Consider the following 57671-nt stretch of genomic DNA (forward strand, 5'->3'; position numbering starts at 1 on the left):
TGGCGTTCTGGGAGCCTGCCCTCACTGAACTGCGCGGCGAGAACGGCGCCAAGGAACGCAGGACCGCAGTGGCCGAAACCGCCGACCTGCTGGCAAACCTGGTGTCCTCCCGCATCCGGACCATCGCGTTCATCAAATCCCGGCGCGGGGCCGAGACCATCTCCGCCATCACCAAGCGGCTTCTGGATGAAGTGGATCCCAGCCTCCCCCAGCGTGTTGCCGCCTACCGTTCCGGCTACCTTCCCGAGGAGCGCCGGGCCCTGGAGCGGGCACTGAGGTCAGGGGAACTCCTGGGCGTCTCCAGCACCTCCGCCCTTGAACTCGGCATCGACATCTCCGGGCTCGACGCCGTCCTGGTTGCCGGGTGGCCCGGGACCAGGGCTTCACTCTTCCAGCAGATCGGCCGGGCGGGGCGCGCTGGCCAGGACGCCATCGCTGCTTTTGTGGCCAGCGACGATCCCTTGGACACCTACCTGGTGAACCACCCGGAAGCCATTTTTGATGTTTCCGTCGAGGCCACGGTGTTCGATCCCTCCAATCCGTACGTGCTGGGGCCGCACCTCTGTGCCGCCGCAGCGGAACTGCCGCTGGGTTACGCGGAGCTTGACCTGTTCGGCCCCACGTCCGGGAAACTCCTGGACCAGCTCGTCTCCCAGGGTTACCTCCGCAAGCGTCCGGCCGGCTGGTTCTGGACCCACCCGCAAAGCGCGGCGGCCATGGTGAACCTGAGGGCCGACGGCGGCGGCCCGGTGAGCATCGTCGACGCCGAGACGGGTTCCCTGCTGGGCACCATGGACTCGCCGCAAACTCACTATCAGGCCCACACAGGTGCCGTCTACGTCCATCAGGGCGACAGCTACGTGGTGGAGGACCTGAACGAGGCTGATCACTGCGTGATGGTTCGCCGCGCCAACCCCGATTACTACACCACTGCCCGTGACGTGACCCAAATCGAAGTCCTGGAGACGCAGCGGACCGCGCAATGGGGAGATGTCGCCGTGCACTTCGGGGATGTGAAGGTGACAACACAGGTGGTCTCCTTCCAACGTAAGGCGCTGATTTCAAATGAGATCCTTGGCGAGGAGCCACTGGAGCTCGGCGCCAGGGACCTGTTCACGAAGGCTGTCTGGTTCGTGGTGGACAACCGATCCCTGACCGGGGCAGGGCTGATCGAAGCCCAGTTCCCCGGTGCCCTGCATGCAGCCGAACACGCTGCCATCGGGCTGCTGCCGCTCGTGGCGTCCAGCGACCGCTGGGACATCGGCGGGGTATCCACTGCCATTCACGCCGACACCGGGGTGCCCACGATCTTTGTGTACGACGGGCACCCCGGCGGCGCAGGCTTTGCCGAGCGCGGCTTCGACAAGGCCAAAGTATGGCTCTCCGCCACCCGCGACGCCATCGCGGCCTGCGAGTGCGACGCCGGCTGCCCGTCCTGTGTTCAGTCACCCAAGTGCGGCAACAAGAACAACCCGCTGGACAAGGCGGCAGCGATCACCTTGATCGAGGTCCTGCTGAAGGACGCCACCGAACAACTCGCCGTGCAGCCGGCCGATGCCCCGACGCCTGGTGCACGGGCGGAAGAGCACGCAGCGCGCTTCTGAACCCGCTTCCCACTGAGCCCGGCTTCGGGGGCCAACCCCTTGGGCCCGGCCCCCGTGGGCCCGGCTTCCTGGTCATGGCGGCGGCCCTGCTCTGGCGTGGCCGGTCGCTACGCCGAACATGCTCCGGTTCAGGAGCTCTGTCCGGACCTCGACGGTGTCACTTCCTCCTTCCGTGCAACTGGTTATTTTCGCTCCGTGCCGGCCCGCAACATCGGCCGCCACAGAACACGGCACGCCTTGGCTGATCCCGCGCAGTGCGTCGGCGGCCGCCAGTGCGGCGAGGTCGGCGGCCGCCGCTGCCCTGGACGCCATCACAGCGGACTGGGCCAGCAACAGCATCAGCGCCATGGCGACCATCACCACCATGCCGAGCCCGGCGGCAAGAACCGTTCCGGATCCGCGATCATGGCCACCTTCCTGCTGACCCGCTTGTGCTCCGCCGGGTTCCGGATTCCCCAGTCCGCCGTTTCCCGGTTTCGGATGCCCCGGGTCCGGAGACCCCGCGGCGTTCACGAGGCCGCAGCCTCGGGACGCTGCTCCCGGACGTTCCCGAATTGTGCCGGTACGTGCCATGTCTCCGCCGGACGGATGGGCGCGGACTCGGCGGTTTCACTCCTGGCCAAAGCCCGGGCGGACAATGTCCACGGGATGATGGACCCGACGGGACCGGACACCCGGCCGGAAACCGTGACACTGAGCCATCCGTCCTCGCCCATGATGGATGATGATGCCGAGCCCCCGGCGAGCTGCCGGACGATTCCCTCCACCGCTCCGGCGTCTTCCCCCCGCGCCAATGCCCTTGCCCCGGCCCGTGCCGCTTCTTCGAGCCGAAGCTGGGTAATCCCGGCCGCGGATCCCGCAAGCAGGAGCGCCAGGAGAAGAAGGACCGCCGGCAACGCCACCGCGAATTCCGCAGTGACAGCTCCGCGGTCCGCCACCCGGCAGCGGCGCAATCCCGGCGTCATGGCAACGCCAGCGCCGTCCGGATCAGGTTCAGCAGGAAGCCCCGGACTTCGTCACTGCGCAGAATGAACACCAGGATCCCGGCGAAACCCACTGCGGCGAGGGTAGCGATGGCGTATTCAGCGGTGGCCATTCCCACTTCGGATCCCATAAGACGCCAGCGCGCCCGGCCGGAGACGGGTGCCGCCTCCCTGGCACCCGGGTAGATCTCCAGCACTTCTGCGTCTGCGGGGACGGTCCGGCCGGAGGGTTCAGGCTGGGCGTACGGGCGGTGGTTGGATGTGATTGACATTGCGGTTCCTTTCATTGTTTTCCGGCTGGTCTGCCGGCTGATTCGACTCTCCCGGCTTGGCTGAATGGAGATAAGGGAGAGGTTCGGCTAAGTGGAAAAGCCGGGCAAGCCGTGGCTGTGGAGGAAGACTCGGCCGCCGTCGTGCCCCCACCCGGCCCCACCCGGTCCGGGGTCAGCTTCCGGAGGGAAGCATCGCCAGCAGGACCGGGACCACGCCCAGGCAGACGAAGGCGGGCAGCGAGCAGAGGCCAAGCGGGACCACCAGTCGCACGCCGAGCGCGGCAGCACGCTTTTCCGCCGCCCTGAAGCGTTCCCTGCGCAGCCTGGCTGCCTGCGCGTAGAGGATGGCCGACGACGGCGCCCCGGTCAGGGCGGCAAAGCCCAGGGCCTGCCTCAGGACCAACAGCTCCGGAGTCCTGACTTCGGAACTGCGCCACGCTGTTTCCCAGTCGGCTCCAATGGCCAGTGCGGACACAACGGGCCGGAGCGAATGGCGGTACTCGGGTGAGGCTGAATCAGCGACGAGTTCGAGCGCACGCCCGATCCCCGAACCGGCGTCCAGCATGGCCCCGATCAGCTCCAGCATCATGGCGGTGTCGCGCAGGCCCTCGCCGGCCCGTAGAGCCTGCCGGGTTGTCCCGGCGTCACCGTTCCCTCCGTTGTCCAGGTTCTGCCGGCACCTCCGACGAAGCCTCCTGTGCGTGCTGCCCCGTCCGGTCAAGGCGAGTGCTGCGGCGGCGGCCAGCACAAGAGCCACGACCGCCGACGGCAGCCATTCCGCCGTCATGGCGTTCCAGTGGCAGAGCGGACGAGCCTGGCGGACCAGATCCGGCCGGCCACCGTCAGCCCTACACCGGCTGCGAGCGCAGCCATCCCAAACGGCGTGCCGAGCAGGATGGACAGCGGATCCACGCCAAGGGCCACCCCAAGCCCCAGGCCCAACAGGGGAAGCCAGGTCAGGAGGGTGACCGTTGCCTTCGGACCTGCCAGGGCGGTCTGGCGGGCGGCTTCGGCGTCGTCCTCCGCTTCGAGCTGCGCCGCCAGACGGGTCAGGACGTCGGCCAGCGGGCAGCCGCTCGCTGCCGCAATGTCGAAGCACGCCGCGAGTTCGCCCCAGATGCGCCGTTCGCGGTTTTGGCTTCCGGGGAAGGCAGCAGCAGCTGCCGCGCGAATGGCCTCCGCCACGGGGGAACCCCGCAGGGCGGCTGCCCGGGCCACCGACACCATCGACAACGACCCGGCGGTGAGTCCCGGTTCCTCACGGGGTCCGGATCCGGAAGGCTCCTCCACGGAGTAGACCATCCAGAGCTCATCCCACAGCCGTGACGGCGTACGGCCTCCTTTGAGCAGCGCAGCCAGTTGTTGGACCACCACTGTCATGGGCACCCCGTGGGATTGATGGCGGGGCTTCCCTGCCCGGATGGCGGTCCGGGCCTGTGACCCGCCGGGCGAGGCGCCTCTTCCCTTGACGCCGCACGCACTTCGGGAGCCCCGCCTGCCTTGCGAGTCGGGATGCCCGGTGTTCAGTGCCTTGCGGATCCTTCCTGCACGCCCGCCTGGCGGCCGGGCCACCAGCCATGCAGCGAGTGCCAGCGCTGTGACGAACAAAGCCATCACTGGTTTCACCTGTGCACTGGACTCAGGGGTCCGGCACCGGTGGCTGCCTGGCCGGGGTCCGCGGCGCCGGGGTTTGCGGCGCCGGAAGCATCAATGCCCAGTCTTCGCGCAAGCCTCGGCCAGGAGGGTCCCAGGGTGACGGTACCCGCCTGCACAGCCACGGCCGCCGAGACTTCCAGTCCGAGCGGGCCGTCTTCAACCAACCCGATGCAGGCCACCTGACGGATGCCGCGGGAACGCTCCACGTGGACCACAACGTCCAAAGCGCTGGCAACCTGCAGCCGCATGGCGTCCTGACCCATTCCGGCAAGGGCGCCGAGCGCCGTGAGGCGGGCAGGCACGGCGGCAGCCGTGTTCGCGTGGATCGTTCCGCCGCCCCCGGTGTGTCCGGTATTCATAGCCGTCAGCAGTTCGCGGACCTCGGCTCCGCGGCATTCCCCCACCACCAGGCGGTCAGGTCTCATTCGGAGGGCCTGCCGTACCAGTTCGGCGAGGTCCACCGCACCGCCGCCTTCAAGGTTTCCGTGCCTCGACTCAAGTGACACCACGTGCGGATGGACGGGGTTCAGTTCGGAAGCATCCTCGATCAGGACGAGCCGTTCGCCAGGCTCGCTCAGCCCCAGGAGTGTTGAGAGGAGGGTGGTCTTCCCTGACCCGGTGGCACCGCTGACCAGGAAGCTCAGACGCCGGGAAACCACGCGTTCCAGTACGTCCTGGACCAAAGAACCAAACATGCCGCCGTCCCGGAGCTCGTCCAGCGTGAACACCTCGTGACGGCGGATTCTGACGCTCAACAGCGTCCCGGCTGTCGAGATCGGCGGCAGGACTGCGTGGACCCGGTATCCGGCCTCAAGCCTGACATCGACGCACGGGGATCCGTCGTCCAGACGCCGCCCGCCTGCCGCCACGAGGCGGGCCGCCAGCGAACGTACCTCGCTTTCGGAGGAGAACGACACCGCCGCCTGCTCCAGGCCGTTTCCGCGGTCCAGCCAGACGGAGTCCGGGGCGTTGACGAAGATGTCCGTTACGGACGGATCCCTGGTCAGCACCTGCAGCGGTCCCAGACCGTTGAGCTCTGCGCTGATCCGTTCGACGGCGGCCAGCGACCCCGCCGTGCCCAGGAGCCTTCCCGTGGCCTGAACGGCCGCGGCCACCCGGGAGGGGGTCACCGGACCGGAATCGGCCATCACTGATTCGCGGACGGATTCGAGCAGCCCGGCGTCCAGTGCACTGTTCTGCCGCCGCCTAAGGCCGCCGGCCGGCCCGGGAAACCGGGACGCACCCGGCATCTGTGGAAGCGTGCTCATGGAAACTCCCCACCCAGGAGGTCAAGTACCGAGGCGGCGAACCGGCGCACGCTGCGCCGGCGGCCCATTTCCAACAGGCGGCCAAGCTCCGTGGCGCTGGCCGTGCCTTTCACCTCCGGAACAAGTCCCTGCAGGGGCAACCCCACGGATTCCGCGATCAGCGGCCCGTCGAGGACGGCCCCCGCCTTGCCCCTGATCACCAGCGCAGTCTCCACCGGGGGGAGTTCCTGCAGCAGTCTGGCGGAAGAAACGGCGGCCTTTAGCTGCGCGGGGGCCACCATCAGGATGCGGTCGCAGTCCCAGGCGAACGTCCGCAGCGGCTCCGTTCCGCGGCCGATATCCACCAGGACCAGTTCGTAGCCGCGCCGCGCGGCATCGAGGACGCCGCCCACGGTTGCTGCCTCCACACCCTTTTGGCGTTCGCGGCTGCCCGGCCAGGACAGGAAGGAGAACCCGCCCGCCACGGGCAGCGCGTCGGACAGTTGTTCCGGATCGATGGTTCCGCTTGCCTCTGAAAGGTCGGTCCACCGGAGACCGGGTGATTCTTCGGCAGCCAGGGCCAGTTCCAAACCCCCGCCCCAGGGATCGCCATCAATCAGCAGGACCCGCGCTCCCCACTCCGCGGCAGCCTGGGCGATCCAGATCGAAGCTGTAGTGGCACCGGCTCCCCCGCACCCGCCCGTCACACCCAGGACGAGCCCGCCGGCTTCCGGCGACCGTGAGCGGCTCAGGTATTCAGCCAGCCACGCGGCGGCATCCGGTAGAACCGCCACGCGTTCGGCGCCCAGGGCGGCGGCAAGGTGCCAGAGACTATCGCCCTCACCGCCCAGGCCCACGAGCACCGCAGGTGCCCGGCGGCGGGGCGGCAGCTCGCGGATATCGCTGCCCACCAGTACTACGGCCGCGGTGTCCCAGAAAGGGGCCGCTTCAGTGGCATCGGCTGCGACGCGAAGCTGGCCGCCGGCAGCAGCCACAATCCGTTCAACCTCGCCGCGTAGGAAATCGAAGCCGGTTACCAGGAGCGTTTCCGCAGACTCGGCCGGAAGCCAGGCGCCGGGACCCCGGGCAGCCGACGTTGCATCCCTTGCCGGGGTTCCGCTGGCTGCCGTCCTGGCCTGGTTTGGCCGCCTGCCCGCATCAGCCTGCCGGCCGGCCGCCTGCCGCCCGCGCCTGGACCGTCCTTCCCGTGCGTGCGATCCGGCTGCTTCCGTATCCGTCCCGGTCCGTACCCGGGACTGGTTTCGGCGCGCTACACCGTCACCTCCCGGCGGTGCGGCCCGCGCCGCACGGCGTACCGCCGTGGCTGGCTCCGGAGGCCCGGCTGGCGCTCCCGACGCTGGACCAATACCTCGGCCCGGGGCCGTCGCTGGGCCGGGGCCGCTGAACTCCGGCGCGGGTTCCGGCATGGGTTCCTGAAGATTCTGCCTGCTCATCCTGCCACTGTGCCGACCGGCCGGCCCGTCCGACAGACCCCGCGCACGCCATGTGGACAACCTCCGGCGCCGAACAATCTGTGGAGGGTCAGTGCGCCGGCAGGACTCCCCCAGTACCCCCGCTGGAGCCGCACAAGGGCACAGGCTGCCTACAACGGCGGCCGGAGGCGCAGACATGGCACTCCACAAGGCAGAATTAGGACCATGTTCCTGCTGCTGTCCGCCCACGCCGACGGCGCAGCCCTCCAGGAACTCGCAGCGGACGGCTCTGTTGCCGCGGGCAACCCCAGACCCCGCCTCATCGGCGCCGGCGAGCTGGCCGGCGTCGTACGTGAGCTCGAAAAGCGGCGCCCGCGCTGGATCTGGCACCGGACACAGGACTGGTACCCGGCGTTCCTGGCCGCGGGAGTTGAGCTGGAACGCTGCTACGACCTCGCACTCTGCGGCGCCATCCTGGCGCATTCTGAGTTCACTGCGCACACTGCCTACGCTCGCAACGCGGAAAAGCTCACCCAGGACGACGACTCGCAGCAGCCGCCACGCAGCCTGCAGCCGCCGCCCCAGCCGGCACATCAGGGGGCGCTCTTCGAGGACTCCGGACTCAGCCGGGCGCCAAGGCATTCACTCGAAGAGCTGCGCACCGAGTACGCCGACCAGCAGGAAGCCCTAAGCCAGGCGAGCACGGACGCGAACCGCAGGCAGCGGCTCCAGCTGCTCCTCGCCGCTGAATCCGCGGGGGCCATGATCGCCGCGGAACTGCAACACACCGGTGTGCCCTGGCGGGAAGAACTGCACGAAGAGATCCTGGCCGACTACCTGGGTCCGCGCCCGCCGCTGGGCCACCGGCCCGCCAGGCTCGAGGCGCTGACCACCGAACTCCGCAGGCTGCTGAACTCTCCAGGCCTCAACCCGGATTCGCCCCAGGAACTGATGCGCGCCCTGCACCGGAACGGCATTGAGGTGAAGACCACCCGGCAATGGGAGCTCAAGGAATCCAGCCACCCGGCCATCGAACCGCTCCTCGCCTACAAGAAGCTGGCACGTCTCCATGCGGCCAACGGCTGGGCCTGGCTGGACGCCTGGGTGAATAACGGCCGCTTCCAGCCCGAGTATGTGGTGGGAGGCGTCGTCTCCGGGCGGTGGGCATCGCGCGGCGGCGGAGCACTGCAGATTCCGCGCCAGATCCGCGGCGCTGTGCACGCCGATCCCGGCCATAAACTCATCGTCGCTGACGCGTCGCAGCTCGAGCCGCGGGTGCTGGTGGCCCTGGCCCAGGACTCCAAAATGGCCGAAGCGGCCCGGGACAAGGATCTCTATGCGGGCATCGCAGCCCAGGGATTCGGCGGTGACCGTGCCAAAGCCAAGGTGGCCCTGCTTGGTGCCATCTACGGTGCCACCACCGGTGAATCCGGGCGCCTTATGCCGCAGCTGACCCGTACGTACCCTCGTGCCGTCGGCTTCGTGGAACAGGCCGCCCGGGAGGGAGAGGCCGGCGGAACGGTCACCTCCAGGCTGGGCCGCAGCAGCCCGCCGCCGTCGGACCGCTGGCTGCAAAGCCAGAAATCCACCACCGCCGAGGAACAGCGCCGGGCGGACGCGATTGCCCGCTCCCGCGGCCGGTTCACCCGCAACTTCGTGGTCCAGGGGTCGGCAGCTGACTGGGCGGCCTGCTGGCTGGCGGAATTACGACGGCGGCTCCGCGCCATGCGGTCGGCCGGCGGACCCACGGGCGAGCTGGTGTTCTTCCTCCATGACGAAGTGATGGTCCACTGCCCCGACGGCTCGGTGGACGCTTGTATCCGGGCCATCGAGGAGGCAGCTGCGGCCGCCAAGGAACTGCTGTTCGGCCGGATTCCGGTGGAATTTCCCGTAAGCGTGGCGGTAGTGGACTCCTACGACAAGGCGAAATAGCCCTGTAAGTCGCGCTTTGTAACCTACCTGTCGGTAGCTTTGTGGACTGTCTCGCATCCCGGTTAAGCTCGATTAGCCGGTTCGCAGCAGTGGCAGTGCAGCTCCGATAAAGGACCGGCCGATGCAATGACGCATGGAAATTTGGGGAGGCACCACACAGTGGCTGGCACATTTGAAATTATTAACGCTGAAGACGAGGCTTTCTACTTCCGGCTAAAGGCCGACGATGGCACGATAGTGGCGGTTTCGCCACGGTTCAAGACGCTCAAAGGCGTTGTAGCAGGTATCAACGCGGTCCGCGAAAGCGCCGCCACCGGGCTTGTGGTGAACCGCGCCCCAAGGGAGTTGGTATCCGGATAGTCCCGGAGCCCGCCGGGACGGGCAACCGGGCCGCCCGGGAGTTGCACCGGGCGTTCACACATCGATCTGGTGCAAGCGCGACCGGTCCCAGGGAACGGACCAGCCCAGGTGATCGAACAGTTCGTTCAGGATCATCCCGGTGAAGCCCCAGACCACCACCTTGTTCACCACGAAGGCGGGGCTTAGGAACGACTGGCCGGCCCGGCTGACCGTTGCCATCACCCGGTTGTCGGGATCCAGGAGGTCCCGGACCGGGACCCGGAAAACCTGGGCCGATTCGCCGTAGTCCACCACCCGGACAGGCGACGGCGAGTGCCACCAGGCAAGGACGGGCGTCACAAGGAAATTCCCGCGGGGCAGGGCCAACTGCGGCATGGCACCCAGTACCTCCACCCCGGCCGAGTCCAACCCTGTTTCCTCCTCGGCTTCGCGGAGTGCCGCTTCGATGGGCGTCTCGCCGGGGTCGATCCCGCCGCCTGGAAACGCCACCTGGCCGGGGTGGTCGTCCAGCGTGTGGGCGCGTTCCAGCAGAAGGACATCGAGGTCAGCCGGGGCCAACGGCTTTCCCGACGCAGCCGGAACGTTGTCCAAGGCGCCAAACAGCATCAGCACTGCGGCTTTGCGGGCAACGCTGTCATCCACCGCGAGATCGCGCCAGTAGGGATTGCGCGCCGGGCCGCTCCCGGCGTCGATGGCGGCAATGAGGTCCACGAGGTCCTGGCGGGCGGTCATTTTCCCCGCTTTTGTGATTCCATCCGGATTTCCGCGGCCCGGTGTGTTTCAGCCAGCAGCTGCGCCAGGAGCGCCTCCTGCCCGGGCGCGAGCTCGTATTTGAGCAGCTTGCGCGCTTTCTCCGGGTCCGTCTCCCCTGCCCCGTAGCTGGGGCACCACGTGGCCACCGCGCAGGCACCGCAGGCGGGCTTGCGTGCATGGCAGACGCGCCGTCCGTGAAACACCACCCGGTGCGAGAGCATTGTCCAGTCCCGCGGTTCGAACAGCTCGGCCACATCGGCCTCAACGCGGACGGGATCGTCAGATTCGGTCCAGCCCAACCGTCGGGCAAGGCGGCCAAAATGCGTGTCCACGGTAATCCCGGGAATGCCGAAGGCGTTGCCCAGCACCACGTTGGCGGTCTTGCGGCCCACGCCGGGCAGCGTTACCAGGTCCTGCAACCGCGGCGGCACCTCACCGTCGTACTCGTCCACCAGCCGGTTGCACAGGGCCATGACGTTCCTCGCTTTTGCGCGGAAGAAACCGGTGGGCTTGAGGATCACTTCGAGCTCGGCGGGGTCGGCTTCGGCCATGCTCCGGGCATCCGGATACCGGGCAAACAGCAGCGGTGTCACCTGGTTGACCACCACGTCGGTGGTCTGGGCCGAGAGCACGGTGGCCACCAGGAGCTCGAAGGGGCTGCGGAAGTCCAGCTCGGCGTGCGCATAAGGGTAGAGCTCCGCGAGCGCCCGGTTGATCCTGCGGGCCCGCCGCTTCAGCCCCAGCAGGGACTCCCCGGACGTCCGCGGGATAACGCTGCCCGGCTTCGGGGTGCCGGAAAGAGTGGCCACCGGCGGCCGGCTAGCCGCGCTCGATGTTGCTGAGGTCCCGCAGCACGCCCACCCGGCCGTCAGTGTGCTGCACCAGGAATTCGTGCCCCCGGTCTTCCAGGGCAAGAACCCATCCGCCGGGATCGATCACGAATGCGGGCATGCCTGTCCGCTCATCGATGGCAGTGCGGGGCTGGGCCACGGCGAACCAGAAAGCCTCGTGGACAGGCTGCTCCTCGTGTTCCTCGGGGCGGCTGTAGGGGTCAACGGTGGCACCGATGGGCTCCTGCGAGCTCACCTGCGGGTTCAGCATCGTCTCAGCGGGAACCGATGCGGAAGGCACCGCGCCTGCGGCCTGACCGGAGTGGGACTCCCGGCCGTCGGCGGGAACGTCGGCTGCCTGCGTCCGCTCGGAAACGGAAGGAACGACGTCGGCGGCCTGCGTCCGCTCGGAAACGGAAGGAACGACGTCGGCGGCCTGCATCCGCTCGGAAACGGAAGGAACGACGTCGGCGGCCTGCGTAGCGGGCGACGTACCGGCACCACGGCTGGCCGCTGCAGCACCTACCGCCGCGGCCCCGGCAGCGGCGGCGGCGTTATTGCCGGCCGCGTGGCCCGACGACGCGGCCACGCCTGCGGCAGCTGTCGGAACGGCACCTCCCTGCCTGGCTGCGCCGTGCTGTGCCGGTTCGTGCTGTGCCGGTTCATGCTGTGCCGGCTCATGCGGAGTGGCCTCATGTTGTGCCGAGTCATGCTGGGTTGTCCCATACTGGGTTGCCGCAGGCGGTGCCGCAGTTGCGGCGCCGGCATAGGGGCGGCCGCCGTTCGGGACCGCACTTCCGTCGGCGGCTCCCTTGCTTCCGGCGGCACCCTTTCCGGCGGCGTCGGCGGCACCGGCACCGCCTGCAGCACCGGCTGTCAGTCGCTTGGACCAGCCAGCCAACGTGCTGGAGCCGGGCTCCTTGGCGGGCTTGGGCTCCTTCGGGGCGCTGGGCTTACGGAACGGTGCGGCGGACTCCCGGGCCACAACATGCGCGGGAACCTCGGCGCGGTCCAGGAAGTCACCGGCCAGGAAGGGAATGAAGCGTGCCAGCACAGTGGCCCCGAAAAGTCCCACGGATCCGATCAGTCCCACCAGCAGGACCGGGACGAATTCCTGGGCGGCGGCCAGGAAGAAGAACCCCAGGGAAAACGACGCGACCACGGAGGCGAACTGGTCAATGGACAGGGACCCTATCCGCACCCTGGACTCGGGGCTCAACCGGCGGGCCACAAAAAGGGCCGTCACAATGAGGGGCAGGATGATCCCCAGGCCCAGGAAGAAGAGGTTGCCCAGGTTCCACAGGTTGTACCGGGAACCGAACATCGGGATCAGCGACGCGACAAACAGAAGGAGCGTCGACGCAAAGACGGTGAGGTCGCGGACGGTGAACGGGCCAAGGACCGTTTCATTCTTCTTTCCGGTCAGCCTGCTTCCCGCGGGCTTCGCCCCTTCCGCGCTTGCCGGCTGGCCGGAACTCGCCGGGCCTGTCGCCTGACCGGGATGCTGATGGACGGCTTTGTGCTGTCCATGGCTCTGCTGGTTCATTCTGTTCTCCTTAGCACGGCGGCGCCCTGGACAGCGCCTCCTAACGGCAGGCAGAAACGGGACCGCCAAGCGGTCCTGTTGCCTCCATCGGATGTCACAACTCCATCTCAGCCTAGCCAAGTGATTGGCCGATCACTAGCTGACGGGCCGGAGGCGGGCGTAGCGGAATGTCGGCGGAATTTGCATAGCACACCCGCCTGTTTGCGGGGTGGACATGCCCCTCGAGGAAGGGGGCGGCCAAGCGTCCGGGTAACGGGTCCGGGGTCGCGGGCTGTGCGTTTTCAGAACCACTCGGCGCTTAATAAACGCCGCTCACGGTTCACTATGTGACGGGGCACACGCACGCTGCGGGGCAGGTATTAGTGTGTATTTCGGAACAGCTCTTTGCGGTACAGCCGTGACCAGCCGCCGCCCGATGCCGCGCATGCGGCCCGGCTGCGACCCGGTGACGGTCCGTCCCGCGCAGCAAAGATCGATGAATGATGAGGTTCACCATGTCCCAACAGACCACAGGCTCCACCACGACAACGCCCCGGCAGGGCGACGCCTTCGAGAACCTCTCCCAAGAGGACCGCAAGTTCGCCCCGTCACCGGAGTTCGCCGCCAACGCGGTGGTCACCGCCGCGGACTATGCAGAGGCCGATGCCGACCGTCCCGCGTTCTGGGCAAAGCAGGCCCGCGAGCTGCTGACCTGGAGCAAGGACTTCACCCAGACGCTGGACTGGTCCAACCCTCCCTTCGCGAAATGGTTCGTCGGCGGCGAGATCAATGCCGCCTACAACGCCCTGGACCGGCACGTGGAGAACGGGCTCGGGGACCGGGTGGCCATCTACTTTGAGGGCGAGCCGGGCGACACTCGTACGTACACCTACGCGCAGCTCACCGAAGAGGTCAAGAAGGCAGCCAATGCCTTCGAATCCCTCGGTGTGGCCAAGGGCGACCGCGTGGCCGTCTACCTCCCCATGATCCCCGAGGCGGTCATCACGCTGCTGGCCTGCGCCCGGATTGGTGCCATCCACTCCGTAGTGTTCGGCGGCTTCTCCGCCGAAGCCCTGCGCTCCCGGATCGACGACGCCGAAGCCAAGCTCGTGGTCACGGCCGACGGCACCTACCGCCGCGGCAAGCCCAGCTCGCTCAAGCACGCGGTGGACGACGCGTTGTCCCACGAAGGGGACGGCAGCGGGCACACCGTCGAGAACGTCGTCGTCGTCAAGCGCAACGGCCAGGACGTGGACTGGCACGAGGGCAGGGACCATTGGTGGGCCGACACCGTGGAGGCCGCCTCACCGGACCACACCGCAGTGGGCCACGACTCCGAGCACCCGCTGTTCATCCTTTACACCTCCGGAACCACCGGAAAGCCCAAGGGCATCCTGCACACCACCGGCGGCTACCTTGCCCAGGGCGCATACACCCACAAGGCCGTGTTCGACCTGCACCCGGAGACGGACGTGTACTGGTGCACCGCCGACGTCGGCTGGATCACCGGCCACTCCTACGTCGCCTACGCCCCGCTGATCAACGGCGCCACCCAGGTCATGTACGAAGGCACCCCGGACTCCCCGCACCAGGGCCGCTGGTGGGAAATCATCGAAAAGTACAAGGTGTCCATCCTCTACACCGCACCCACCGCGATCCGGACCTTCATGAAGTGGGGCAAGGAGATCCCTGCCAAGTTCGACCTCTCCTCCATCCGCGTCCTCGGCTCGGTAGGCGAACCCATCAACCCCGAAGCCTGGATGTGGTACCGCGACGTCATCGGCGCCAACGCGGGTAAGAACGGTGAGAAGAAGGAAAACCCGGCCCCGATCGTAGACACCTGGTGGCAGACGGAAACCGGTGCCCAGATGATTGCCCCGCTGCCCGGCGTCACCGCCACCAAGCCCGGCTCGGCCCAGGTGCCGCTGCCAGGCATCGCCGTGGACGTAGTCGATGAGGCCGGCGAATCCGTACCGAACGGCCGCGGCGGCTTCCTGGTCATCCGCGAGCCCTGGCCGGCAATGCTCCGCGGCATCTGGGGTGACCCGGAACGCTTCAAGGAAACCTACTGGTCCCGTTTCGAGACCATGTACTTCGCGGGCGACGGCGCCAAGAGGGACGACGACGGCGACGTCTGGCTGCTGGGCCGCGTGGACGACGTGATGAACATTTCCGGCCACCGGCTCTCCACCGCGGAGATCGAATCGGCCCTGGTCAGCCACCCCGCGGTTGCGGAAGCGGCCGTGGTCGGCGCCGCCGACGAAACCACCGGGCAGGCCGTCGTCGCATTCGTGATCCTCCGCGAAGACGCCGTGGACTCCGGGGATGCAATCGTCCAGGAACTCCGCAACCACGTAAGCAAGGAGATCGGCCCGATCGCCAAGCCCAAGACCATCCTGGTGGTGCCCGAACTGCCCAAGACCCGTTCCGGCAAGATCATGCGCCGCCTCCTCAAAGACGTCGCCGAGGGCCGTGAAGTCGGCGATGCCACCACCCTGGCGGATAACACCGTGATGGCCCAGATCGCCCAGTCGCTCAGAAAGTAGCCGTCGCTCAAAAAGTAACACTCGCCGGGAACTCCGGCTGACGGGCGCCAGTCGGCCCCGCTTTTCCCCGCTCCGGCGCGGAAAAGCGGGGCCGCACTGCTTTGTGACGATTCAAACACAAGATGCACCCAAAATGTTGTTTCCCGTTCTTTCCTGTTCTCTTTTGAGAGGTTATAGTCAGAGCATGTGAGGTGCCTCACATGCAGCTATTTTTCAAGGGAGAGAACATGGCAGCACAGTTTGATGCGTCGGCAACGGCTTACCCGAGCCGGCGGACCATCCTCAAGACCGTCGGCGTCGGCGCGGCAGGCCTGGCCGGCATTCCGTTCCTCGCCGCCTGCACGGGCGGGAGCGGGCCGTCGGCCACGGGTTCCGACTCCCCCGGCCTCACCTTCGGTTCAGGATCCTCGGACGACGTCCCCAAGCGCGCGTACCAGGCCGTGACCGATGCCTTCACCGCCAAGACCGGCAAGAAAGTCACCACGAACGTGGTGCCGCACAACGATTTCCAGAACAAGATCAATTCCTACCTGCAGGGCTCCCCGGACGACACCTTCACGTGGTTCGCCGGCTACCGCATGCAGTACTACGCGGGCAAGGGACTGCTCGCGCCGATCGACGACGTCTGGGAGAGCATCGGCGCGAACTACTCCGACGCGCTGAAGAAGGCATCCACCGGCCCGGACGGCAAGCTGTACTTCGTCCCCAACTACAACTACCCGTGGGGCTTCTTCTACCGGAAGAGCCTCTGGGCGGAGAAGGGCTACGAGGTTCCGGAAACCTTCGACGCCCTCAAGGCCCTGGCCACCAAGATGAAGGCCGACGGCATCATCCCGATCGGCTTTGCCGACAAGGACGGCTGGCCGGCCATGGGCACCTTCGACTACATCAACATGCGGCTCAACGGCTACCAGTTCCATGTGGACCTCTGCGCGCACAAGGAATCCTGGGACCAGCAAAAAGTGAGCGCGGTCTTTGACACGTGGGCGGAACTCCTTCCCTTCCAGGACCCGGCAGCACTCGGCCAGACATGGCAGGACGCGGCAAAGGCGCTGGAGGCCAAGAAGACCGGCATGTACCTGCTCGGGTCCTTCGTGACCCAGCAGTTCACCGATCCCGCAGTCCTGGCTGACATCCAATTCTTCGCCTTCCCCGAGATCGCCATGGAAGGCCGGGACGCCGTCGAAGCACCCATCGACGGACTCCTGCTGTCCAAGAAGGGCGGCGAGAACAAGGCAGCCCGCGACTTCATGGCATTCCTGGGAACGGCCGAAGCCCAGGACGCCTACGCCGCCGTGGATTCCTCGAACATCGCCACGGCCAAGGGCACCGACACGTCCAAGTTCACGCCGCTCAACAAGACGTGCGCTGACACCATCGCAAACGCAAAATACATCAGCCAGTTCTTCGACCGCGACGCCCTTCCGGCCATGGCCAACAACGTGATGATCCCGGCCCTGCAGAGCTTCATCAAGGACGGCAAGATGGACGTCAAGAACCTCGAGGCACAGGCCAAGACGCTGTACGCCGCGCAGTAGTTCCGGCCCCGTCAGCCGCGCATCACAGGCAACCATCCAGGAAGGAACGACGACGGCGGCACAGCCTTCCGCCGTCGTCGTTCCTTCCCGGAATCCGGACCAATCGAGGGATAACTTCCATGAGCAGTACAGCAAGAGAACTGGTTCCGCCGGAATCACGGGAGCCTGAAGGCGCTCCCGCGCAGCGGGCAAGGGGCGGCCGGGTCCGCCGCCTGTCCGGACAGGACAAGGTGGTCCTGTCGCTGATGGTGGGCATCCCCACCCTGATTGAACTGACCCTGGTGTGGCTGCCCATGCTGATGTCCGTGGGCCTCAGCTTCACCCGGTGGAACGGCCTGGACCTGGGCGACATCCGCCCTGCGGGCCTGGACAACTACCAGTACATCTCCCAGGACTACCCGCCGTTCTGGCCGGCGGTGCAGCACAACATGCTGTGGCTCCTGTTCCTGGCCCTCATCGCCACGCCGCTGGGCCTGCTGCTGGCCGTGCTGCTGGACCAGAACATCCGCGGCAGCAAGATCTACCAGAGCATCTTCTTTGCACCCGTGATGCTGTCACTGGCCCTGATCGGCATCATCTGGCAGCTCTTCTACCAGCGCGACAACGGCCTGCTGAACTTCCTGCTTGGCACAGCCGGGACGCCGCAGGCCGTGGACTGGTTCGGGGATTCATCCGTCAACATCTGGGCTGCGATGATCGCGGCCACCTGGCGGCATGCCGGCTACGTCATGCTCCTGTACCTGGCCGGGCTCAAGGGTGTGGACCCCAGCCTGAAGGAAGCCGCCGCCATCGACGGCGCGAGCGCCGTCCAGACGTTTTTCCGGGTGGTCTTCCCGGCCATGCGGCCCATCAACATCGTGATAGTGGTCATCACCATCATCGAATCGCTGCGAGCCTTCGACGTCGTGTACGTCATCAACCGCGGCACCAACGGCCTGGAAATGCTCAGTGCCCTGGTGATCCAGAACCTGGTGGGCGAAGGCCAGGTGATCGGCGTCGGTTCGGCCCTGGCCGTGGTGCTGCTGGTCATTTCCCTCGTCCCCATCGTCTTCTACCTCAGCCGCACCTTTGGCAAGGAGAACAAAGCATGAGCACTACCGCAGTCCGCGCCGGCAGGAAAGATACTGCTGCAGGTCCCCGGTCCGGCAGCCGGCCCAAACGCCACTACGGAACCCATATCTTCCTGACCGTCATGGCCGTCATGTGGCTGGTCCCGCTGGGCTGGTCCGTCTTCACCGCCCTCCGTCCGGTGGCGTCCACCAACGAGCACGGCTACTTCAGCCTGGCGGGCGACTTCAATTTCGATAACTTCATCCAGGCGTGGACACAGGGCGGATTCGCCACGTACTTCTGGAACTCGGTACTCATCACGGTCCCGGCCGTGCTGATGACCCTTTTCCTGGCCTCCCTGATGGCCTTCGCCGTGAGCCGGGTGAACTGGAAGTTCAACATCACCCTGCTCATCATGTTCACCGCCGGCAACCTCCTGCCGCCACAGGTCCTTGCCGCGCCGTTGTTCGAGATGGCCAAGCACTTCGAGGTGCCGTACTCCTTCAGCGATTCCGGCAACATGCTGAACACCTACATCATTGTCATCGCAGTCAACACGGCCTTCCAGATGGGTTTCTGCACGTTCGTGCTCTCCAACTACATGAAGGCGCTCTCCGCCGACCTCACCGAAGCCGCCCTGGTGGACGGTGCCGGAATCTGGCGGCAGTACCGGGAGATCATCCTTCCGCTGTGCCGGCCGGCCTTCGCCGCGCTCGGCACGCTGCAGGTCATCTTCATCTACAACGACTACTTCTGGCCGCTGCTGTTCATCCAGAGCGGCAACCGGCTCCCGATCACCACCGCCATCAACAACCTCCAGGGGCAGTTCCTGAACAACTACAACCTCCTGGCCGCCGGCGCCGTCATCACGGTCATCCCCACCCTGGTGATCTACCTGCTCCTGCAGCGGCAGTTTGTTGCAGGGCTGACTCTTGGTTCTTCCAAGGGGTAGACCATGATGGAAGCTGACGGGGACAGCACTCCCCCAGCCGCAGCCCGAAAGGAACTCCATGCTCCCCGCAGCACGCCACCAGGCAATCGTGGACGCCGTCCAGCGCGAGCGGGTGGTCCGCGTGTCGGACCTCGCCCAGCAGCTGGGTGTGTCGCTCATGACCGTTCGGCGGGACATCGAGCTGCTGGAAGAGGGCGGCCGGGTGGAGCGAATCCATGGCGGTGCCAAGCTTCCCGGCGATGCCAGCACCCATGAACCCGGCTTCGAGCAAAAGTCAACACAGCTCACGGCGGAGAAGCGGGCCATCGCCCTGGAAGCAGCCTCGCTGGTGCATGAGGGCATGGCGGTTGGGCTGGGCGCGGGAACCACCACATGGGCGCTCGCCAAGGAACTCGTCAACGGGCCGCGAATCACCGTGGTGACCAACTCCATCCGCATTGCCGATCTCTTCCATCACGGCTCGTCCTCCGGGGCCGGCCGCTACGGCTCCACGGTGATCCTGATAGGCGGCGAGCGCACGCCGTCGGACGCATTGGTGGGGCCTATTGCGACGGGGGCGCTGAAGCAGCTGCACCTGGACCTGCTGTTCCTGGGCGTGCACGGAATGGATCCGGATGCCGGCTTCACCACGCCCAACCTGCTGGAGGCCGAGACGGACCGTGCGTTTGTGGCGGCCTCCCGCAAGGTGGTGGTGGTGGCCGACCACACCAAGTGGGGCACGCAGGGCATGAGCACCATTGCGGGGTTCGAGGACGCGGACGAGGTCATCAGCGACGCCGGACTCAGCAGCGACGCGCGGCGGATCCTGCAGGAGAGCGTCAGCCGGCTGAGGATCGCCAACGCGGGGTAACCCTGCGTCCGGCGCTGTTCACGGCCCCGGGTCCGGCTACGGGCAGCCGCACGACTGCCTGATGCGCAGTCGGGTGGGGAACAGCCTATGTTCGGGCGGGCTTCCTTTCGTTTCACCCACCAGGGCACTGACGGCGGCCTCCGCCATGGCGCGGACCGGCTGCTCCACCGTGGTCAGTGCGGGCCAGCTGAATTCCGCCTCGGCGGACCCGTCGAAGGACGTCAGCGCCATATCCTGCGGAACGGATACGCCGGCCTCATGCAGGGCCCTGAGGATTCCGATGGCCTGCATGTCGGAGCTCGCAAACACCGCGGTCGGATGGCTGGCAGAAGCCACTAGGCGCTGCCCCGCCGCGTAGCCACCCTCCCGGGTGAATTCACCGCGGACAATGGGTCCTTCCGGCAGGCCGGCCGCAGCCAGCGCCTGGAGCCAGCCCTGTTCACGTCCGTCGACCTCGTTGGAGACGTTGGTGCCCATGGCCAGCGCAATGTTCTTGTGGCCGTGCCCGATCAGGTGCTCCACACCGATCTTGGCACCGGCGGCAAGATCCACGCCCACGCTGTTGAAGCCGGGAGAATCCCCGCTGTGATTGAGCAATACCGAGGGGATCTCGGCCGCCTCAAGTTCCGCCAGGTCCGGTTCAAACAACACGCTGGCCAGCACCACGCCGTCCACCTGGCGGGCGGCCAAGTTGCGGATGTTCCGCCGTTCCTTCGTTACATTGCCGTCCGAGTTCGTTAGAACCAGCGCAAATCCCCGGTCAGCTGCGGCGTCTTCCACCGCGTGCGCCAGCAAGGAGAAGAAAGGGTTGCTGTTGTCCGGAATGATCAGGCCGATGGTTTCGCTGGAGCCGAGTTTCAGCGCCCGCGCCGCGGCATTGGGACGGTAGCCCAGGACGCGGATAGCGTCCTGGACCTTCGCCTCGGTGGCCGGCGCAACCCGCTTGGGTCCGCCGTTGACAACGTAACTGACCACCGCCGTACTCACACCCGCATAGCGGGCAACATCCTTGCGGGTTACCGGGCCTCGGGGCGGGTGCGTTGCGGGAATGGTCATGGAGTACATGCTAGCTATGCACCGTGCGGAGCGTCGCCAAAATCGCGGATCGGGAGCCGTTCGCCGTTTTGCTGGGCCGAGGCGTGGGCCACGATCCCGGGAAGGGTGAAGCGCGCGGCTACCCAGGCGTTGACCGGCGGAAGCGTCCCTTCGTTGACCGCAGTCACGAAGTCGTCCACCAGGAACTGGTGGCTTCCTTCGTGGCCGTTCGGGGCGCCGCGGAATTCCTCCGGCAGGCGTCCCCGGTCGTGCACAGGGGCAAGTCCGGAGATGAAGGCGTCGCGCAGTTCCGGGGCGACATCGGCCAGCGACGGGTCGTCCAGCGGGATGCTGGGACGGGTTTCCACCTGCTCGGAGATGTCGTGGACGTTTTCCTTGTCCTGCCACACCGTCACCTTGGCAAGCTGCTCAAAGCTCGCCTCGGTGCCGAAGAAGCGGAACCGTGATTCACGGATGTGGGACGGGTAACCGACGCGGCGCATTTCGTTGGTGCGCATGGCCCCGCCGTCGTTCAGTTCAAAGAGTGCCGTGGCGTTGGAGAAGTCGTTACCGAACATGCTGACGTCCTTGTCGAAGACGCCGTCGTCGCGGTCATCCCGGACTCCGATGCAGCTGACGCTGACTGCGTGGGAGGGAAGCACCCCCAGGACGCCGCCGATGGCGTGGGTGGGGTACAGCATGGGCGGGTAGCTCGCCGTCGACTTCCACGATTCTCCGCCGCTGTACTGGTAGGCGTCGTAGAAGCCCAGGTCCATGTCGTGGACATAGTCGCCTTCGCTGTAGAAGATCCGGCCGAACTTGCCGGCCGCGTGCTGGTTGCGGGCGTACACAGTGGCGGGGTTGTAGTAGCTGGTCTCGCCCATCGCATAGACAAGCCCGGTTTCCTTCACGGCCGCGATGATGCGCTCGATCTCCTCTTCCGTAACCGCCATGGGGACAGCGGAGTAGACATGCTTTCCGGCGCGCAGCGCCTGCTCCACCAGCGGGCCGTGGGTCCAGCGCTGGGTGAAGATGGCCACGGCGTCGACGTCGGACGCCAGGAGCTCCTCGAAGCTCGCCTTGGTGCCGTCAAGCCCCCAGCGCTCAAGAGCTGCGGCGGCGCGTTCGGGCCGTTCGTCGACGACGTAGACCTCGCTGACTCCCGGGTGGAGCTTGAAGAGGTGGGCGAAATGGCCGCCGAACTGTCCGACGCCGAGAACTCCGATTGAAAACGTCATTGTTTACCTTTCCCTGAGTGGCCCGCGGTGCCGGGCACGGATGGCCCGTGTGGGCCTGGGCACAGTCTTCCACTGCAATCTACTCGAGTCAACGAATATCCGGTGACATTGGAAATCCTCAGCATTTACCGGATGAAATACTTGCCACTTCATATCTACTCGTGTAGATTCGTCCCAGTTGTTACCCACATCACAGTCAGGAAAGGGTCGAAGATGACCACCCTTACCAAGCACGAGAGTTCTGCAAAGCTCCGGTCCGGAGCGCCAACGCCGCGAGGCGGCCTCCACCGGTTCGGCGACCTCAAGATCGCCCTCTTCTTCATTGCCCCGGCAATGATCGGGTTCATCCTCTTCTACGTGGTGCCAACTTTCCGCGGCATCTACCTGAGCTTCACGGAATACAACATCCTCGGTGACCCTGAATGGGTCGGCTTCGACAACTACGCGGCGATTGCCAAGGATGCCCTGTTCTGGAATTCCCTGGCCGTCACAGGGCAGTACGTCCTGATAAATATCGTGCTCCAGACGGCCCTGGCGCTCGGCCTGGCGCTCCTGATGGACAGGGTGGCCAAATCCACCCTTGTGCGAGGGGCCCTGTTGCTTCCATACCTGATGTCCAACGTAATCGCCGCCCTGCTCTGGTTCTGGATGCTGGACTACCAGATCGGCGTGGTGAACCAGTTCATCGAATGGAGCGGCCTTCCCCGCGTCGCGTTCTTCGGCAGTGAGGAGTGGGCAATCCCCACCCAGGCCCTGATCAACACCTGGCGGCACATGGGCTACACCGCACTGCTCATCTTTGCCGGCCTCCAGGCCATCCCGCAGCACCTTTATGAAGTGGCCAACCTGGACGGCGCTTCTCCGTTCCAGACTTTCCGCAAGGTGACCATGCCGTTGCTGCGCCCGGTCCTGGTTCTGGTACTCGTTGTGACGGTGATCGGCTCTTTCCAGGTCTTCGACACCGTGGCCGTGACCACCCAGGGCGGACCGGTCAACGCCACCCGCGTCATCCAGTACTACATCTACCAGCGCGCCTTCACTGAGTCGGACTTCGGCTACGGGTCCGCCATCGCCGTCATTCTCTTCCTCATCCTCGCCCTCGTTGCCTTCATTCAGATGAAGTTCCTCCGGGGCAACGAGTCGGACCTGGACTAAGGAGCCCCGCATGACCACCACCACCAGCCGCGCACCGAAGCCGGCCACCACCCGCCGTCGCCGTCCCTTCAACACCCGCCGCGCAGGCGCCTGGGCCCTGCTGGCCCTGGCCATCGCGGTCTCCGTGGTCCCATTCCTCTGGGTGCTCCGCACAGCACTGTCCACCAACGGATCACTGGCCTCCCAATCGGCCAGCCTCCTTCCCGCGGACTTCACGCTGGGTGCCTTCATGCGCGTGTTCGGGCTGCAGAGCCCGGCCGACGCCGTCGCCGAAGGCGGTTCCGGCGCAGCCATCGACTTCTGGCTGTACCTGCGCAACTCGATCATCTTCTCCTCCATCACCACTGCAGGAGCCGTGTTCTTCAGCGCGATGGCGGCCTACGCCTTTGCCCGGCTGCGCTGGAAGGGCCGGAACGCAGTATTCAGCCTGTTCCTGGGCACCATGCTGGTCCCGCCAATCTTCACCGCGCTGCCCAACTTCCTGCTGATCAAGAACCTGGACCTGCTCAACACGATGCTCGGCATGGTCCTGCCATACGTGTTCATGACCCCCTTCGCGATCTTCTTCCTCCGTCAGTTCTTCCTGAACATGTCACGCGAAGTGGAAGAGGCGGCCATGCTCGACGGCGCCAAGCACCTGCGCATCTTCTTCCAGATCGTTCTCCCCAATGCCGCCGCGCCCTTGGCCACCCTTGCCCTGCTGACCTTCATCGGGCAGTGGAACGAGTACTTCTGGCCTCTGCTTGTCGGTTCCCAGGACGATGTCCGCGTCCTCCAGGTGGGGCTCGGCGTCTTCAAGTCGCAATCCCCGCAGGGAGCGCCGGACTGGTCCGGCCTCATGGCCGCAACCCTGGTGTCCGCCTTGCCCGTACTGATCCTCTTCGCCGCCTTCGGCAAGAAAATCGTCAACTCCATCGGATTCTCCGGAATCAAATAACCACCGGCTTCTCCCCACCGCCCGACTCACCACCCCTCCCGAACGGAAAGAAAAAAATGAAGAAATCCCTCGGCACCGCCGCCGTCGCCGCAGCCATCGCGCTCTCCCTCTCCGCCTGTGGGGGCGGCTCAGGCTCCTCTGCAGAATCGGCCAAGGGCGAGCTCAGCTACTGGCTCTGGGACGCCAACCAGCTTCCCGCCTACCAGCAGTGCGCTGATGACTTCCAGAAGGCCAACCCGGACATCAAGGTCAAGATCACCCAGCGCGGCTGGGACGATTACTGGAGCACGCTCACGAACGGGTTCGTTGGCGGCACGGCTCCCGACGTCTTCACCAACCACCTGGGCCGCTACGGCGAGCTCGCCGCGAACAAGCAGCTGCTGCCCATTGACGACGCCGTCAAGAAGGACAACGTGGACCTGTCCGCCTACAACGAGGGACTCGCGGACCTCTGGGTGGGCCAGGACGGCAAGCGCTACGGCCTGCCCAAGGACTGGGACACCATCGGGTTGTTCTACAACAAGGCCATGCTTTCCAAGGCCGGCGTCTCCGAAGAAGAGATGAAGAACCTCACCTGGAACCCGCAGGACGGCGGAACGTACGAGAAGATCATTGCCCACCTGACCGTTGACAAGAACGGCAAGCGCGGGGACGAAGCGGGCTTCGACAAGAACAATGTGGATGTCTACGGCCTTGGACTCAACGGCGGCGGCGACTCCTCAGGCCAGACTGAGTGGAGCTACCTCACCAACACCACCGGCTGGTCACACACGGACAAGAACCCGTGGGGAACTCACTACAACTATGACGACCCCAAATTCCAGTCCTCTATCGACTGGTTCGCAGGGCTGGTTGACAAGGGCTACATGCCCAAGCTTGAAACCACTGTTGGCGCAGCCATGGCCGACACCTTCGCCGCGGGCAAGTCTGCCATCAACGCCCACGGCTCATGGATGATCGGCCAGTACACCGGGTACAAGGGTGTTGAGGTGGGCATCGCTCCCACCCCCGTGGGTCCTGAAGGCAAGCGGGCGTCGATGTTCAACGGCCTGGCCGACTCGATCTGGGCCGGCACCAAGAAGAAGGACGCCGCCATCAAGTGGGTGGAGTACCTTGCCTCAGCACCTTGCCAGGACGTCGTCGCATCCAAGGCTGTGGTGTTCCCGGCCCTGAAAGCCTCTTCCGAAAAAGCGGCGGAAGCATTCAAGGCCAAGGGTGTGGATGTCACCGCCTTCACCGAGCACGTCAAGAACGGAACCACATTCCTGTACCCCATCACTGACAATACTGCCAAGGTCAAGGGCATCATGGAGCCTGCCATGGACGCTGTAGTATCCGGCAAAAAGCCTGCCAGCTCCTTGACCGAAGCCAACAACCAGGTGAACGATCTCTTCAAGTAGATTGCACCTGTAGTGGCTGCGTAAGTGGTCGCAGCCACTGCCCCGGTGCCGCCGCTTCATCCTCGCGAAGCGGCGGCACCCGGGGCGCTCCACCCCGCACGTACTGAAAAACACACCTTACGGACCCCGCCGGCAGCGTCACCGGACGCCCGCCACAACGAAAGAGAACCCCCATGGATCCCCTGCACCTCCGCTCCGCCGGCACCAGCCTGGTGATCAGCTTCGACAGCGGGGAGGCCGAGGTCATTCACTGGGGCGCCGATCTGGGCGCTTCACTCCCCGATCTGGCCATCCTCGGCGAACCGATCCCGCCCTCCGCCATCGACGCCTCCGTCCCCGCCGGGCTGCTGCCGCAGGCATCCTCCAGCTGGCGTGGACGCCCGGCCCTCCGGGGGCACCGGATCGCCGACGGCGTGCCCGGCTACGACTTTTCCGTCCGCCTGCGCGTCACGGACGTCAAGACCGCAGGAAGTTCAGCTGTGATCGTCCAGTCTGATCCCGATGCCGGAATCTCTGTTGAATCCACGCTGGAACTGCACGCCGGCGGGCTGCTGGAAATGCGCCACACCGTCACCAACACCGGCACTTCGCCTTTTCAGCTCGACGAACTGGCCACGGTGCTGCCGGTGGCTCCCGACGCCGTCGAACTCCTTGACCTGACCGGACGCTGGTGCCGTGAACGCCACCCTCAGCGCCGCGCCATCCAGCAGGGCACCTGGGTGCGGACCGGCCGGCACGGCCGGACCGGCCACGACTCCTCCCTGCTGCTGGCCGCCGGCACGGCAGGCTTCGGCAACCGCCACGGCAAGGTCTGGGCCACCCACCTTGCCTGGAGCGGAAACCATGAGCAGTTCGCGGACAGCATCGGGGACGGACGGACCGTCATCGGTGGTTCCGAGCTGCTGGGTCCGGCCGAAGTGGTCCTCCAGCCGAACGGCAGCTACACCACCCCCGCTCTCTTCGCGGCCTACTCGGACCGCGGCCTGGACGGTATCAGCGAAGCGTTCTACAGCTGGTTCAGGAACCGGCCGCACCATGTGCTGCCTTCGGCGTCAGCCGTCTCAGGAGCAGCTCATGCGGGCACCGGCAAGGCCCGGCCTGTAGTGCTAAACGTCTGGGAAGCTGTCTACTTCAACCACGATCTGGGTGTATTGGTCGAACTTGCCGATTCCGCGGCGGACCTGGGCGTGGAGCGCTTTGTCCTCGACGACGGGTGGTTCCGCGGCCGCCGGCACGACCAGGCAGGCCTGGGCGACTGGTACGTGGACGAGGGCCTCTGGCCGGACGGGCTCACACCCCTGATCGACGCCGTCACATCGCGCGGCATGGAATTCGGCCTCTGGGTGGAGCCCGAAATGATCAACCTGGACTCCGACACCGCGCGCGCCCACCCGGACTGGATCGTCGGGCCGGCCGCACGGTCCCACAAGGACGGCGGCCGGCTGCCGTTGACCTGGCGCCACCAGCACGTCATCGACCTGGTCAATCCCGAGGCCTGGCAGTACGTTTTCGACCGCATTGACGCCCTGTTGCGCGAAAACAACATCAGCTACCTGAAGTGGGACCAGAACCGGGACCTCACCGAGCACGGCCACGCCGGGCGCGCCTCCGTCCACGAACAGACCCTGGCCGCCTACCGCCTCTTCGATGAGCTCAGGAAAGCCCATCCGGGCCTCGAAATCGAGAGCTGCTCTTCCGGCGGGGCACGCGTGGACCTGGGCATCCTGGAACGCACGGACCGGATCTGGGCTTCGGACTGCAACGATGCCCTGGAACGCCAGACCATCCAGCGCTGGACCGGGCTGGTGGTGCCGCCGGAACTGGTCGGAGGACACATCGGCCCCACTACGTCACACACCACGGCCCGCACGCACGACGTTTCGTTCCGCGCCATCACGGCCCTGTTCGGACACTTCGGCCTCGAATGGGACGTCCGCCAGGTTCACGGCGCGGAGCGCGAAGAACTCAAGCGGTTCATCGGGCTCTACAAGGAGCACCGCGGCCTGATCCACTCGGGCCGGATGGTCCGGGCGGATGTTGCCGACGATTCGCTGATGCTGCACGGCGTCGTTTCCCACGGCAGCCCAGCAACCGGGGACACGGCGGCACTGTTCGCGCTGGTCAGCACCAGGACGTCGCCCGCGGAGCGTCCGGGCCGCATCGCCATTCCGGGACTGGACCAGGACCGCAGCTACCGCGTGGAGGCCATCTTCCCGACGCCCGGCGATGCCGACTACGCGCACAACTACACCCAGGCGCAGCCCCCCGCATGGCTGACCGCGGGTGCAGAAGCCAGCGGCCGGTTCCTGTCCGAGGTGGGCCTGCCCATGCCCGTCCTCAACCCGGAGCACGCACTGCTGCTCAGCTTCACTGCCGTGTAGCCTCAACGCCGTGTAGTTTCACCGCGTCCCAAAGAGCCTGCCGGCCGGGTACCAACCCGGCTGGCAGGCTCTTGGCTTTCCGAGACGCTTAGCGGGCGTCGGCGAGGACCACTTCGTAGGTGCTGGCCCCGGGAACGCCGAACTTCGCATTGACCACGGCGAGCGTATCGCCGAACAGCGCTGCCGTCGTCGGGACCTGGAACTCAGGGCTGGTGATCACGTCCCTGACCTCGAAGGAATCCAGCCGGGCGTCCAGCCGGACACGGCTCACCTGGTTGAGCATGTTTTGCACGGCCCAGAGGGTGTTCCCCTTCACCACGATCCCGTCCACGTAGGGCAGGCCGGCACCGGTGATGTAGGCGCTGGAACCGGAGTCCGGGTCCACCGTATAGAGGGCCTCGTTGGCGGTGTGGGCGACGACCAGGGTTCGGCCGCCCCGGATGGCCGCGATGCCGTTCAGGTTGAAGTCGGCCGGGGTGGCCGCGGCCGGTCCGGTCAGTTCGAGAGTGCGGGCCTCGCCCGGCGTGCCGTGGCGGTCAACCGGGACGAAGTACAGCTCACCCTTGCGCGAGTTCGTGAACCAGGCGCCGTCGGGGGTCACTGCGACGTCATTGATAAACGCCGGTTCCGTGGTGAGCTGATAGGTGGCCACTGTCTTGCGGGTGTCAGTGTCATAGACGTAGGCCTGACCGGTGGCGCCGCCGGCCACGAAGAGCAGGCCGTCCTCCACATCCACCTTCATGCCGACCGCCATCCGGCCGTCGGGCACGTCAATGAAGAGCCTGGCGGTTCCCCTGCGGATATCACCGCGGAAAATGTCCCCCTTGAGCAGGTCCCCTGCAAAGAAGGTAGTGCCCGCACCCTCGGCTATGCCCTCGGCGGACGACGCGCCCGGGAGCTCAATGACTTTGTCATGGCCGTTTGACGGCGGGCTGGCGGACGCCACCGGCGCCGGCAGTAGGAGTGCTGCGAGGGCAACAAGTCCCACGGCGGCACGGCGAATTGCGTTTCCTGAATCCACATTTTTGCAGCGCATGATGACGCTCTCTCCAGATCGGGCTTTCCGCGCGAGCTGACCGGTACGGGAGCTCCGCACGATGGTCCTTCAAGTCTAGGCACCCCCGCTATGGGTGGCCAGAGTCGCGGGAAACGGCTGGCCCGGGCCGCCGGTTGCGCCCGCCCCGGCGTGCCAAGATGAACCATGACCGATTCGTGTGAAGTTCTGGTGGTCGGTGCCGGGCTCGCGGGGCTTCAGTGTGCCCGCGAACTGCAGGCCGCCGGGCGTGACGTGCGGGTGTGGGAAGCAGCCGACGATGTCGGAGGCAGGATCCGCACGGAGCACGTGGACGGTTTCCTGGTGGACCGCGGGTTCCAGGTGCTGAATCCCGCCTACCCGGCCGTCCGCCGCTGGGTGGACGTGGGCGCGCTGGAGCTGCAACCTTTCGGCGCCGGCCTCGGCGTCCGGCGCGATGACGGTTTCGCCGTGCTCGCCCACCCGCTGCGCGAACCCCGGCTGATCGCCCGGACGATCGGCAGCGGCATCGCCAAACCACGTGATGCGGCGGTCCTCCTCCGTTGGGCGGCGCCCGCATTTGTCCGGTCCTGGCGGCAGTACGACGACGGCGGACGTCGCACCGGAGAGCGTCGCAACGGAGAGTCCGGGCGGGACCTCACGCTGCGGCAGGCGCTGGATGACGCCCGCCTTTCGGGCGAACTCCGCCGCGTGGTTGAACAGTTTTTCGCCGGGGTGCTCCTGGAAGACGACGGCAGCACCTCCAATGACTTCGCGCGGCTCCTGCTGCGCACGTTCGCGCTGGGTGTGCCAGGGCTGCCGCGGCTGGGCATGCAGGCGCTGCCCAGGCAGCTGGCGGCTTCCCTCGCCGCGCCGGTGCACACCCGGACGCGGGTGGAGTCCGTCCGGCGCGAGGGCGGTTCCATGCTGGTCCGCGCCGCCGGAGCGGAGCTCCGCGCCGAGCAGGTGGTGCTGGCCACCGGTCCGGTCAGTGCCGGAACCTTGGCGCCGGGAAACGACGACGCCGGCGCGCCGGCCGGCGGTGCGGCAGCCGTCAGGCCGGGGCGCGGAGGTTCCCCCGCCATGAAGGGTGTCCTGACGCACTGGTTTTCGGCCAGCGAGCCGCCGTCGCGGCTCAACATGCTCTGCGTCGATGCCCGGGAACCTCGCGGCGGTCCTCTGGTCAATACCGCCGTCGTATCCAACGCCGCGCCCGGGTACGCACCCGCGGGCAGGCACCTGGTGCAAACCTCGGCACTGTTCGGCCCGGGACGGCCGGTGCCCGGTGACGACGAGGTCCGCCGTCACGCCACGGAGATCTATGGGGCGGATGCTACACACTGGGAACTGGTGGCCAGGCACGAAGTTCCACAGGCCCTGCCCGCCCAGCCACCGCCATTGGGGTCACCACACCCGGCGGAGACCTCGCCGGGCCTCTTTCTTTGCGGCGACTACCGCGCAACCGCGTCCATCCAGGGTGCCCTCGAAAGCGGCCACCGCGCGGCGCAGGCGGTCCTGCGCCCGGACTTCGGGTAGCCCGCATGCGGTTTTCCATGTCGCGGCACATTTCGGCACCCGCGGAGGAGGTATGGGTGCTACTCACCGACGTCGGCCGCTGGCCGGAATGGGGCCCTTCAGTGACGGGTGCCGAACTCTACGCGCCCTGCCTCATGGCCGGCAGCACGGGCCGCGTGCGGACGCTGCCCGGCATCACGCTGCCTTTCACGGTGACGGAATTCGACGCGGGCCGGTCCTGGTCCTGGGCTGTGGCCGGTATCCGGGCCACCGGTCACGCTGTGGTTCCGGAGGGTGAAGGGTGCCGCCTCACGTTTACGGTCCCGTGGTGGGCACCCGCCTACCTTCCGGTGTGCGCGGCGGCGCTGCGCCGGATCGCAAAGATCACCGCCCGTCCCGTCAGCCCGCCGTAAAGAACAGCGCACGCCGCCGGCAAAGCGATAGATTGGCTGACATGACTGAAGCCTCCCCTGCCACCGACGCCGGCCGCGGCACCATCCTTGTCCTCAACGGGCCCAACCTGAACCTGCTGGGAACCCGGGAACCGGAGAAATACGGCACGGCCACGCTGGCCGACGTCGAACAGCTCGCCAAGGACGCCGCCGCAACGTACGGCCTCGAGGCTGAGTGCTTCCAGTCAAACCACGAGGGCGCACTGGTTGATGCCATCCACGCCGCGCGGGGCAAGGCCATCGGCATCGTCCTCAACGCCGGCGCCTACACCCATACCTCCGTGGCCATCCGCGACGCCATCTCCGCGGTGCAGCTGCCGGCTGTGGAGGTCCACATCACCAACGTCCATGCCCGCGAGGAATTCCGGCACCACTCGTACCTTTCGGACATCAGCAAGGCCGTGATCGCCGGCGCCGGCGTGATGGGCTACCGGTTCGCCGTCGAATACCTCGCAGAACTGAACGCCGGCAAGGCCTGACCATGGGCACGGCGGACTGGTACCGGAACTTCGGGACTAACGATGCGCCGTCTTCCTCGCCCTGCTACGCCGAATGGTCCGTGGGAATCGCCGACGATCCCGAGCTGATCCGCCGCATCGAACAGTGGCCGCACAACAAGCGCCAGCCGCTGCTGATCCTCGCTGCCGCCCGCTTCCTCGGGGCTGGAATTACCCCCTACCGCGAGTTCCGGGAGTTCTTGGTCCGTAACTGGGACGAGGTTTCCCGGGTTGCGCTCTCCCGCGCCACGCAGACCAACGAGGCCGGCCGCTGCGCCACGCTGCTACCCTCCCTCGCGGGCATCGCCGCGGCCTCGGGCCGTCCGTTGGCCCTGATCGAGGTGGGCGCCTCCGCCGGGCTGGCGCTTTACCCGGACAAGTACGCCTACGAGTACGTCAACGGCGCGTCCGTCACCCGGCTGGACCCTCTGCCGGACGACGCCCCGTCCCCGGCACAGGAACCGCCGGTTCTGCGGTGCACGTTGGAAGGCGTGGTCCCGCTTCCGTCCCGACTCCCCGAGGTGGTGTGGCGGGCCGGAATCGACCTGAACCCCCTGGACATCAACAACCCCGACGACGTCGCCTGGCTTGAGGCCCTCATCTGGCCGGAACAGGACTTCCGCCGGGAGCGGCTGCGCCGGGCCATCGCCATCGCGCGGCAGGACCCGCCGCTGCTCGTGGCGGGCGACCTCAACGAGCAACTGGTGTCACTGGCCGGCCAGGCGCCGCAGGACGCAACCCTGGTGGTGTTCCACAGCGCGGTGATGGCCTATCTGGACGCCGCGCAACGGGAAGCCTTTCGCGCCACCATCGGCACTCTTGCCGCAGAGCAGGGATGCCACTGGCTGTCCAACGAGGGCCACACGGTGCTTGCCCAGGCCGACGGCTCGGTGGTGGTGCCGGAAATGGATGATGCCCGGCTGCGCGGCCGCTTCCTCCTCCTCCAGGACGGCGTTCCCGTGGCCATCGCCGGCCCGCACGGCCAAAGCCTGGAGTGGCTCTAGGGCTCGGCGCCCGGTTTTACTTCTGGATGCACTGCCCGGATGAGACGGGGCTGCTCAGACCTGCGGCCTGGCCGGCCACCGGACCGAGGTCATCCATGGTGATGGCAAAGCCCAGATCCGCATCTGAGGTTGCCTTGGCAAAGATCACACCTGCCACCTGGCCTTCGGTGGTCAGGAGCGGGCCTCCGGAGTTGCCCGGCTGGACATCGCCGGCAAGCCGGTAAACATCCTCGGGTGCCGCGTTGCTGCCGTAGATATCCGGAACAAGGACGGTGGCGATGTCCTGCACCGTTGCCGGTTTGGACTGGAACGGACCGCCGTGCGGATAGCCCGCGAAAGCGGCCGGGCTGCCGGCCGGAAGGTCCGCACTCAGCTGCAGCGGGGACGAAGGCAGGCCGTCCACGGCAAGGACGGCAAGGTCGTGCTGGCTGTCGAAGTAGACCACCCGGCCGGGCATTGCTCCCCCGCCTGGAATCTCCACCACCGGCTGCGACACGCCCGCCACCACATGGGCGTTGGTCACAACGCGCCCCGGCGACACCACAAAGCCGCTTCCGGTCTGGTTCTGGCCGCACTGGTAGGCAGTGCCCGCGATTTTCAGGACGGACTCCGCTGCCCGGTTCAGGGCCGGCGTGTCCGTGCTGGCGTTGGGAATGGCCACCTGCTGGCCTTGTCCGAGTCCCTCAATGAGGGTGGGGATGCCGTCACCGATCACGGTGGAGCGCAGCTGCGCCACGGCCGTCTTCACCGGCACGGGCGTGAGTCCGTCGATGAAGCGGATGACCTTTGACTCAGCCAGTTGCTGGGACACGAATGGAACGCCCAGTGCGCTGATGCTGAAGGACAGCATGGACATGACCAGTGCTGCCACCACCACGTTGACGCCTCCGCCCACCAGCCGGTCCATTGCCCGCAGGGGCTGGATCCGCACGGCGCTGCGGATTTTGCGGCCGATCATGGTTCCCAGCGCGTGCCCCAGGACAATCAGCACGACGGCGGCGGCCACGATGGCGGTAAGCCGCCAGCCGCTGTCCTCCACCAGGTTGCTGACGACGGGCACCGAAACGAAAGCGGCCACGGCCCCGACGATAAACCCGGCGATGCCGCCAAGGGTCACCAGGAAGCCGTTGCGCAGGCCGTAGATCAGGTACGACAGCAGCACCAGGATCAACGCCAGGTCCAGGATGGTCAAGCCGAACACACGGGCTCCTCACAAAACAGGTAAGCCCTAATTCTAGGGGCGGACCCTGACAGTTTGCCGACCGGGGCCGGACGCCGCAGCAAACGGCATCGTGCCCGGCAAACCCTGTTCCCGCCGTCGAAAACCGCCGTGGATGGGCCCCGCAACGGCCCTATGGGCGCCGTTTCAGGCGTTTCGGGTGCCAAGTACGTCACAGAACCTTCAAAATTCTGAAACAATGGCTGAAGCGCCCCAGCCGACACATTTACTCAGGAGATTTCATGGACATCGAGGTATTGCGCCGCGCACCCCTATTCGCCACGCTCGACGACGAGGCATTCCGCCTGCTCACGGACGAGCTCACGGAGGTGGACCTCTCACGCGGAGCCTCGGTTTTCCGCGAAGGCGACCAGGGTGATCAGCTCTACTTCATCGTCTCCGGCAAGGTGAAGCTGGGCCGCACGTCCCCGGACGGCCGCGAGTCGCTGCTGGCAATCCTCGGCCCGGGCGAGCTCTTCGGCGAAATGGCCCTCTTCGATCCGAGCCCCCGCACGGCCACGGCAACTGCCGTCTCGGAGACCCGCCTGGCCGGGCTGAAGAACGAGAGCCTCAACGCCCTGCTGCGCACCCGCCCCGAGGTTTCTGCCCAGCTGCTGCAGGCCTTGGCCCGACGCCTGCGCCGCACCAACGATTCCCTGTCGGACCTGGTATTTTCCGACGTCCCGGGCCGCGTGGCCAAGGCGCTGCTGGACCTGGCCGACCGCTTCGGCCGCCCGGCAACCGACGGCGTCCTGGTGGCCCACGAGCTCACGCAGGAAGAACTGGCCCAACTGGTGGGCGCGTCACGCGAAACCGTGAACAAGGCCCTGGCCGAGTTCGTGCAGCGCGGCTGGCTCCGCCTTGAAGCCCGCGCCGTCGTCATCCTGGACATGCAGCGCCTCCGCCAGCGCTCCCGCTAGTCCTCATAACACCCTTACAGCGTATGGAAGGCCGGCCCGTAGTAAGGAGCCGGCCTTCTGCTTGTTCACCGACCGGGGTGTGGCATCCGGCAGCGTGCGTCCAAGCAGGGCCCACGCTGTCCGGGTTCCCTGGCCGAGTTTGCGAGGTTAGGGAGACGGTGGGGAGGAACGAGCGAGCACGCCGAGGATGTTAGGCCCCGGTCGGCTTAGCGTTCGCGCTGCGGCTCTCCTGCCACGGTCTTTGCGGCTTCGACTTCGAGCATCAGTTTGCCGTCTTCTTCGACAAGCTTCGGCTGGTACACGTGCGGCTTGCGCTTGTAGCTCAGGTAGGCGATGCAGCCGTTGGCGGCCGCCATCTTCTCGAGCATGATTTCGGAGCCGGGAACCAGCAGCTGGCCGAGTTTCAGGCCCACCGTGTTTTCCTGGCCCACTTCGTCGCCCAGGGCGGTGGTGTCACGTTCGGCGATAACCTTGCTGGCGCACACCCACCGTCCCCACACGCCCTTGCTTCCCAGCAGGGTGGGCTGCTGGTTCACGGGCACGGTGGCGGCAAAGTAGCGGGTGTTGAAGCGGCGGTGGGCAAAGTCGGGGCTGAGCCAGTTGACCAGCGGTTTCAGCAGGTCAGTGCGGATCGACAATCCGCGCTTGGCCAGCACGTCCGTAAAGGATTTCTCCTGCTCGGCGACGGCAATCCTGGCACGCATCCACTCAGGCGTGGACGTGGCTTCCACCGTGGTGGAGATGTCCGGGCCGGCGAGGAGGACGCCTGTTTCTTCAAAGAGTTCACGGATGGCACCCACCACGTGGCGGCGCGCCAGCCCGACGTCGGCCGTCCCCATCTGTTCCGCCCAATGCTGCGGCGTCGGGCCCAGCCAGCCGACGGCGTCGTCGTCGGACGCCTCCAGGGAACCGCCGGGGAAGGCGAGAACGCCGAGCGGGGAGGAACCCGGCCGGTAGCCCAGCCAGGTTTCGAGCCCTGTGGGAGAGTCCCGCAGCAGGACGACCGAGGACGCGTAGCGTGCGGCGCGCGGTGTCCGCTCGCCATGTTCGAGCCAGCTTTGTGCTGCCCCCTCAAGATCGGGAGGCAGCACAAACAGGCGACGGGCTAACTGGGGCAAGGGAAGTGACCGGCCTTAGCTAAATTCGGCGATCAGTTCGACTTCGACCGGCGAGTCCAGCGGAAGAACCGACACGCCGACGGCGGACCGTGCATGCTGGCCCGCGTCGCCGAGGACCTTGCCCAGGAGTTCCGAGGCCCCGTTGATGACTCCCGGCTGCCCGGTGAAGGTGGGATCGGAGGAAACGAAGCCCACCACCTTGACGATCCTGGTGATGCGGTCGAGGTCGCCGATCACGCTCTTGACCGCGGCCAGGGCATTGACGGCGCAGACGGCGGCGAAGCGCTTGGCGTCCTCGGGAGAAACCGTGGGTTCGTCAGCGTAGCCCTCGGTGCCCGTCGACACCTTGCCGGTAGCTTCGAGTTTGCCGTTAATAAAGGGCAGCTGGCCGGACGTATAAACATGGTTGCCGGAGATGACGGCCGGAACATAGGCGGCCACCGGGGCCGCAACGTCCGGAAGGACCAATCCCAGCTCCGCCAGACGCTGTTCTACGGCGGAAACCGGTGCTCCGTTTTCCGCTCCGGAGGCCGGATTTTCGGCGTGGGCCGGGGATTCCGGCGCCGTGCCCGCAGGGCTTGTCATAACTACTGCTTCTCCCTCTTGAGGTAGGCAACGAGGCCGTTGCCGTCAGGACCGGTGACTACCTGGACGAGCTCCCAGCCGTCCTCTCCCCACTGGTCCAGAATCTGCTTCGTGGCGTGAATAATGAGCGGAATCGTGGCGTACTCCCATTTGGTCATGAGCTAAAGACTAGTCCTTGCCGGTAAAGTGGAAAACATGGCGACTGGTAAGAACCCTTTATTCGACACGGCCACCACCCTCGGAAAGATCCTTGCTTTCCTTGGCGTGAGCGCGATTTGTGGTGTCCTGGTGGCAGGCCTGCTGGTCCCTGCGGCGGCTGTTTCCGGCAGCACTGCGAGCGGCTCCATCGAGTTCTTCGACACGCTCCCGGCGGAGCTGCAGGTGGATCCGCCGAGCCAGTCCACCAAGATCCTCGCCTCCGACGGCAGCCTGATCGCCAACCTCTACGCTGAAAACCGCACACGCGTTTCACTGGACCAGATGTCGCCATTCATCAAGGACGCAGTGATCGCCATTGAGGACAGCCGCTTCTATGAGCACGGCGGTGTGGACACCACGGGCATCATGCGTGCACTGGTCAGCACTGCCCGCGGCAATAAACAGGGCGCGTCCACCATCACGCAGCAGTACGTGAACAACGTCATCAATGCCTCGCTGGAAGCTGAAGGCAATACCGAGGACATCAAGCTCAACGGCGTTAACAAGGGCGTAGGCGACAAGCTCCGCGAGATGAAGCTGGCCATCGCCCTGGAGAAGAAGTTCACCAAGGAGCAGATCCTCGAGGGCTACCTCAACATCGTGTTCTTCAACCGTGACGCCTACGGCATCGAGGCGGCTTCCAAGTTCTTCTTCAGCACCACCGCGAAGGACCTCACCCTTCCGCAGGCCGCGCTGCTGGCCGGCGTGGTGAACAGCCCGTCGTTCTACGACCCCATCACCAATCCTGAGAACGCGAAGAACCGCCGCGACCTGGTGCTCAAGGCGATGTACACGCAGGGCAAGATCAAGCAGCCCGAGTACGAAGCAGCGGTGGCCGCACCGGTGGAAACCAAGGTCACCCCGGCCCGCCAAGGTTGCGCCTATGCTTCCACGGCCCCCTACTTCTGTGATTACGTCCTGCACCTGCTGCTGAACGATCCGGCCTACGGCGCCGATGCCACGGAGCGCGAGCGGAAAATCTTCCGCGGCGGCCTGACCATCACCACCACCCTTGACCCCAAGGCCCAGAACGCGGCGCAGGCCCAAGTGGACGCGTCGGCCGGAGCCAACCCGGACAAGTGGGGTGCGGCGGTTGTTTCGGTCCAGCCGAACACCGGCAAGATCACCAACATGGCGCAGAACACCGTGTGGTTCGCCGGGGACGGCAAGTTCGACAGCCAGCTCAACTTCAGCGTTGACCAGTACGACGCCAACGGCAACGACCTCAACGGGCTCGGCGGAGCCCAGCCCGGATCAACCATGAAGCCGTTCACGTTTGCCGAGTGGCTTAACGAGGGCAATTCGATGAACACGATCCTGAACGGCGCGGTTCGTCGCTATCCACAGAACTTCCCCTGGAAGAACACTTGCCCGACACCGACGGTCGGCTGGTATGACAGCACCAACGGCGAGTCCACGGACCTGCAGAATGCGGAGCCGAACTACTACAAGTCAATGACGGTCCTCGATGGCCTGGCCAACTCGATCAACACCATGACGTTTGCCACCGCCGCCAGGGTGGACCTCTGCGGAATCCAGAAGGTCGTGGACGCTGTGGGCCTGCACGAAGGCCTTCCGCAGCGGGACGGTGACGGTAAGATCACCAACCCGACGCCGCCCATCACCATGACGACGCTGGGTAATCTCCTGGGTTCCAGGCAGACGTCGCCGCTGGCCATGGCAAGCGCCTTCGCCACCTTCGCGAATGACGGCAAGTACTGTGCCCCGATCGCCATCACGTCGGTCACCGACCAGACCGGCGCCCAGCTGCCGGCCCAGTCCACGAACTGCCGGGACGCCCTCAAACCGGAGGTTGCCCGCGGCGTGAACTATGCCCTCCAGGAAGTCCTCAACCGCGGCTCGGGTTCGCTCATCCAGCCGCGCATTTCCACCAAGACCAACTTCCCCATCGCGGCCAAGACCGGTACGTCCAACAACAACGGCTCCACCTGGGTGGTGGGCCACACCACCGGCCTGGCCACCGCGGCGTGGTTCGGTGACGCACTCGGAACGCAGCAGCGCGCGGGCCAGAACGTGACCGTCAACGGCAAGTTCTACACCGGAATCGACGGTTACATGATTGCCGGGCCGATGTTCTCGAACTTCATGTCCCAGGTCGCGCCCGCGTACGGTACCAACCCGTTCACTGCACCGCCGTCGAACATGGTCAATGGAACGCCCACGCGGCAGAACACCCCGTCGACGCAGCGCAGTGCGCCAGCACCGGCGCCGGCTCCCACCACCGAAGCTCCGGCTCCGGCACCCAGCAACAAGGACAACGGCAAGGGCAACGGGTAGCGCACCAATGGGGGACAACACAACGCTGGCAGGCCGCGCCCGAAGCATCGGACGCGGCCTTGCCGTAACTGCAGCAGCCGGCGCCGCAGCCGGCATGGCAACGGCGGGGTACGGGCTGTGGGAGAAGAACCAGTTCGTCCTGCGCGAGGAAACCGTGCCCGTCCTTCCCGCCGGTTTCGGCCCGTTCCGGGTCCTGCACCTCAGCGATATCCACTTCGTTCCGGGGCAGAACCGGAAAGCGGAGTGGCTGTCTTCCCTGGCTGAGCTGAAACCGGACCTGGTGGTCAACACCGGGGACAACCTCAGCCACGTCAAGGCGATCGACCCGCTGCTGGCGGCGCTGGAACCCCTCCTGCAATTTCCCGGCGTCTTCGTGCCCGGTTCCAACGACTACTTCGCACCCACCGTTAAGAACCCGGCGTCCTACTTGCTGGGGCCGTCCAAAGCCCAGAAGAAGCCCGTGGAACTCGACTGGCCGAGGCTGCGCTCCTCCTTCGGGATGTCCGGCTGGGTGGACCTGACCAACCGAAACCAGTCCGTGGTGCTGAAGGGTCTGCGCTTTGACTTCTCCGGTGTGGACGATCCCCACCTCAAGTTGGAGCGCTATGCCGGCTGGCCCCGCGGGACCAAGGGCCAGGACAACACACCCCACCTGCGCGTGGCGGTCATCCACGCGCCCTACCAGCGCGTGCTGGACCACTTCACCGAGGACGGGGCGGACCTGCTGCTCGCCGGCCACACCCACGGCGGACAGATCTGCCTGCCCGGGTACGGTGCCCTGGTCTCAAATTGCGACCTCCCCACGTGGCGGGCCAAGGGACTCCACAACTGGGAAAGCAACGGAAGCACGACGCCGGTCAACGTCTCCGGCGGGATCGGCACCTCGCGCTTCGCACCGGTACGGATCGCCTGCCGGCCCGAGGCCGTACTCCTCACCCTGACGGAGCGCTGAGGCGCCCGGTTCCGCAGGCCCAACCTCCGGAACCATTACAAAACGCAATGACTGGGCAAGATCTCCGCAGCCCGCAAAATCCTGTGAACGACGTCACGCCATGGCATAGGGTAGTTGCTATAGGAAACTACATTCGCAGTTGAGCTTCAAGAAGCGGGCATGGCCAAGCAGACTCCATTCTTCACGTCAATCAGCCGACTCTATCCCCATGTAAAGCCGATCATCCCCCGGCTTTTTATGGGACTTCTATGCGCCCTCCTGGCCAGCATCGTGGCACTGGCGATCCCCCAGGTGCTGCGGGTGCTCATCAACGACTCGCTTCGGCCGGGCGGCGCCACGGACGCTGTCTGGATCGCCTCCCTGACCATCCTGGGACTTGGTGTCGCCGAAGCCGGGCTGGTTGCCCTCCGCCGCCAGTTCGTGATCAATCCCGCCACCACCGTGGAAACGCGGATGCGGGTATCGCTCTACGGACACCTCCAGGACCTGACCGTGTCCTTCCACGACCGCTGGGGATCCGGGCAGCTGCTCTCCCGGGCAATGACGGACCTGAACTTCCTGCGCCGCTGGATGGCGTTCGGCGCCATCATGCTGGTGGTGACCACCCTGACGGTGGTGATCGGCGTCGTCGTGATGTTTGCGATGAGCTGGCAGCTGGCACTGATCTTCCTGGCCGCCGCCGTGCCCATCATGATCTACGGTTTCCGGTTCAGGACCCGCTTCAGCAAGGTGGCCCGCCGGAGCCAGGACCAGGCCGGCGACCTCGCCACCACGGTGGAGGAATCCGTGCACGGCATCCGCGTGCTCAAGGCCTTCGGCCGCAGCCGCGAAGCCCTGGAGAACTTCAACGAACAGGCCGAGGAACTCCGGCAGACCGAGATCGCCAAGGCCAAGCACCAGGCCACCTTCAGCATGGTGGTCACCCTCCTGCCCGAACTTGCGCTCGGCGCCGGCTGGTGGCGGGCATCACGCTGGCCGCGGACGGCCAGCTAAGCATCGGTTCGCTGGTAGCGTTCTTCGCCACCGCAGCCGTCGTCGCGGCGCCCGTGGAATTCAGCGGCATGCTGCTCGCCATGGCGCTGACGGCAAAAACGGCCATCGACCGGCATTTCGAGGTCATGGACGCCGCCAACACCATCACCAGCCCGGAACAGCCCCGGCAGCCCGCGCAACTCAGGGGCGCCCTGAGCTTCAATGCCGCGACGTTCGCGTTCGAGGACGCCCCGGACAAACCGATCCTCAAGGACATCAGCCTTGACGTCCGCCCCGGGGAGACCATGGCCCTTGTGGGCATCACCGGCAGCGGCAAGAGCGCACTGCTCCAGCTGGTCCCCCGCCTCTACGACGTCACCGCGGGCTCCATCACGATCGACGGCGTGGACCTGCGCGAGTTCTCCGTAGAGCAGCTGCGCACGGTGGTGGGCGTCGCCTTCGAAGACACCACGCTGTTCTCCAATTCCGTCCGCGACAACGTGTTGCTCGGTGCCAGCGAGCGGAGCCAGGAAGCGCTGGAGGAAGCTCTGGACGTTGCCCAGGCCCACTTTGCCCACTCCCTTCCGGACGGCCTGGACACGCTGATCGGCGAGGAGGGCCTCAGCCTGTCCGGCGGCCAGCGGCAGCGCATCGCCCTGGCCCGTGCCATCGCCGCGAAGCCCAAGGTGCTGGTGCTGGACGATCCGCTGTCCGCCCTGGACGTCAACACCGAAGAACTCGTGGAAGCCCGGCTGCGCGAGGTGCTTGCCGACACCACCACGCTGATCGTCGCCCACCGGCCGTCCACCGTGGCGCTGGCGGACCGGGTGGCACTGCTCAAGGACGGCCGGATCGCCGCCGTCGGGACCCACGCCGAACTGCTGGCGCACAACGAGCACTACCGTTACGTGATCGCCAGCCTGGAAACGGAACCCCGTGACCTGGATTCCGAACTGTCGGACCTTTCAGAATTAAGCGACGAGTCCGAGGAGATTTCCCGATGACCACCGCTACCTTCGGCACCGCCAACGAGGACAACGCCCACCTGAGCAAGAGCGAAAGCAAAACCGTGCGACGGCGTTCGCTCGCGTTGCTGGCGTCCCTGATCCGTCCCGTGCGGCTGAGGTTCTGGCTCACCATCACCATGGTGGTCCTCTCGCAGGCCGCCCGGGTGGCCGGGCCTGCGCTGATCGCCTTCGGCATCGACCACGCCCTGCCTGCCCTCCGGTCCGGGGACAACATGCCGCTGGTCCTCACCGGCGTCGCCTACCTTGCCGCGGCGGTCGCGACTGCGGGCCTCACCGCACTGTACGTGACCTCGACGGCGAAACTGAGCCAGGCGATGCTGCTGGACCTGCGGGTCCGCGTCTTCCGGCACACACAGCGGCTGAGCCTTGAATTCCACGAGAAGTACACGTCCGGCCGGATCATCGCCCGGCAGACCTCGGACCTCGAGGCGCTGCGTGAACTCCTGGACTCGGGCGTCAGCTCGCTGGCCTCCGGGATGCTGTTCATGGTGTTCACGGCCATCACGGTGTTCGCCCTGGACTGGCGCAGCGGCCTCATTGTGCTGGCCGCGGGCGTGCCCATGTACTTCCTGGCACGCTGGTACCAGAAGCACTCCCAGATCGCCTTCCGCGAGTCCCGGGTGGTGTCCGCGCGCCTGATTGTGCACTTCGTGGAAACCATGACCGGCATCCGGGCAGTGAAGGCCTTCCGCAAGGAGCGCGAAAACGCCGACCGCTACGGCCAACTGTCCGAGGACTACCGCAGGGTGACTGTCCGGTCCATCAACCTCAACGGCATCTTCCAGCCGGGCCTGGTGCTGATCGGCAACGTCTGCGTGGCGGTGGTTCTGCTGTTCGGCGGTTTCCGTGTGCTGGACGGGGACCTCGCCGTGGGTGTCCTGCTGGCCTTGATCCTGTCCACCAAGCGCTTTTTCCAGCCGGTGGACCAGATGGCCATGTTCTACAACTCCTTTCAGAGCGCCCAGGCAGCCCTTGAGAAGGTCTCCGGCCTGCTGGAGGAGGTTCCCACCGTGCGGCCGCCGAAGAACCCCGTAGCGCTCCCCGATGCCCGCGGCACCATCGACTTCAACGGCGTGGAGTTCCGGTACGGCGACGGGCCCGTCATCATCCCGAAGCTGGACCTGCACATACCGGCCGGGCAGATTGTGGCCCTGGTGGGCGAGACCGGCGCGGGCAAGTCCACCCTGGCAAAACTGATTGCCCGCTTCTATGACGTGTCCGAGGGGTCGGTGACGCTGGACGGCGTGGACCTGAGGAGCCTCACCACCCCGGACCTGCGCCGGAACGTGGTGATGGTTACCCAGGAGGCCTTCCTGTTCAGCGGGTCCGTGGCGGACAATATCGCACTGGGCCGTCCGGAAGCCTCCCGGGCGGAGATCGAGGAGGCCGCCCGCGCCGTTGGCGCCTACGAGTTCATCATGGAACTGCCCGATGGCTTCGACACCGACGTGAACAAGCGCGGTGGGCGTGTCTCGGCCGGGCAGCGCCAGCTCATCAGCTTTGCCCGGGCCTTCCTGGCCCGCCCGGCGGTGCTCATCCTGGACGAGGCCACCTCCTCGCTGGACATCCCCTCGGAGCGCCTGGTCCAGAGCGGACTCGCCAGCCTGCTGGAGGGTGTGGCAGGGCACGACGCCGGCCGCACGGCCCTGATCATCGCCCATCGGCTCTCCACGGTTGAGACCGCCGACCGCGTCCTGGTGGTCCACGACGGACGGGTGGTGGAGGACGGCACGCCGGAGGAACTCATCGGCGGCGGCGGGCGATTCGCCGAACTGCACGGAGCTTGGAAGGACTCGCTCGTATAGCTTTCGCGTTGCCGCGGGGTGCCGATTTCACATCCGGGGCAGGAATCGGATACTCTTGTGAAGTTGCTTTTGAAGCAACGGATCGGGATGTGGCGCAGCTTGGTAGCGCGCGTCGTTCGGGACGACGAGGTCGCAGGTTCAAATCCTGTCATCCCGACCAAACACAAAGAGGGTCTTCCATTCGGAAGGCCCTCTTTGTGTTGCGCCTGCGGCGCGTCCGGCCGTGGCCTTAGAGGCCCTCGAAGGTGGAACGCTGGCTGGCCTGGCCGTCACCCAGCAGGGGAACCCGTGGCCGATTGGAGCCGTCATCCTCCCGGTAGCTTCCCCGCGTTTCATAAGTCTGGACCTGGCTGACATACCGTGCCTAAGCCGGAGTCCATAGGCAAAGAGCACCAGTGCCTCCAACAGCAACGCAATGCCCACCATCCCCCAGACCAGGGTTCCGGCGTCCGCCGTTCCGCCCGCCACGGCGATTATCGACGACCCCGCCACGGCGGCCACGATCAGCGAAGCCCCTGCGATGGTCCACGCGGCATGGGCCCGCTTCAAGTCATTCGATTCCCTGCGGTTCATGACACTCCCCCTACATCCTGTGGCCAAAAAAACAGCCCCGGGACATGGTTCGCGCATGTCCCGGGGCTGGTGGTCCCTTGCGGGAGGTACGTCAGGGTCTACATCGGGTCCGGCCAGTTGCCGATGGACGCCTGGTAAGACATGGGATCCGGCCAGTTACCGATGGACTGCGCAAACTGCATGGGATCCGGCCAGTTACCAATAGCGGTGGTGCTTCCCAGCTGATCCGCCCAGTTGCCGACCGGACCTGCAGACAACACTGCGGGGGCTGCGGCTGAAAATGCCAGTGCGCCAGCCAAGGCGGCGGCGGCTGCGATCTTCTTCAACATTAGGTTTCCTCAATACGAGTCGGATTCGTTACAAAGTCAGCACTGCCCTTGTTGACATACATTGTAAAATGTTTTCCACAGAGACTGTCAAGCATTTGGTATAAAGACTGTCCGGAATAAGGAGGAAACCCGTGGGGAACGGATTCGGGGAGAAGCTCCGCGCCGAACGACTCGAACGTGGGTTGACGCAAGCAGAACTGGGAAAGGACCTTTATTCTCCCAGCTACATCTCCCTCTTGGAAACAGGCCGGCGTGAACCTACCGCCGATGTTATCGAAGAGTTAGCCCGGAGGCTCGAGCTGGCCCCCAAGGCATTGGAAGCGTGGAGCCAGCCCATCTCGGTCAGCGACGCCGAGTATGTCCTGGCCGGTCTCTACGCCCGGCAGGCCTGGGACCTGCGGGATTATCCGCTCGCGGCGGCGCACGCCGCCACAGCGGCCCAGATAGCCCTCGAGGGCAAGAACACCAGCGCCTGGTGGAACATGACCTACATGCAGGCGGAGTGCCTCATGAAGCAGGGCCAGCTGCAGGAATGCCAGAACATCATGCAGCACCTCCTGGAGCACCCCATGGCCACGGAGTCCGCCGGCCTGGGCGTACGCGCCCGCCAGATGCTCGCCGCGGTGTGCCACGGGCAGGGCCAGCTGGCCACCGCCGTCGAGCATGCCCAGAAGGCCGTGGAACTCTGCTCGCAGCTGCCGAAGGGGTCAACGCTGATCATCGGTGCCCTGCGTGCCCTGATCGGCGCGCTGGCTGAAAGCGGACGGCTGGACGAAGCCTGGACCTACTGCCAGGCCATGAACGACCAGATGGACGACCAATCCATTTCGCAGCTCGCCGGCGAGGTGGCCTGGGTGATTGGCAACGTGGCGTTCATGCGGCATGACTACCCCGAGGGCATCAAGTACCACGAACGCGCCGCCAAACTGCTCTCGCCGGCCAATGACATCGAGCTGTGGGCCCGCTTCAACAAGGCATCCGCGGCAGTGCGGCTCTCCTCGGGCATCGTGGAACCGGAAACCCTCTCCGCCATCGAGCGCGCCGAACTGGCCCTGTCCATCGTGGGCGGGAACAAGACAGACCAGCTGGAAGTCGCGTTCATCCGCGCGCGCTGGCTGTACCTGACCGGCGACATCCCGGCCGCCGTGGAGAAGCTCCGCGAAATCCACGCCGAGCGGAAGGCACTGGCCCGTCACACGGCAGGCGAAGTCTCACTCCTGTTGGGGAAGTCACTCAAGGCCGCCGGTGAATCCGACGAGGCACTGGTGCTCCTCGAGGAAGCGCAGCAGGAATTCAGTGCCGCCGGCGCCTCCGACCGCGTCCAGCAGGCCATGGATGCCGTGCTGGAGATCAAGCTCGCCCAGCGGCGCGCAGCAGCTGCCCAGGCAGCTGCTGAGGCCAGCTAGGCGAGCCCGGCCTCAATAACGTCCGCCTAGACGAACGCCCGTCCGGTGAGCTTTTCGTACGCCTCGACATAGCGGCCGCGCGTGCGGCTCACCACGTCCTCCGGCAGTGCCGGCGGCGGTACGTCCGAAGCCCGGTCCCAGCCGGACTCGTCGGATGTCAGCCAGTCGCGGACGTACTGCTTGTCATACGACGGCTGGGACTTGCCCGGCTCATACGTGGCCGCGTCCCAGAAGCGTGAAGAGTCCGGGGTGAGGACCTCGTCGCCCAGGGTGATGACGCCGGTGGACACGTCGAAGCCGAACTCCACCTTGGTGTCGGCCAGGATGATGCCGCGTCCGCGTGCGATTTCCTCGGCCTTGGTGTAGATCTTCAGCGTCAGCTCGCGCAGGCGGGCGGCAACGTCCTCGCCCACCAGGCCCACCACGGCGTCATAGGTGATGTTTTCGTCGTGCTCCCCCACCTCTGCCTTGGCGGACGGCGTGAAGATGGCTTCGTCGAGCCGGGAACCGTCCACCAGGCCTTCCGGCAGCGGGATGCTGCACACGGTGCGGGACTGCTGGTATTCCAGGAGCCCGGATCCGGTGAGGTAGCCGCGGGCAATGCATTCCACCGGGAACATATCCAGCTTCTTGCAGATCATGGCGCGGCCCTCGACCGCCGCGGGGACGCCGTCCTCAACGGTGGATGCCAGCACGTGGTGTGCGACGTCGAGCTGGTCGAACCACCACAGGCTCAGCTGGGTGAGGATGCGGCCCTTGTCCGGGATTTCGCTCGAAAGCACGTGGTCGTAGGCACTGATGCGGTCGCTGGCCACCACCAGGACGCAGTCCTGGCCGAACTGCCGGGCGAGGGAATCGTCCGCGGGCACATAGAGGTCCCGGACCTTGCCGGAGTAGACGTGGCGCCAGCCCGGAAGATCCAAAGTGGCGGTGTCCAGCCCGGCCTTGGGAGCTGCTTCAAGGGGGGAATTTTCGGTCATGCTATGCCTTCGCCTTCGTTACGGGCAGCGTTCCGGTGGACGGGGCCGAGACCTTGATTTCGCCGCGGGCCGCCTTGCGCCCGATGTCGGTGCGGAACTGCCCGCCTTCGAGCTGTACCAGCTCCACGCCGTCGTACGCGCGTTCCCGGGCCTCCACGAGGTCGGTTCCCAGCGCGACCACGGCGAGCACGCGGCCGCCGGCGGAGACCACTTTGCCTTCCTCGTCCAGCTTGGTGCCGGCGTGGATCACGTGGACGCCTTCCAGCTCGTCCACCTTCTTGAGGCCGCGGATGCGGTCACCCGTTCGCGGGGTGTCCGGGTAGTTTTCCGAGGCGACGACGACGGCGACCGCGGTGTCCTTGGACCAGCGCAGCTCTTCCGCTTTGTCCAGTTCGCCCTTGGCAGCTGCCAGCAGCAGCGCACCGAGCGGCGTCTTGAGCCGGGCCAGGACGGCCTGGGTTTCCGGATCGCCGAAGCGGACGTTGAATTCGATGACGCGGGTGCCGCGCGAGGTCAGGGCCAGGCCCACGAACAGCACGCCGACGAACGGGGTTCCGCGGTGCGCCATCTCGTTGACCGTGGGCTGCGCCACGCGGTCGATGACTTCCTGGACCAGGCCTTCGGGCGCCCACTCCAGCGGGGTGTAGGCGCCCATGCCGCCGGTGTTGGGGCCTTCGTCGTTGTCGAAGATGCGCTTGAAGTCCTGCGCCGGGGAGAGTGCCACCGTGTTCCGGCCGTCGCACAGGACGAACACGGAAACCTCGGGACCGTCCAGGAACTCTTCGATCACCACGGAGCCGCCCGCGTCGAAGCAGCTCTGGGCGTGGGCCAGGGCTTCGTCCCGGTTGTTGGTAACCACCACGCCCTTGCCGGCGGCCAGGCCGTCGTCCTTGACCACGTAGGGGGCGCCGAAGGTGTCCAGCGCGTCGGCAGCTTCCTCGGCGGTGCTCGCAACGCGCGCCATGGCGGTGGGAACGCCGGCCTCGGCCATGACCTGCTTGGCGAATGCCTTGGAGGCCTCCAGCTGGGCGGCCGCCTTGCTGGGTCCGAAGACGGGGATCCCGGCTGCACGGACGGCATCGGAAACCCCGGCGGCCAGGGGCGCCTCGGGACCAACCACCACGAGGTCCACACCCAGCTTGGTGGCCAGGGCCGCTACGGCGTCCGGATCATTGCCGTCAATGGCGTAGGTGGGGACCAGCTTGCCGATACCCGCGTTGCCCGGAGCCGCATGGACTTCGGAAACGTTGGGGTCTGCAAGCAGGGAGCGGACAATGGCGTGTTCGCGGCCACCAGGGCCAATGACGAGTACCTTCACAGTCTCCAAGGGTACTTTGTGCACCCGGTCCGGTCCTAAGCCGTGACCTGCCCCCGTCAATCCTTAACGGCCGCAGCTACGAACCCCCGGCATGAAGAAGCTTACGAACTGGCTCAAGGGTCCCACTGCGCTGGCCGCGCTGGCAGGCGTGGCTGCGGCCGCCGTCGTACTTTCCGTTGCGGAACTGATCGGCGCCTTCTTCACGGCGCGGGCAACGCCGCTCATTGCCCTCGGCTCAACCTTTATCGACTTCACGCCGCCGTGGCTGAAGGATTTCGCCATTGCCACGTTCGGCACCAATGACAAGGCGGCACTGTTCGCGGGGATGGGACTGACCATCTTCCTGCTCGCCTGCGTGCTCGGCGTCGTGGCGTACCGGAAGTGGTCGCTGGGCGTGGCCGGCGTCCTCCTGATGGGCGCGGTCATTGTTGCCAGCGTTGTGACCCGGGCCAGCGTGGAACCGCTGGACGCCATCCCTTCGCTGATCGGCACCGCGGCCGGGCTGGTGGTGCTGCGGCTGCTGATCACGCGGCTGTGGCGGATGCGTTCATGGCCCGGCGTCGCCGCGGATGTCGCCGCCAAGGACACCGAACGCCCGGCCACCACCCGCCGCGCCTTCTTCGCCGCCAGCGGGATCACCGCAGTGGCGGCTGCCATCGCGGCAACCGGCGGCCGGCTGCTCAGCGCGGCACGGAGCAATATTGCCCAGGCCCGCGAATCGCTCCAGCTGCCTTCCCCGGCCAAGGCAGCCCCCGCTGTACCGGCGGGTGTCCAGTCCGCCGCCCCGGGGGTCACGCCGTGGATTACCCCCAACAACGAGTTCTACCGGATCGACACGGCCCTGAGCGTGCCGGAGATCAACGCCGAGGAATGGGAGCTTCGCGTCCACGGCCTCGTGGAGCAGGAAGTCACCCTGACGTTCCAGGACCTGCTCGACGCCGAACTGATTGAGTCCCACGTGACACTCACGTGCGTGTCGAATCCCGTGGGCGGCAACCTGGCGGGCAACGCCAAATGGCTGGGACTGCCCCTCCGTGAGGTCCTCAAGATGGCCCGCCCCAAGGACGGCGCAGACATGGTGCTGTCCACCTCCGAGGATGGCTTCAGCGCGTCGACTCCGCTCGAGGTGCTGCAGGATGACCGCGACGCCATGCTGGCGATCGGCATGAACGGCGAGCCCCTGCCGCTGGAACACGGCTACCCCGTCCGCATGGTGGTCCCGGGCCTATACGGTTTTGTCTCCGCCACCAAATGGGTGGTGGACCTTGAAGTGACCCGCTTCGCTGACAGCAAGGCCTACTGGACGGACCGCGGCTGGTCCGAGCGCGGTCCCATCAAGACCATGGCCCGGGTGGAGGTGCCCAAGTCCTTCGCGCAGGTCCCGGTCGGCAAAGTGGCCATCGGCGGCACCGCCTGGGCGCAGACGCGCGGCATTACCAAGGTGGAGGTGCAGATCGACAACGGCCCCTGGACCGAGGCGGTGCTGTCCACCGAAGCATCCGTGGTGACGTGGCGCCAGTGGTCGTTCGAATGGGACGCCACCCCCGGCCCGCATTACATCAAGGCCCGGGCCACGGACGGTACCGGCGAGGTCCAGACGGACAAGCGCGCCGATCCCGTGCCCGACGGCGCTTCCGGCTGGCAGTCGGTTATGGTGACCGTGCAATAGCCCGGGTTTCAGGCAACGGCACCATAGACTTTAGCCATGCCAGAAAATCCGCATGCCACATTCACAGTGGAGTCCGCCGTCGAACTGGCAGTCGTGGAACGAAGCGGTTTCGTCGAATCCCGGCACATCGGCTCAGCCGTGGTCCTTGCCGCCGACGGAACGGTGGTCACGCAGCTCGGCGACATCACCACCCCCATCTACGCCCGCTCGGCGCTGAAGCCCCTGCAGGCCCTGGCGGCCATGCAGTCCGGGGTTCCCCTGCGCGGCGCACAGGTCGCCCTGGCCTGCGCCAGCCACACCGGTTCCCTGGACCATATGGACGTCGTGGAGGGGATGCTGAAGGCCGCGGGGGTCAAGGAGGAGCAGCTGCAGTGCCCTGCTGCCTGGCCGCAGGACGAGAACGCCCGCCACTGGCTGATCCGGTCCGAACAGGGCAGGTCCAAGCTCGCGTTCAACTGCTCGGGTAAGCACGCCGCGTTTCTGTGGGCCTGCACGGAAAACGGCTGGGACACACACAGCTACCTTGAGCCCAACCATCCGCTGCAGCAGCGCGTCCGCTCCGCAATCGAGGAATACTCCGGCGAGCGGATCGCGCACCTGGGGATCGACGGCTGCGGCGCTCCGGTGGCGGCCATCTCCCTGACCGGGCTGGCACGGGCCTACTCGCGGCTGGCCAAGGCCCCCGGGGACAAGAATTCCAATGCGCGCGCCGCCACCATCGCGACCTCCATGCTCGACTACCCGTGGGCAGTCCAGGGCAAGGGTGAGCCCAACACCATCGTGATGGACGAACTGGAGATCATCGCCAAGATCGGTGCGGAAGGCGTGCTTGCCATGGCCACCACCACGGGCGTTTCCGTGGCCATCAAGGTGCTGGACGGAAACCTGCGCGCCACCACGCTGGTGGGCCTGACCCTGCTGGCCGCCTCGGGCGCCGTGGACATCCCGGGCGTCTCCAGCGTGCTGGAAAAAGTAGTGGAACCCGTCCTCGGCGGCGGACGGCCTGTGGGCAAGATCCGGCTGGGCCATGCCGTCTCGGCGCTCCTGGACTGACATGGCTGTTTCACGTCGACGCATTGATATCGAAGAAGGCCGCGCCGCCCTGGCCGCGTGGCTGGAAGCCGCCGGACCGGCGTCGGGCGGACCGGCGTCGGGCGTTCCGCGTGCCGTGACCGCGACGGCGGTGCGCTACACCCTGGAGGAGGTCACGGCGAGGGCGCCGGGCAACTCCGTGGAGGTGCGCGTTCCGCCGTTCGGCGTCACGCAGTGCGTGGAAGGACCGCGGCACACGCGCGGAACTCCCCCTAACGTCATCGAGTGCGACGCCGCAACCTGGCTTGCGATGGCCACCGGCCAGATGGGCTGGGCCGACGCCGTGGCATCCGGGAAAGTGGCGGCATCGGGGTTGCGGGCGGACCTGTCGGAACTTCTCCCGCTGTAGCCCCTGCTCCAGCCGACGTCGGCCGGACGCTGGCGGCGGCAACGCGCAGCCCCGCCCCGGTGATTCCCGGGGCGGGGCTGCGTTTGGTGCGGTGTAGGGGCTCTACAGCTTGGACGGACGGCGCCTATTCGTGGTTGATAGCGGCCGAGCTGCGCTCATGCGGGGCCGGACGGCCTCCGGGCCGGCTCATCTGGAATCCGGGGATATCCTCGGGGTTGGGACCGCCGCGGAACTTGGGCGACGGAGCCTCTCCGCCGCTGATCCGCTCGAGCTCCTGGTCCTCGAAGTCATCCTCGACGCCGAGCATGATGGCAGAGTCGTGATTGGTGATTTCGCCGCGGAACGCACGGACCATGACGCCGCGATCGAACTGGCCCTCCCATTTGGAGACCACGAACGTGGCTACGCAGTTCCCCAGCAGGTTGACCACAACCCGCATGGAATCCATCAGACGGTCTGCGCCAAGGAGCAGTGCCACGCCGGCAACCGGGAAGATTCCCAAGGCGGCTGCGGTGGCGGACAGGGCGAGGAACGAGGACCCGGGCACTCCGGCCATGCCCTTGGAGGTCAGGAGCAGGACGCCGAGGGCGGCCAACTGCTGGCCAAGGTCCAGGTTGTGGCCGAAAGCCTGCGCCAGGAAGAGCAGGGAGATGGAAAGGTAGATGGCGGCGCCATCGAGGTTGAACGAATAGCCGGTGGGAACCACCAGGCCGGTCGTCGCCCGTGAGCAGCCTGCATTGGTCAGCTTGGTCATGATCCGCGGCATAACAGCCTCGGTGGAGGCAGTTCCGAGCGCCAGCAGGAACTCTTCGCGGGTGTACTTCAGGAAATGCCAGAGCGGAACCCGGGCAAAGCCCCAGGCGACAAGGAACAACAGCGCGATGAAGACGACGGCGGCGCCGTAGCAGGCTGCAATCAACTTGGCGTAGGTGCCGAGGGTACCGAGGCCGTACTGGCCGATGATGAATGCCATAGCTCCGAAGGCACCGATGGGCGCCACCTTCATGATCCAGGACATGATCTTGAAGATGAGCTCCAGGACAGTTTCCATGAGGCTGATGACCGGCATGCAGCGCTCGCGTCCGATGACCACGATGGCCGCGCCGAAGAACACGGAGAAGAACAGGACCTGCAGGAGGCTGTTGCTCGCGAAGGCACCGATCACGCTGGTGGGAATGATGTCCAGGATGAAGTGGGCCGCGTCTTTCGGCGGCGTGGTGCCGGTTTTCGCGTTCAACGCTTCCTGGGAGAGCGTGCTGGGATCGATGTTCAGCCCGGCACCGGGCTGGACGATGTTGCCTACGATCAGGCCGAAGACCAGCGCGAAGAGCGTGGCCGCGGTGAAGTAGAGAAGGGCTTTGACTCCAACCCTTCCGACCGCCTTGACGTCGCCTACGGCCGAGATTCCGGTGACAATCACCAGGAAAATCAGCGGCGCGATGATCATCTTGATGAGCTGGATGAATCCATCACCGAGAGGCCTCAGCTGCGAGCCGAGGTCCGGCCAGAAATGTCCGATAAGAACACCTGCCACAACGGCGATCAGAATTTGGAAGAAGAGCGACCTATACAGGGGCTTCTTCTTCGACGGCGCCGAACTCGCCTTCAGCGCCGCAGAGTCTGGGATCTTCATTGATCTGTACCTATCAATCGGGAACAGCCCCGGAGATCGGGGTCTGTTTCCAAAGTAACCCCGCTCATATTATTCCGCAAGAGGAAATTCAATTTCCACAGTGTGGAATCATATGGGATTTTTTGGGCATACAAAATCCGCTGCGGAAACGGACGCCTGTCCGGGGAAACCCCGGCCCAAACGTCCGCCTACGCAGCGGAAAGTATGGCTTTTCTTGTTGTTAGCCGCGGCCGATGAACGGCATTCCTGCTGCCGTGATGACCACCGAGCCGACGCTGGCCGTTGGTGGCATGCCTGCCATCAGCAGCACCGCGCGGGCGGCGTCCTGCACCGGGAACGTGGGCTCCACGCGGCGGCTGCCGTCAGCCTGCAGGGCGCCGGAGTCCACTCCGATGGTGCCCATGATGTCCGTGGCGGTATTGCCGATGTCGATCTGGCCGCACGTGATGCCGAAATCCCTGCCGTCCAGTTCGATGCTCTTGGTCAGGCCTGTCATGGCGTGCTTGGTCACCGTGTACGCCACGGTCCGGGGCCGCGGGGAATGGGCGGAAATGGAGCCGTTGTTGATGATCCGGCCGCCCTGCGGCTCTTGGGCCTTCATCGCCCGCACCGCAGCGGCGGCACACAGCATGGAACCGGTGAGGTTCACCGCCACCACCGCATCCCAGTCCGCCACGCTGATTTCGTCCACCGACGCAGCCGGGCCGAAGACCCCCGCGTTGTTGAACAGGACATCCACCCGCCCCCACTTCCGGAGGGCCGTGGCGAAAAGGCGTTCGACGTCGTCGGGCACCGTGACATCGCAGGTCACCGCCAGTGCCTGGCGGTGACCTGCTGCGGACTCCAGCAGCGGAGCCTCACGGCGGCCGGCCAGCACCACGCGGTAGCCTTCGGCCAGCATAAGCCGCGCCACCGCCCGGCCGATCCCGGACCCTGCACCGGTCACGACGGCGACCGGCCCCGGCCGGTGGGGTGGTACAGGCCGGTGGGTTGCAGTCATTCGTCGCTCCTTGCGTTGATGGCCGGACCGCCAGGGCCGCGGCTACGGCGCAGCGGGCACGTCCGCTGCCGTTACGGGCCAGCCTATGACGGTCTTGGGCCGCGGGCTGGCGTAGGTCCGGACTTTGGACGTGGACAGCCCCAGCCGCACCAGGGACTCCGCGATGGTCACGGCGGCCGCCACTCCATCAACCACCGGGACGCCCGCACGCTTGCGGATCTCCTCGTCCAGGCCGGCCATCCCGCCACACCCCAGGACAATCACCTCGGCCTTGTCGTCACGCACCGCCGCCAGCGACTGCTCGATGATCGCTTCGACAGCCCGCTCCGGCTCCTCTTCCAGCTCCAGGACGGCCATCCCGCTGGCCCGCACCGAGGCACACCGCGCATCGAGGCCGGCCAGCTTCAACCGGTCCTCGATGAGCGGAACCGCCCTGTCAAGGGTGGTGACCACCGAGTACTTGTGGCCAAGGAACATCGCCGTGGAGGCCGCCGCCTCGGTGATGTCGACGACGGGGACGTCCAGGAGCTCCTGCAGCCCCTCCCGTCCGTGCTCTCCGTACCCGGCCTGGATAACGGCGTCGAACGGCTCCGGGTAGTTGACCACGGCGTCCATGACGGCGATCGCGGCGAGGTAGCTTTCAAAGTTCCCCTCACAGGAGTCCGCGCCGAACCGCGGCGTGAGCCCCACGATCTCGGTGCCTGGTGCCGCGACGGACCGCGCCTGGGCGGCGATGGAGTCGGTCATGGACTGCGTGGTGTTCACGTTGGCGACAAGTATGCGCATGGTTGTTTCTTCCGTTGTCTGTGGGGCCGGGTGGCGTTCGTCAGTGCGTGCTCGCGACGGCGATGGATTCGCCGTCGACATCTTCGAGCCGCTGCGAGCGGTCGGCGATGAAGTAGTACACCACTGCGGCGATGCCGGCCGCGAAGAACCAGGCGAAGGGGGCGGCTGCCTCGAGCGCCGGAACGAAGGCTATCAGGAGCGCGACGACGGCCGCCGGGACGAGCGCGATGATCGCCCGGGGGTTCACGCCCTTCTTGTAGTAGTAGGCTCCGGCGGGGTCAGCCGTGTAAAGCTCGGGGACATTGACCCGGCCGCGGCGCAGCAGCCAGTAGTCGGCCATCACGACACCGAACAGCGGGCCGAGCAACGCTCCGAGGCCGCCGAGGAAGTACACAATCACGAGGGGATTGTTGTACAGGTTCCACGGCAGGATGATCAGTCCGATCGTGCCGCTGACCCAGGCCGCCTTGCGGAAGTTCAGGTGCCTCGGGAAGAGGTTGGTCAGGGCGTAGACCGGGGCCACGAAGTTTGCCATCAGGTTCACGGCGATGGTCAGGATGAGCAGCGCGAGGCACGCCAGGACCAGGAACAAGGTGTTCGGTATGGTCTGGACAATGTCCGACGGGCTCTGGATGACCGTGCCGTTGATCTTGAACTGGCCGCCGGCCATGACCACCACAATGGCGCCGAAGAGGAGCATGTTGATGGGGATGCCCCAGAAGTTGCCGCGGACCACTGCCTTCTTGGAAACGGCGGACCGGGTGAAGTCGCAGAAGTTCAGGACGAAAGTTCCGTAGATGGACACCCACAGGGCGCCGCCGGCGAAGATGGTGCGCCACATGTCCGCCCCTTCGAGGGCGTTGTCCGAAGACCAGGCAATGGAGCCGCCGGCTTCGATGAAGATCCAGACGGCGATGGCCGCCATGGTCACCAGGATGATGGGCCCGGCAAAAGCCTCGTACTTGCGGATCATTTCCATGCCGAAGCTGACGATGATCAGCTGCACGATCCAGAGGAACACAAAGGCGGCCCAGCCCAGGGTGGACAGCCCCAGGATCGAGTTGGAGTCCAGCTCCTTCAGCGAAGGAACCATGGCCACGAGCATGACGCGAAGCACCACCGACGCCAGGTAGGTCTGGATGCCGAACCAGGCCACGGCCACGGCACCGCGCAGGAGGCTGGCGATCTGGGCTCCCCTGATGCCGAAGCTGATCCGGCTCATGACGGGGAACGGCACTCCGGTTTTGACGCCCATGAACCCCGAGAAGCTTAGGAGCCCGAACAGGAGGACGGCACCGACGCCGAGGGCCAGCAGGATCTGCCAGCCGCCGAGGCCCAGTGCGAAAAGCCCGATGGCGAAGGCATAGTTTCCAAGGCTGTGGACGTCGTTGGCCCACAGGGTGAAGATACTGTAGCTCGTCCAGCGGCGGCCTTCCCGCTTCGTCGGAGCAAGGTCGATGTTGTACAGGCTGGGGCTGATGGTGCGCCCGGACGCGGCGCTCGCTGTTTCACACAGGGCTTCGACGCCCGTTGCGGGATGGACCGGCTGGTCCGACAACTCTGTCGGGCCGGAATCCGTTTCGACGCCGACTGATGGGGTCGTCTGCATCTGGTTCTCCAGTTCTAGGGACGGTGATGGGGGAAGCCATTGCTTCCGAGAGAGTAATTCCACAAGATGGAAATTTGGTTTTGAGGAGTGGAATAACTTTATGACCTGGGTCACCTTATGGTCAAGGGCGTCGCGGCGCATCAGACTGTCACAATCCGTCCGCAGGAGCTTTCCCCCTGCCCCGGAGTCAGCATCGCACGGCCGCCTTGACCGCCCGGCCGCTTCTGCATAATCTCGAATGGCAAGAATGTTTTCTCACAATACGAAAACTCAGAGCCCACACATTCAAAGATGAAAAGAGGCTGCCATGGCTGCAGGAGAAGATACCTCCCATATCCTCAGCGGGTTGACTAACCAGCTGCCTGATCGTGATCCGGAAGAGACCGCCGAATGGATTGAGTCCCTGGATACGCTGATCAGGGAACAGGGCACCGAGCGTGCCCAGTACATCATGCGCAGTCTCCTGCAGCGTGCCGGCGCCCAGAGCGTCGGGGTTCCGATGGTCACCACCACGGACTATGTGAACACCATTCCCGCGGACCAGGAAGCACCGTTCCCGGGCAACGAGGAATACGAGCGCCGCTACCGGGCGTACATGCGCTGGAACGCCGCGGTCATGGTGCACCGGTCCCAGCGCCCGAACATCGGGGTCGGCGGGCACATCTCCACCTACGCCGGGGCCGCGACCCTGTACGAGGTCGGGTTCAACCACTTCTTCCGCGGCAAGGACCACCCCGGCGGCGGGGACCAGGTCTTCTTCCAGGGCCACGCCTCCCCGGGCATGTACGCCCGGGCGTTCATGGAAGGACGCCTGACCGAGGAGGACCTGGACGGGTTCCGGCAGGAAAAGTCCAAGGCCGGCCACGCCCTGTCCTCCTACCCGCACCCGCGGCTGATGCCCGGGTTCTGGGAATTCCCCACCGTGTCCATGGGCATCGGGCCGATGAACGCGATCTACCAGGCCCAGTCCAACCGGTACCTGCACAACCGCGGCCTGAAAGACACCTCCGACCAGCAGGTCTGGGCGTTCCTGGGCGACGGGGAAATGGACGAGCCCGAGTCCCGCGGCCTGCTCCAGCTCGCCGCGAACGAGAACCTGGACAACCTGAACTTCGTGATCAACTGCAACCTCCAGCGCCTGGACGGGCCGGTGCGCGGCAACGGGAAGATCATGCAGGAACTCGAAGCGTTCTTCCGCGGCGCGGGCTGGAACGTCATCAAGGTCGTCTGGGGCCGGGAATGGGATGACCTCCTGGCCAAGGACAACGACGGGTCCCTGGTGAAGATCATGAACGAGACCCCGGACGGGGACTACCAGACCTACAAGGCCGAATCCGGCGGGTTCGTCCGCGAACACTTCTTCGGGAAGACCCCGCAGACCAAGGACATGGTCGCGGACCTGAGCGATGACCAGATCTGGAACCTCAAGCGCGGCGGCCACGACTACCGCAAGGTCTACGCCGCGTACAAGGCAGCCACCGAATTCAAGGGCAAACCCACCGTCATCCTGGCCAAAACGGTCAAGGGCTACGGCCTCGGCCCGCACTTCGAAGGCCGCAACGCCACCCACCAGATGAAGAAACTCACCCTCGACGACCTCAAGGAATTCAGGGACTACCTAAGGATCCCCATTTCCGACGCCCGGCTGGAGGAGGACCCGTACAGCCCGCCGTAC

At 66.1% G+C, this 57671-nt stretch carries 49 protein-coding genes, 1 tRNA gene and 1 pseudogene (2 of these 51 only partly in view); 27 read left to right on the forward strand and 24 right to left on the reverse strand.

All coding sequences use genetic code 11. The features are described from left to right. Window positions 1-1604, forward strand: the 3' portion of a protein-coding gene (locus ARTH_RS17065; RefSeq protein WP_011693192.1) for a DEAD/DEAH box helicase. 811 nt of this gene lie to the left of the window's left edge; 1604 of the gene's 2415 nt are visible here — the last part of the coding sequence; the start codon falls outside the window, past its left edge; it ends in the stop codon at window positions 1602-1604. Between the two features lie 72 nt (window positions 1605-1676). On the opposite strand, the gene ARTH_RS17070 is transcribed toward ARTH_RS17065, so the two are convergent. The 7 genes from ARTH_RS17070 to ssd form a co-directional block, all read right to left on the reverse strand. Then, a complete protein-coding gene (locus ARTH_RS17070; protein WP_052309809.1) occupies window positions 1677-2063 on the reverse strand; it encodes an Rv3654c family TadE-like protein in 387 nt (128 codons plus the stop codon). Between the two features lie 50 nt (window positions 2064-2113). Beyond that, entirely contained in the window at window positions 2114-2569 is a 456-nt protein-coding gene (locus ARTH_RS17075) for a TadE family type IV pilus minor pilin (protein ID WP_011693193.1), read from the reverse strand. After that, complete coding sequence (locus tag ARTH_RS24560; RefSeq protein WP_442852978.1) at window positions 2566-2874, reverse strand: DUF4244 domain-containing protein; 309 nt, start codon at window positions 2872-2874, stop codon at window positions 2566-2568. Before ARTH_RS24560 ends, ARTH_RS17075 begins: the two co-directional genes overlap by 4 nt. 157 nt (window positions 2875-3031) lie before the next feature. Then, window positions 3032-3646: a type II secretion system F family protein gene (locus tag ARTH_RS17085; protein ID WP_011693195.1), complete on the reverse strand. Its 615-nt coding sequence runs from the start codon at window positions 3644-3646 to the stop codon at window positions 3032-3034. Further along, complete coding sequence (locus ARTH_RS17090; protein ID WP_011693196.1) at window positions 3643-4473, reverse strand: type II secretion system F family protein; 831 nt, start codon at window positions 4471-4473, stop codon at window positions 3643-3645. Before ARTH_RS17090 ends, ARTH_RS17085 begins: the two co-directional genes overlap by 4 nt. An 8-nt stretch (window positions 4474-4481) precedes the next feature. Beyond that, window positions 4482-5783 (reverse strand): TadA family conjugal transfer-associated ATPase, encoded by a 1302-nt coding sequence (locus tag ARTH_RS17095; RefSeq protein WP_011693197.1) that lies wholly within the window; start codon window positions 5781-5783, stop codon window positions 4482-4484. Then, window positions 5780-6802, reverse strand: a complete 1023-nt coding sequence (gene ssd, locus ARTH_RS17100) for a septum site-determining protein Ssd (RefSeq protein ID WP_043431018.1) — start codon at window positions 6800-6802, stop codon at window positions 5780-5782. Before ssd ends, ARTH_RS17095 begins: the two co-directional genes overlap by 4 nt. A 618-nt stretch (window positions 6803-7420) precedes the next feature. Between ssd and ARTH_RS17105 the strand changes: the two genes are divergently transcribed. Together ARTH_RS17105 and ARTH_RS17110 are read left to right on the forward strand one after the other, a co-directional pair. After that, the gene (locus ARTH_RS17105; protein ID WP_011693199.1) at window positions 7421-9127 is read left to right on the forward strand and encodes a bifunctional 3'-5' exonuclease/DNA polymerase; all 1707 of its coding nucleotides are present in this window, start codon (window positions 7421-7423) and stop codon (window positions 9125-9127) included. A gap of 159 nt (window positions 9128-9286) precedes the next feature. Beyond that, window positions 9287-9487 carry a YegP family protein gene (locus ARTH_RS17110; protein ID WP_011694003.1) on the forward strand — a complete coding sequence of 67 codons (201 nt, stop codon included), beginning with the start codon at window positions 9287-9289 and terminating at the stop codon, window positions 9485-9487. Window positions 9488-9541: 54 nt separating this feature from the next. Here the strand turns inward: ARTH_RS17110 and ARTH_RS17115 are convergent, their stop codons facing one another. From ARTH_RS17115 to ARTH_RS17125, 3 genes are read right to left on the reverse strand one after another with little or no spacing between them, the layout of a single operon-like run. After that, window positions 9542-10219 (reverse strand): NUDIX hydrolase, encoded by a 678-nt coding sequence (locus ARTH_RS17115; protein WP_011693200.1) that lies wholly within the window; start codon window positions 10217-10219, stop codon window positions 9542-9544. Beyond that, a complete protein-coding gene (gene nth / locus ARTH_RS17120) occupies window positions 10216-11049 on the reverse strand; it encodes an endonuclease III (RefSeq protein ID WP_011693201.1) in 834 nt (277 codons plus the stop codon). The genes ARTH_RS17115 and nth overlap by 4 nt, the downstream gene beginning before the upstream one ends. 10 nt (window positions 11050-11059) lie before the next feature. After that, a complete protein-coding gene (locus ARTH_RS17125) occupies window positions 11060-12616 on the reverse strand; it encodes a hypothetical protein (RefSeq protein WP_011693202.1) in 1557 nt (518 codons plus the stop codon). A 494-nt stretch (window positions 12617-13110) separates the two neighbouring features. Here ARTH_RS17125 and acs point away from each other — a divergent pair, with 494 nt between their 5' ends. The 5 genes from acs (at window position 13111) to ARTH_RS17150 (ending at window position 19531) form a co-directional block, all read left to right on the forward strand. Further along, entirely contained in the window at window positions 13111-15141 is a 2031-nt protein-coding gene (acs, locus tag ARTH_RS17130; protein WP_011693203.1) for an acetate--CoA ligase, read from the forward strand. Window positions 15142-15368: 227 nt separating this feature from the next. After that, entirely contained in the window at window positions 15369-16679 is a 1311-nt protein-coding gene (locus ARTH_RS17135; RefSeq protein ID WP_052309810.1) for an ABC transporter substrate-binding protein, read from the forward strand. 119 nt (window positions 16680-16798) lie between these two features. Further along, window positions 16799-17770, forward strand: a complete 972-nt coding sequence (locus ARTH_RS17140; RefSeq protein WP_011693205.1) for a carbohydrate ABC transporter permease — start codon at window positions 16799-16801, stop codon at window positions 17768-17770. After that, a complete protein-coding gene (locus tag ARTH_RS17145; RefSeq protein ID WP_011693206.1) occupies window positions 17767-18681 on the forward strand; it encodes a carbohydrate ABC transporter permease in 915 nt (304 codons plus the stop codon). The genes ARTH_RS17140 and ARTH_RS17145 overlap by 4 nt, the downstream gene beginning before the upstream one ends. A gap of 58 nt (window positions 18682-18739) precedes the next feature. Then, window positions 18740-19531, forward strand: coding sequence for a DeoR/GlpR family DNA-binding transcription regulator (locus ARTH_RS17150; RefSeq protein ID WP_011693207.1), 792 nt, complete (start codon window positions 18740-18742; stop codon window positions 19529-19531). Window positions 19532-19567: 36 nt separating this feature from the next. On the opposite strand, the gene ARTH_RS17155 is transcribed toward ARTH_RS17150, so the two are convergent. Beyond that, complete coding sequence (locus ARTH_RS17155; RefSeq protein WP_043431022.1) at window positions 19568-20587, reverse strand: LacI family DNA-binding transcriptional regulator; 1020 nt, start codon at window positions 20585-20587, stop codon at window positions 19568-19570. A gap of 14 nt (window positions 20588-20601) precedes the next feature. Continuing rightward, window positions 20602-21804, reverse strand: a complete 1203-nt coding sequence (locus ARTH_RS17160; RefSeq protein ID WP_011693209.1) for a Gfo/Idh/MocA family protein — start codon at window positions 21802-21804, stop codon at window positions 20602-20604. A gap of 213 nt (window positions 21805-22017) precedes the next feature. Between ARTH_RS17160 and ARTH_RS17165 the strand changes: the two genes are divergently transcribed. From ARTH_RS17165 to ARTH_RS17180, 4 genes are all read left to right on the forward strand, one after another. After that, window positions 22018-22959, forward strand: a complete 942-nt coding sequence (locus ARTH_RS17165; RefSeq protein WP_011693210.1) for a carbohydrate ABC transporter permease — start codon at window positions 22018-22020, stop codon at window positions 22957-22959. Between the two features lie 10 nt (window positions 22960-22969). Next, complete coding sequence (locus tag ARTH_RS17170) at window positions 22970-23896, forward strand: carbohydrate ABC transporter permease (protein ID WP_011693211.1); 927 nt, start codon at window positions 22970-22972, stop codon at window positions 23894-23896. Between the two features lie 56 nt (window positions 23897-23952). Continuing rightward, a complete protein-coding gene (locus ARTH_RS17175) occupies window positions 23953-25296 on the forward strand; it encodes an ABC transporter substrate-binding protein (RefSeq protein ID WP_011693212.1) in 1344 nt (447 codons plus the stop codon). Between the two features lie 173 nt (window positions 25297-25469). Next, window positions 25470-27677, forward strand: a complete 2208-nt coding sequence (locus tag ARTH_RS17180; protein WP_011693213.1) for an alpha-galactosidase — start codon at window positions 25470-25472, stop codon at window positions 27675-27677. A gap of 88 nt (window positions 27678-27765) precedes the next feature. Here ARTH_RS17180 and ARTH_RS17185 read toward each other — a convergent pair whose 3' ends face one another. Next, window positions 27766-28665, reverse strand: a complete 900-nt coding sequence (locus ARTH_RS17185; RefSeq protein ID WP_232223543.1) for an SMP-30/gluconolactonase/LRE family protein — start codon at window positions 28663-28665, stop codon at window positions 27766-27768. A 213-nt stretch (window positions 28666-28878) separates the two neighbouring features. Between ARTH_RS17185 and ARTH_RS17190 the strand changes: the two genes are divergently transcribed. The 4 genes from ARTH_RS17190 to ARTH_RS17205 are packed head-to-tail and all read left to right on the forward strand — an operon-like array spanning window position 28879 to window position 32157. Then, window positions 28879-30225: an NAD(P)/FAD-dependent oxidoreductase gene (locus ARTH_RS17190; protein ID WP_011693215.1), complete on the forward strand. Its 1347-nt coding sequence runs from the start codon at window positions 28879-28881 to the stop codon at window positions 30223-30225. Window positions 30226-30242: 17 nt separating this feature from the next. After that, the gene (locus ARTH_RS17195) at window positions 30243-30617 is read left to right on the forward strand and encodes an SRPBCC family protein (protein ID WP_156810699.1); all 375 of its coding nucleotides are present in this window, start codon (window positions 30243-30245) and stop codon (window positions 30615-30617) included. A gap of 41 nt (window positions 30618-30658) precedes the next feature. Beyond that, the gene (gene aroQ, locus ARTH_RS17200) at window positions 30659-31135 is read left to right on the forward strand and encodes a type II 3-dehydroquinate dehydratase (RefSeq protein WP_011693217.1); all 477 of its coding nucleotides are present in this window, start codon (window positions 30659-30661) and stop codon (window positions 31133-31135) included. Between the two features lie 2 nt (window positions 31136-31137). Then, window positions 31138-32157 (forward strand): DUF2332 domain-containing protein, encoded by a 1020-nt coding sequence (locus tag ARTH_RS17205; RefSeq protein WP_011693218.1) that lies wholly within the window; start codon window positions 31138-31140, stop codon window positions 32155-32157. Window positions 32158-32173: 16 nt separating this feature from the next. On the opposite strand, the gene ARTH_RS17210 is transcribed toward ARTH_RS17205, so the two are convergent. Then, window positions 32174-33358, reverse strand: a complete 1185-nt coding sequence (locus ARTH_RS17210) for a MarP family serine protease (protein WP_011693219.1) — start codon at window positions 33356-33358, stop codon at window positions 32174-32176. A 260-nt stretch (window positions 33359-33618) separates the two neighbouring features. Between ARTH_RS17210 and ARTH_RS17215 the strand changes: the two genes are divergently transcribed. After that, entirely contained in the window at window positions 33619-34296 is a 678-nt protein-coding gene (locus tag ARTH_RS17215) for a Crp/Fnr family transcriptional regulator (RefSeq protein ID WP_011693220.1), read from the forward strand. Window positions 34297-34502: 206 nt separating this feature from the next. On the opposite strand, the gene ARTH_RS17220 is transcribed toward ARTH_RS17215, so the two are convergent. Genes ARTH_RS17220 through ARTH_RS23965 form a run of 3 tightly spaced genes read right to left on the reverse strand, consistent with a single transcriptional unit; the run spans window position 34503 to window position 36157 of the window. After that, window positions 34503-35414, reverse strand: coding sequence for an NUDIX hydrolase (locus tag ARTH_RS17220; RefSeq protein WP_011693221.1), 912 nt, complete (start codon window positions 35412-35414; stop codon window positions 34503-34505). Window positions 35415-35429: 15 nt separating this feature from the next. Continuing rightward, window positions 35430-35999 carry a RidA family protein gene (locus tag ARTH_RS17225; protein WP_011693222.1) on the reverse strand — a complete coding sequence of 190 codons (570 nt, stop codon included), beginning with the start codon at window positions 35997-35999 and terminating at the stop codon, window positions 35430-35432. A gap of 2 nt (window positions 36000-36001) precedes the next feature. Then, a complete protein-coding gene (locus ARTH_RS23965; RefSeq protein WP_011693223.1) occupies window positions 36002-36157 on the reverse strand; it encodes a DUF4177 domain-containing protein in 156 nt (51 codons plus the stop codon). Window positions 36158-36194: 37 nt separating this feature from the next. On the opposite strand from ARTH_RS23965, the gene ARTH_RS17230 reads away from it, so the two are divergent. The 5 genes and pseudogenes from ARTH_RS17230 (at window position 36195) to ARTH_RS17250 (ending at window position 43412) form a co-directional block, all read left to right on the forward strand. Then, window positions 36195-38495, forward strand: a complete 2301-nt coding sequence (locus ARTH_RS17230; RefSeq protein WP_011693224.1) for a transglycosylase domain-containing protein — start codon at window positions 36195-36197, stop codon at window positions 38493-38495. A 7-nt stretch (window positions 38496-38502) separates the two neighbouring features. Further along, complete coding sequence (locus ARTH_RS17235) at window positions 38503-39447, forward strand: metallophosphoesterase (protein ID WP_011693225.1); 945 nt, start codon at window positions 38503-38505, stop codon at window positions 39445-39447. Between the two features lie 159 nt (window positions 39448-39606). Then, window positions 39607-41423 (forward strand): annotated as a pseudogene (locus tag ARTH_RS17240) (ABC transporter ATP-binding protein). Next, window positions 41420-43252 (forward strand): ABC transporter ATP-binding protein, encoded by a 1833-nt coding sequence (locus ARTH_RS17245; RefSeq protein ID WP_011693228.1) that lies wholly within the window; start codon window positions 41420-41422, stop codon window positions 43250-43252. The pseudogene ARTH_RS17240 and the gene ARTH_RS17245 overlap by 4 nt, the downstream one beginning before the upstream one ends. Before the next feature lie 83 nt (window positions 43253-43335). Beyond that, window positions 43336-43412 (forward strand) — tRNA-Pro (locus tag ARTH_RS17250). A 511-nt stretch (window positions 43413-43923) separates the two neighbouring features. On the opposite strand, the gene ARTH_RS17255 is transcribed toward ARTH_RS17250, so the two are convergent. Next, the gene (locus tag ARTH_RS17255) at window positions 43924-44154 is read right to left on the reverse strand and encodes a hypothetical protein (RefSeq protein ID WP_043430012.1); all 231 of its coding nucleotides are present in this window, start codon (window positions 44152-44154) and stop codon (window positions 43924-43926) included. Between the two features lie 131 nt (window positions 44155-44285). On the opposite strand from ARTH_RS17255, the gene ARTH_RS17260 reads away from it, so the two are divergent. Continuing rightward, window positions 44286-45560, forward strand: coding sequence for a helix-turn-helix domain-containing protein (locus tag ARTH_RS17260; RefSeq protein WP_011693229.1), 1275 nt, complete (start codon window positions 44286-44288; stop codon window positions 45558-45560). Window positions 45561-45586: 26 nt separating this feature from the next. Here ARTH_RS17260 and ARTH_RS17265 read toward each other — a convergent pair whose 3' ends face one another. Both ARTH_RS17265 and purD read right to left on the reverse strand, forming a co-directional pair. Beyond that, window positions 45587-46540: a phosphoribosylaminoimidazolesuccinocarboxamide synthase gene (locus tag ARTH_RS17265; RefSeq protein WP_011693230.1), complete on the reverse strand. Its 954-nt coding sequence runs from the start codon at window positions 46538-46540 to the stop codon at window positions 45587-45589. Window position 46541: 1 nt separating this feature from the next. Next, window positions 46542-47858 carry a phosphoribosylamine--glycine ligase gene (gene purD, locus ARTH_RS17270; protein WP_043430014.1) on the reverse strand — a complete coding sequence of 439 codons (1317 nt, stop codon included), beginning with the start codon at window positions 47856-47858 and terminating at the stop codon, window positions 46542-46544. Between the two features lie 91 nt (window positions 47859-47949). On the opposite strand from purD, the gene ARTH_RS17275 reads away from it, so the two are divergent. Genes ARTH_RS17275 through ARTH_RS17285 form a run of 3 tightly spaced genes read left to right on the forward strand, consistent with a single transcriptional unit; the run spans window position 47950 to window position 50968 of the window. Continuing rightward, window positions 47950-49527 (forward strand): molybdopterin-dependent oxidoreductase, encoded by a 1578-nt coding sequence (locus tag ARTH_RS17275; protein ID WP_011693232.1) that lies wholly within the window; start codon window positions 47950-47952, stop codon window positions 49525-49527. Window positions 49528-49563: 36 nt separating this feature from the next. Then, entirely contained in the window at window positions 49564-50580 is a 1017-nt protein-coding gene (locus ARTH_RS17280; RefSeq protein WP_011693233.1) for an asparaginase, read from the forward strand. Between the two features lies 1 nt (window position 50581). Next, window positions 50582-50968: a sterol carrier family protein gene (locus tag ARTH_RS17285; protein WP_043430016.1), complete on the forward strand. Its 387-nt coding sequence runs from the start codon at window positions 50582-50584 to the stop codon at window positions 50966-50968. Window positions 50969-51092: 124 nt separating this feature from the next. Here the strand turns inward: ARTH_RS17285 and ARTH_RS17290 are convergent, their stop codons facing one another. From ARTH_RS17290 to ARTH_RS17305, 4 genes are all read right to left on the reverse strand, one after another. Next, window positions 51093-52601, reverse strand: a complete 1509-nt coding sequence (locus ARTH_RS17290; RefSeq protein WP_011693235.1) for a C4-dicarboxylate transporter DctA — start codon at window positions 52599-52601, stop codon at window positions 51093-51095. 220 nt (window positions 52602-52821) lie between these two features. Further along, entirely contained in the window at window positions 52822-53601 is a 780-nt protein-coding gene (locus tag ARTH_RS17295) for an SDR family oxidoreductase (RefSeq protein ID WP_011693236.1), read from the reverse strand. A gap of 42 nt (window positions 53602-53643) precedes the next feature. Next, a complete protein-coding gene (locus ARTH_RS17300; protein WP_011693237.1) occupies window positions 53644-54387 on the reverse strand; it encodes an aspartate/glutamate racemase family protein in 744 nt (247 codons plus the stop codon). Between the two features lie 40 nt (window positions 54388-54427). After that, window positions 54428-55996, reverse strand: a complete 1569-nt coding sequence (locus ARTH_RS17305; protein WP_043430018.1) for an NCS1 family nucleobase:cation symporter-1 — start codon at window positions 55994-55996, stop codon at window positions 54428-54430. 307 nt (window positions 55997-56303) lie between these two features. On the opposite strand from ARTH_RS17305, the gene aceE reads away from it, so the two are divergent. Continuing rightward, window positions 56304-57671, forward strand: the 5' end (the start) of a protein-coding gene (gene aceE / locus ARTH_RS17310) for a pyruvate dehydrogenase (acetyl-transferring), homodimeric type (RefSeq protein ID WP_011693239.1). 1401 nt of this gene lie beyond the right edge of the window; only the first 1368 of its 2769 coding nucleotides appear in the window; the start codon lies at window positions 56304-56306; the stop codon falls past the right edge of the window.

Source organism: Arthrobacter sp. FB24, from assembly GCF_000196235.1.
GTDB lineage: Bacteria > Actinomycetota > Actinomycetes > Actinomycetales > Micrococcaceae > Arthrobacter.

Excerpts from the sequence above, each read along its gene's own strand:
- ARTH_RS17075 (WP_011693193.1), bottom strand. The coding sequence starts at position 2,569 with ATGACGCCGGGATTGCGCCGCTGCCGGGTGGCGGACCGCGGAGCTGTC.
- ARTH_RS24560 (WP_442852978.1), bottom strand. The coding sequence starts at position 2,874 with ATGAAAGGAACCGCAATGTCAATCACATCCAACCACCGCCCGTACGCC.
- ARTH_RS17085 (WP_011693195.1), bottom strand. The coding sequence starts at position 3,646 with ATGACGGCGGAATGGCTGCCGTCGGCGGTCGTGGCTCTTGTGCTGGCC.
- ARTH_RS17090 (WP_011693196.1), bottom strand. The coding sequence starts at position 4,473 with ATGGCTTTGTTCGTCACAGCGCTGGCACTCGCTGCATGGCTGGTGGCC.
- ARTH_RS17095 (WP_011693197.1), bottom strand. The coding sequence starts at position 5,783 with ATGAGCACGCTTCCACAGATGCCGGGTGCGTCCCGGTTTCCCGGGCCG.
- ARTH_RS17105 (WP_011693199.1), top strand. The coding sequence starts at position 7,421 with ATGTTCCTGCTGCTGTCCGCCCACGCCGACGGCGCAGCCCTCCAGGAA.
- ARTH_RS17115 (WP_011693200.1), bottom strand. The coding sequence starts at position 10,219 with ATGACCGCCCGCCAGGACCTCGTGGACCTCATTGCCGCCATCGACGCC.
- ARTH_RS17125 (WP_011693202.1), bottom strand. The coding sequence starts at position 12,616 with ATGAACCAGCAGAGCCATGGACAGCACAAAGCCGTCCATCAGCATCCC.
- acs (WP_011693203.1), top strand. The coding sequence starts at position 13,111 with ATGTCCCAACAGACCACAGGCTCCACCACGACAACGCCCCGGCAGGGC.
- ARTH_RS17135 (WP_052309810.1), top strand. The coding sequence starts at position 15,369 with ATGGCAGCACAGTTTGATGCGTCGGCAACGGCTTACCCGAGCCGGCGG.
- ARTH_RS17140 (WP_011693205.1), top strand. The coding sequence starts at position 16,799 with ATGAGCAGTACAGCAAGAGAACTGGTTCCGCCGGAATCACGGGAGCCT.
- ARTH_RS17145 (WP_011693206.1), top strand. The coding sequence starts at position 17,767 with ATGAGCACTACCGCAGTCCGCGCCGGCAGGAAAGATACTGCTGCAGGT.
- ARTH_RS17150 (WP_011693207.1), top strand. The coding sequence starts at position 18,740 with ATGCTCCCCGCAGCACGCCACCAGGCAATCGTGGACGCCGTCCAGCGC.
- ARTH_RS17155 (WP_043431022.1), bottom strand. The coding sequence starts at position 20,587 with ATGACCATTCCCGCAACGCACCCGCCCCGAGGCCCGGTAACCCGCAAG.
- ARTH_RS17160 (WP_011693209.1), bottom strand. The coding sequence starts at position 21,804 with ATGACGTTTTCAATCGGAGTTCTCGGCGTCGGACAGTTCGGCGGCCAT.
- ARTH_RS17165 (WP_011693210.1), top strand. The coding sequence starts at position 22,018 with ATGACCACCCTTACCAAGCACGAGAGTTCTGCAAAGCTCCGGTCCGGA.
- ARTH_RS17170 (WP_011693211.1), top strand. The coding sequence starts at position 22,970 with ATGACCACCACCACCAGCCGCGCACCGAAGCCGGCCACCACCCGCCGT.
- ARTH_RS17175 (WP_011693212.1), top strand. The coding sequence starts at position 23,953 with ATGAAGAAATCCCTCGGCACCGCCGCCGTCGCCGCAGCCATCGCGCTC.
- ARTH_RS17180 (WP_011693213.1), top strand. The coding sequence starts at position 25,470 with ATGGATCCCCTGCACCTCCGCTCCGCCGGCACCAGCCTGGTGATCAGC.
- ARTH_RS17190 (WP_011693215.1), top strand. The coding sequence starts at position 28,879 with ATGACCGATTCGTGTGAAGTTCTGGTGGTCGGTGCCGGGCTCGCGGGG.
- ARTH_RS17195 (WP_156810699.1), top strand. The coding sequence starts at position 30,243 with ATGTCGCGGCACATTTCGGCACCCGCGGAGGAGGTATGGGTGCTACTC.
- aroQ (WP_011693217.1), top strand. The coding sequence starts at position 30,659 with ATGACTGAAGCCTCCCCTGCCACCGACGCCGGCCGCGGCACCATCCTT.
- ARTH_RS17205 (WP_011693218.1), top strand. The coding sequence starts at position 31,138 with ATGGGCACGGCGGACTGGTACCGGAACTTCGGGACTAACGATGCGCCG.
- ARTH_RS17215 (WP_011693220.1), top strand. The coding sequence starts at position 33,619 with ATGGACATCGAGGTATTGCGCCGCGCACCCCTATTCGCCACGCTCGAC.
- ARTH_RS17225 (WP_011693222.1), bottom strand. The coding sequence starts at position 35,999 with ATGACAAGCCCTGCGGGCACGGCGCCGGAATCCCCGGCCCACGCCGAA.
- ARTH_RS23965 (WP_011693223.1), bottom strand. The coding sequence starts at position 36,157 with ATGACCAAATGGGAGTACGCCACGATTCCGCTCATTATTCACGCCACG.
- ARTH_RS17230 (WP_011693224.1), top strand. The coding sequence starts at position 36,195 with ATGGCGACTGGTAAGAACCCTTTATTCGACACGGCCACCACCCTCGGA.
- ARTH_RS17235 (WP_011693225.1), top strand. The coding sequence starts at position 38,503 with ATGGGGGACAACACAACGCTGGCAGGCCGCGCCCGAAGCATCGGACGC.
- ARTH_RS17245 (WP_011693228.1), top strand. The coding sequence starts at position 41,420 with ATGACCACCGCTACCTTCGGCACCGCCAACGAGGACAACGCCCACCTG.
- ARTH_RS17255 (WP_043430012.1), bottom strand. The coding sequence starts at position 44,154 with ATGTTGAAGAAGATCGCAGCCGCCGCCGCCTTGGCTGGCGCACTGGCA.
- ARTH_RS17265 (WP_011693230.1), bottom strand. The coding sequence starts at position 46,540 with ATGACCGAAAATTCCCCCCTTGAAGCAGCTCCCAAGGCCGGGCTGGAC.
- ARTH_RS17275 (WP_011693232.1), top strand. The coding sequence starts at position 47,950 with ATGAAGAAGCTTACGAACTGGCTCAAGGGTCCCACTGCGCTGGCCGCG.
- ARTH_RS17280 (WP_011693233.1), top strand. The coding sequence starts at position 49,564 with ATGCCAGAAAATCCGCATGCCACATTCACAGTGGAGTCCGCCGTCGAA.
- ARTH_RS17285 (WP_043430016.1), top strand. The coding sequence starts at position 50,582 with ATGGCTGTTTCACGTCGACGCATTGATATCGAAGAAGGCCGCGCCGCC.
- ARTH_RS17290 (WP_011693235.1), bottom strand. The coding sequence starts at position 52,601 with ATGAAGATCCCAGACTCTGCGGCGCTGAAGGCGAGTTCGGCGCCGTCG.
- ARTH_RS17295 (WP_011693236.1), bottom strand. The coding sequence starts at position 53,601 with ATGACTGCAACCCACCGGCCTGTACCACCCCACCGGCCGGGGCCGGTC.
- ARTH_RS17300 (WP_011693237.1), bottom strand. The coding sequence starts at position 54,387 with ATGCGCATACTTGTCGCCAACGTGAACACCACGCAGTCCATGACCGAC.
- ARTH_RS17305 (WP_043430018.1), bottom strand. The coding sequence starts at position 55,996 with ATGCAGACGACCCCATCAGTCGGCGTCGAAACGGATTCCGGCCCGACA.